This window comes from Kitasatospora sp. NPDC001527 (genome assembly GCF_040298605.1).
GTDB lineage: Bacteria > Actinomycetota > Actinomycetes > Streptomycetales > Streptomycetaceae > Kitasatospora.
On record NZ_JBEPAM010000020.1, the window covers coordinates 55,817 to 112,164 of the forward strand.

The 56,348-nt window shown below is 73.7% G+C and carries 53 protein-coding genes and 3 riboswitches (2 of these 56 running past the window's edge); of the genes, 31 read left to right on the forward strand and 22 right to left on the reverse strand.

What is annotated here, in order from left to right:
• Both ABT238_RS19910 and ABT238_RS19915 read right to left on the reverse strand, forming a co-directional pair.
• Positions 1-637: the 5' portion of a hypothetical protein gene (locus ABT238_RS19910; RefSeq protein ID WP_350770606.1), read on the reverse strand. 95 nt of this gene lie to the left of the window's left edge; only the first 637 of its 732 coding nucleotides appear in the window; the start codon lies at positions 635-637; its stop codon lies off the left edge, out of view.
• A gap of 115 nt (positions 638-752) precedes the next feature.
• Positions 753-971, reverse strand: a complete 219-nt coding sequence (locus ABT238_RS19915; RefSeq protein WP_350566781.1) for a hypothetical protein — start codon at positions 969-971, stop codon at positions 753-755.
• Positions 972-1,236: 265 nt separating this feature from the next.
• On the opposite strand from ABT238_RS19915, the gene ABT238_RS19920 reads away from it, so the two are divergent.
• On the forward strand, positions 1,237-2,214 hold the full coding sequence (locus tag ABT238_RS19920) for a carbohydrate kinase family protein (protein ID WP_350770625.1): 978 nt from the start codon (positions 1,237-1,239) through the stop codon (positions 2,212-2,214).
• Here ABT238_RS19920 and ABT238_RS19925 read toward each other — a convergent pair.
• On the reverse strand, positions 2,207-3,601 hold the full coding sequence (locus ABT238_RS19925) for a cysteine desulfurase/sulfurtransferase TusA family protein (protein ID WP_350566777.1): 1,395 nt from the start codon (positions 3,599-3,601) through the stop codon (positions 2,207-2,209). The genes ABT238_RS19920 and ABT238_RS19925 overlap by 8 nt on opposite strands.
• Positions 3,602-3,966: 365 nt before the next feature.
• Here ABT238_RS19925 and ctaC point away from each other — a divergent pair, with 365 nt between their 5' ends.
• From ctaC to ABT238_RS19945, 4 genes are all read left to right on the forward strand, one after another.
• The gene (ctaC, locus tag ABT238_RS19930) at positions 3,967-4,821 is read left to right on the forward strand and encodes an aa3-type cytochrome oxidase subunit II (protein WP_350566775.1); all 855 of its coding nucleotides are present in this window, start codon (positions 3,967-3,969) and stop codon (positions 4,819-4,821) included.
• On the forward strand, positions 4,818-6,593 hold the full coding sequence (gene ctaD, locus ABT238_RS19935) for an aa3-type cytochrome oxidase subunit I (RefSeq protein ID WP_502884284.1): 1,776 nt from the start codon (positions 4,818-4,820) through the stop codon (positions 6,591-6,593). The genes ctaC and ctaD overlap by 4 nt, the downstream gene beginning before the upstream one ends.
• Positions 6,593-7,009, forward strand: a complete 417-nt coding sequence (locus ABT238_RS19940) for a cytochrome c oxidase subunit 4 (RefSeq protein WP_350566773.1) — start codon at positions 6,593-6,595, stop codon at positions 7,007-7,009. The genes ctaD and ABT238_RS19940 overlap by 1 nt, the downstream gene beginning before the upstream one ends.
• A gap of 171 nt (positions 7,010-7,180) precedes the next feature.
• Positions 7,181-8,440 (forward strand): L,D-transpeptidase, encoded by a 1,260-nt coding sequence (locus ABT238_RS19945; RefSeq protein WP_350770677.1) that lies wholly within the window; start codon positions 7,181-7,183, stop codon positions 8,438-8,440.
• A gap of 46 nt (positions 8,441-8,486) precedes the next feature.
• Here ABT238_RS19945 and ABT238_RS19950 read toward each other — a convergent pair whose 3' ends face one another.
• The 5 genes from ABT238_RS19950 to ctaE all read right to left on the reverse strand — a co-directional run bounded on the left by ABT238_RS19950 (position 8,487) and on the right by ctaE (position 13,331).
• Positions 8,487-8,870, reverse strand: a complete 384-nt coding sequence (locus tag ABT238_RS19950; protein WP_350566769.1) for a GntR family transcriptional regulator — start codon at positions 8,868-8,870, stop codon at positions 8,487-8,489.
• Positions 8,871-8,988: 118 nt separating this feature from the next.
• The gene (gene qcrB / locus ABT238_RS19955; RefSeq protein WP_350566767.1) at positions 8,989-10,650 is read right to left on the reverse strand and encodes a cytochrome bc1 complex cytochrome b subunit; all 1,662 of its coding nucleotides are present in this window, start codon (positions 10,648-10,650) and stop codon (positions 8,989-8,991) included.
• Positions 10,647-11,717 (reverse strand): cytochrome bc1 complex Rieske iron-sulfur subunit, encoded by a 1,071-nt coding sequence (gene qcrA, locus ABT238_RS19960; RefSeq protein WP_502884283.1) that lies wholly within the window; start codon positions 11,715-11,717, stop codon positions 10,647-10,649. The genes qcrB and qcrA overlap by 4 nt, the downstream gene beginning before the upstream one ends.
• Positions 11,714-12,523: a cytochrome bc1 complex diheme cytochrome c subunit gene (gene qcrC, locus ABT238_RS19965; protein WP_350566763.1), complete on the reverse strand. Its 810-nt coding sequence runs from the start codon at positions 12,521-12,523 to the stop codon at positions 11,714-11,716. The genes qcrA and qcrC overlap by 4 nt, the downstream gene beginning before the upstream one ends.
• A 187-nt stretch (positions 12,524-12,710) precedes the next feature.
• Positions 12,711-13,331: an aa3-type cytochrome oxidase subunit III gene (gene ctaE / locus ABT238_RS19970; RefSeq protein WP_350566761.1), complete on the reverse strand. Its 621-nt coding sequence runs from the start codon at positions 13,329-13,331 to the stop codon at positions 12,711-12,713.
• Positions 13,332-13,723: 392 nt separating this feature from the next.
• On the opposite strand from ctaE, the gene ABT238_RS19975 reads away from it, so the two are divergent.
• The 3 genes from ABT238_RS19975 (at position 13,724) to ABT238_RS19985 (ending at position 17,063) form a co-directional block, all read left to right on the forward strand.
• Positions 13,724-14,149 (forward strand): DNA-binding transcriptional response regulator, encoded by a 426-nt coding sequence (locus ABT238_RS19975; protein WP_350566760.1) that lies wholly within the window; start codon positions 13,724-13,726, stop codon positions 14,147-14,149.
• Between the two features lie 148 nt (positions 14,150-14,297).
• Entirely contained in the window at positions 14,298-15,374 is a 1,077-nt protein-coding gene (trpD, locus tag ABT238_RS19980; RefSeq protein ID WP_350566759.1) for an anthranilate phosphoribosyltransferase, read from the forward strand.
• A 107-nt stretch (positions 15,375-15,481) separates the two neighbouring features.
• Positions 15,482-15,599, forward strand: a riboswitch (SAM riboswitch).
• A gap of 51 nt (positions 15,600-15,650) precedes the next feature.
• A complete protein-coding gene (locus ABT238_RS19985; RefSeq protein WP_350566757.1) occupies positions 15,651-17,063 on the forward strand; it encodes an aminotransferase class V-fold PLP-dependent enzyme in 1,413 nt (470 codons plus the stop codon).
• Between the two features lie 29 nt (positions 17,064-17,092).
• Here the strand turns inward: ABT238_RS19985 and ABT238_RS19990 are convergent, their stop codons facing one another.
• Together ABT238_RS19990 and ABT238_RS19995 are read right to left on the reverse strand one after the other, a co-directional pair.
• Complete coding sequence (locus ABT238_RS19990) at positions 17,093-17,374, reverse strand: Lrp/AsnC ligand binding domain-containing protein (RefSeq protein ID WP_350566755.1); 282 nt, start codon at positions 17,372-17,374, stop codon at positions 17,093-17,095.
• Positions 17,371-18,219: a rhomboid family intramembrane serine protease gene (locus ABT238_RS19995; protein ID WP_350770790.1), complete on the reverse strand. Its 849-nt coding sequence runs from the start codon at positions 18,217-18,219 to the stop codon at positions 17,371-17,373. The genes ABT238_RS19990 and ABT238_RS19995 overlap by 4 nt, the downstream gene beginning before the upstream one ends.
• A gap of 202 nt (positions 18,220-18,421) precedes the next feature.
• Between ABT238_RS19995 and ABT238_RS20000 the strand changes: the two genes are divergently transcribed.
• The 6 genes from ABT238_RS20000 to ABT238_RS20025 all read left to right on the forward strand — a co-directional run bounded on the left by ABT238_RS20000 (position 18,422) and on the right by ABT238_RS20025 (position 25,802).
• Positions 18,422-18,685 (forward strand): hypothetical protein, encoded by a 264-nt coding sequence (locus ABT238_RS20000; RefSeq protein ID WP_350566752.1) that lies wholly within the window; start codon positions 18,422-18,424, stop codon positions 18,683-18,685.
• Between the two features lie 137 nt (positions 18,686-18,822).
• Complete coding sequence (locus tag ABT238_RS20005; protein WP_502884286.1) at positions 18,823-20,355, forward strand: NYN domain-containing protein; 1,533 nt, start codon at positions 18,823-18,825, stop codon at positions 20,353-20,355.
• Between the two features lie 210 nt (positions 20,356-20,565).
• Complete coding sequence (locus ABT238_RS20010; protein ID WP_350770813.1) at positions 20,566-21,609, forward strand: C40 family peptidase; 1,044 nt, start codon at positions 20,566-20,568, stop codon at positions 21,607-21,609.
• Between the two features lie 346 nt (positions 21,610-21,955).
• Positions 21,956-22,108: riboswitch (cyclic di-AMP (ydaO/yuaA leader) on the forward strand.
• Positions 22,109-22,118: 10 nt separating this feature from the next.
• On the forward strand, positions 22,119-23,306 hold the full coding sequence (locus ABT238_RS20015) for a C40 family peptidase (RefSeq protein ID WP_350566748.1): 1,188 nt from the start codon (positions 22,119-22,121) through the stop codon (positions 23,304-23,306).
• A gap of 250 nt (positions 23,307-23,556) precedes the next feature.
• Complete coding sequence (locus ABT238_RS20020) at positions 23,557-24,621, forward strand: C40 family peptidase (protein ID WP_350566746.1); 1,065 nt, start codon at positions 23,557-23,559, stop codon at positions 24,619-24,621.
• A gap of 236 nt (positions 24,622-24,857) precedes the next feature.
• Positions 24,858-25,802, forward strand: coding sequence for a hypothetical protein (locus tag ABT238_RS20025; protein ID WP_350770847.1), 945 nt, complete (start codon positions 24,858-24,860; stop codon positions 25,800-25,802).
• A gap of 28 nt (positions 25,803-25,830) precedes the next feature.
• Here ABT238_RS20025 and ABT238_RS20030 read toward each other — a convergent pair whose 3' ends face one another.
• Positions 25,831-27,270 carry a glycosyltransferase 87 family protein gene (locus tag ABT238_RS20030; protein WP_350566742.1) on the reverse strand — a complete coding sequence of 480 codons (1,440 nt, stop codon included), beginning with the start codon at positions 27,268-27,270 and terminating at the stop codon, positions 25,831-25,833.
• Between the two features lie 254 nt (positions 27,271-27,524).
• Between ABT238_RS20030 and ABT238_RS20035 the strand changes: the two genes are divergently transcribed.
• Positions 27,525-28,661, forward strand: coding sequence for a glycosyltransferase family 4 protein (locus tag ABT238_RS20035; RefSeq protein WP_350566741.1), 1,137 nt, complete (start codon positions 27,525-27,527; stop codon positions 28,659-28,661).
• A gap of 115 nt (positions 28,662-28,776) precedes the next feature.
• Here ABT238_RS20035 and ABT238_RS20040 read toward each other — a convergent pair whose 3' ends face one another.
• Positions 28,777-30,570 (reverse strand): AMP-dependent synthetase/ligase, encoded by a 1,794-nt coding sequence (locus ABT238_RS20040; RefSeq protein WP_350566739.1) that lies wholly within the window; start codon positions 30,568-30,570, stop codon positions 28,777-28,779.
• A 340-nt stretch (positions 30,571-30,910) separates the two neighbouring features.
• On the opposite strand from ABT238_RS20040, the gene ABT238_RS20045 reads away from it, so the two are divergent.
• From ABT238_RS20045 to ABT238_RS20065, 5 genes are all read left to right on the forward strand, one after another.
• Positions 30,911-31,366: an SRPBCC family protein gene (locus ABT238_RS20045; RefSeq protein WP_350770887.1), complete on the forward strand. Its 456-nt coding sequence runs from the start codon at positions 30,911-30,913 to the stop codon at positions 31,364-31,366.
• A 35-nt stretch (positions 31,367-31,401) separates the two neighbouring features.
• Positions 31,402-32,577, forward strand: a complete 1,176-nt coding sequence (locus tag ABT238_RS20050; RefSeq protein WP_350770904.1) for an ArsA family ATPase — start codon at positions 31,402-31,404, stop codon at positions 32,575-32,577.
• Between the two features lie 165 nt (positions 32,578-32,742).
• Positions 32,743-33,117, forward strand: a complete 375-nt coding sequence (locus tag ABT238_RS20055) for a DUF5304 family protein (protein WP_350566733.1) — start codon at positions 32,743-32,745, stop codon at positions 33,115-33,117.
• A 192-nt stretch (positions 33,118-33,309) separates the two neighbouring features.
• Positions 33,310-34,254, forward strand: a complete 945-nt coding sequence (locus tag ABT238_RS20060; protein WP_350566731.1) for an ROK family glucokinase — start codon at positions 33,310-33,312, stop codon at positions 34,252-34,254.
• A 140-nt stretch (positions 34,255-34,394) separates the two neighbouring features.
• Complete coding sequence (locus tag ABT238_RS20065; protein WP_350770961.1) at positions 34,395-35,156, forward strand: endonuclease/exonuclease/phosphatase family protein; 762 nt, start codon at positions 34,395-34,397, stop codon at positions 35,154-35,156.
• A 232-nt stretch (positions 35,157-35,388) separates the two neighbouring features.
• Here ABT238_RS20065 and ABT238_RS20070 read toward each other — a convergent pair whose 3' ends face one another.
• Both ABT238_RS20070 and ABT238_RS20075 read right to left on the reverse strand, forming a co-directional pair.
• A complete protein-coding gene (locus tag ABT238_RS20070; RefSeq protein WP_350770978.1) occupies positions 35,389-36,150 on the reverse strand; it encodes a hypothetical protein in 762 nt (253 codons plus the stop codon).
• A 10-nt stretch (positions 36,151-36,160) separates the two neighbouring features.
• Positions 36,161-36,955, reverse strand: a complete 795-nt coding sequence (locus ABT238_RS20075; RefSeq protein ID WP_350566726.1) for an alpha/beta hydrolase — start codon at positions 36,953-36,955, stop codon at positions 36,161-36,163.
• A gap of 267 nt (positions 36,956-37,222) precedes the next feature.
• On the opposite strand from ABT238_RS20075, the gene ABT238_RS20080 reads away from it, so the two are divergent.
• The 3 genes from ABT238_RS20080 to ABT238_RS20090 are packed head-to-tail and all read left to right on the forward strand — an operon-like array spanning position 37,223 to position 40,113.
• On the forward strand, positions 37,223-38,050 hold the full coding sequence (locus tag ABT238_RS20080) for a lysophospholipid acyltransferase family protein (RefSeq protein WP_350566912.1): 828 nt from the start codon (positions 37,223-37,225) through the stop codon (positions 38,048-38,050).
• A gap of 37 nt (positions 38,051-38,087) precedes the next feature.
• Positions 38,088-39,359, forward strand: a complete 1,272-nt coding sequence (gene macS, locus ABT238_RS20085; protein WP_502891451.1) for a MacS family sensor histidine kinase — start codon at positions 38,088-38,090, stop codon at positions 39,357-39,359.
• A gap of 55 nt (positions 39,360-39,414) precedes the next feature.
• Entirely contained in the window at positions 39,415-40,113 is a 699-nt protein-coding gene (locus ABT238_RS20090) for a response regulator (RefSeq protein WP_350771000.1), read from the forward strand.
• 42 nt (positions 40,114-40,155) lie between these two features.
• Here ABT238_RS20090 and ABT238_RS20095 read toward each other — a convergent pair whose 3' ends face one another.
• On the reverse strand, positions 40,156-42,099 hold the full coding sequence (locus ABT238_RS20095) for an anthranilate synthase family protein (protein WP_350566722.1): 1,944 nt from the start codon (positions 42,097-42,099) through the stop codon (positions 40,156-40,158).
• 301 nt (positions 42,100-42,400) lie between these two features.
• Between ABT238_RS20095 and ABT238_RS20100 the strand changes: the two genes are divergently transcribed.
• Both ABT238_RS20100 and ABT238_RS20105 read left to right on the forward strand, forming a co-directional pair.
• On the forward strand, positions 42,401-43,738 hold the full coding sequence (locus ABT238_RS20100) for a class II 3-deoxy-7-phosphoheptulonate synthase (protein ID WP_350566720.1): 1,338 nt from the start codon (positions 42,401-42,403) through the stop codon (positions 43,736-43,738).
• Between the two features lie 185 nt (positions 43,739-43,923).
• Positions 43,924-44,193: a (2Fe-2S)-binding protein gene (locus tag ABT238_RS20105; RefSeq protein ID WP_502884280.1), complete on the forward strand. Its 270-nt coding sequence runs from the start codon at positions 43,924-43,926 to the stop codon at positions 44,191-44,193.
• A 32-nt stretch (positions 44,194-44,225) separates the two neighbouring features.
• Here ABT238_RS20105 and bfr read toward each other — a convergent pair whose 3' ends face one another.
• Positions 44,226-44,705 (reverse strand): bacterioferritin, encoded by a 480-nt coding sequence (bfr, locus tag ABT238_RS20110; protein ID WP_350566717.1) that lies wholly within the window; start codon positions 44,703-44,705, stop codon positions 44,226-44,228.
• Positions 44,706-44,952: 247 nt separating this feature from the next.
• Here bfr and ABT238_RS20115 point away from each other — a divergent pair, with 247 nt between their 5' ends.
• A complete protein-coding gene (locus ABT238_RS20115; protein WP_350771057.1) occupies positions 44,953-45,582 on the forward strand; it encodes a molybdopterin-dependent oxidoreductase in 630 nt (209 codons plus the stop codon).
• A 15-nt stretch (positions 45,583-45,597) separates the two neighbouring features.
• Here ABT238_RS20115 and pknB read toward each other — a convergent pair whose 3' ends face one another.
• The 4 genes from pknB to thiO form a co-directional block, all read right to left on the reverse strand.
• The gene (gene pknB, locus ABT238_RS20120) at positions 45,598-47,388 is read right to left on the reverse strand and encodes a Stk1 family PASTA domain-containing Ser/Thr kinase (RefSeq protein WP_350566907.1); all 1,791 of its coding nucleotides are present in this window, start codon (positions 47,386-47,388) and stop codon (positions 45,598-45,600) included.
• A gap of 139 nt (positions 47,389-47,527) precedes the next feature.
• Positions 47,528-48,325 (reverse strand): thiazole synthase, encoded by a 798-nt coding sequence (locus ABT238_RS20125; protein WP_350566713.1) that lies wholly within the window; start codon positions 48,323-48,325, stop codon positions 47,528-47,530.
• A gap of 3 nt (positions 48,326-48,328) precedes the next feature.
• Positions 48,329-48,547 carry a sulfur carrier protein ThiS gene (thiS, locus tag ABT238_RS20130; RefSeq protein ID WP_350566711.1) on the reverse strand — a complete coding sequence of 73 codons (219 nt, stop codon included), beginning with the start codon at positions 48,545-48,547 and terminating at the stop codon, positions 48,329-48,331.
• On the reverse strand, positions 48,544-49,707 hold the full coding sequence (thiO, locus tag ABT238_RS20135) for a glycine oxidase ThiO (RefSeq protein ID WP_350566709.1): 1,164 nt from the start codon (positions 49,705-49,707) through the stop codon (positions 48,544-48,546). The genes thiS and thiO overlap by 4 nt, the downstream gene beginning before the upstream one ends.
• A riboswitch (TPP riboswitch) is annotated at positions 49,698-49,811 on the reverse strand. (Overlaps the previous gene by 10 nt.)
• Before the next feature lie 113 nt (positions 49,812-49,924).
• Between thiO and ABT238_RS20140 the strand changes: the two genes are divergently transcribed.
• The 3 genes from ABT238_RS20140 to thiE are packed head-to-tail and all read left to right on the forward strand — an operon-like array spanning position 49,925 to position 52,239.
• Positions 49,925-51,154 carry an NAD(P)/FAD-dependent oxidoreductase gene (locus ABT238_RS20140; protein ID WP_502891452.1) on the forward strand — a complete coding sequence of 410 codons (1,230 nt, stop codon included), beginning with the start codon at positions 49,925-49,927 and terminating at the stop codon, positions 51,152-51,154.
• A 48-nt stretch (positions 51,155-51,202) separates the two neighbouring features.
• Complete coding sequence (locus ABT238_RS20145; RefSeq protein ID WP_350566705.1) at positions 51,203-51,568, forward strand: Rv2175c family DNA-binding protein; 366 nt, start codon at positions 51,203-51,205, stop codon at positions 51,566-51,568.
• On the forward strand, positions 51,565-52,239 hold the full coding sequence (gene thiE / locus ABT238_RS20150; protein WP_350566703.1) for a thiamine phosphate synthase: 675 nt from the start codon (positions 51,565-51,567) through the stop codon (positions 52,237-52,239). The genes ABT238_RS20145 and thiE overlap by 4 nt, the downstream gene beginning before the upstream one ends.
• 43 nt (positions 52,240-52,282) lie before the next feature.
• On the opposite strand, the gene ABT238_RS20155 is transcribed toward thiE, so the two are convergent.
• Entirely contained in the window at positions 52,283-53,389 is a 1,107-nt protein-coding gene (locus ABT238_RS20155) for a polyprenyl synthetase family protein (protein ID WP_350566701.1), read from the reverse strand.
• Between the two features lie 241 nt (positions 53,390-53,630).
• On the opposite strand from ABT238_RS20155, the gene metF reads away from it, so the two are divergent.
• Positions 53,631-54,545 carry a methylenetetrahydrofolate reductase [NAD(P)H] gene (metF, locus tag ABT238_RS20160; protein ID WP_350566699.1) on the forward strand — a complete coding sequence of 305 codons (915 nt, stop codon included), beginning with the start codon at positions 53,631-53,633 and terminating at the stop codon, positions 54,543-54,545.
• A 144-nt stretch (positions 54,546-54,689) separates the two neighbouring features.
• Entirely contained in the window at positions 54,690-55,535 is an 846-nt protein-coding gene (locus tag ABT238_RS20165; RefSeq protein ID WP_350771136.1) for a hypothetical protein, read from the forward strand.
• Between the two features lie 156 nt (positions 55,536-55,691).
• Here the strand turns inward: ABT238_RS20165 and ABT238_RS20170 are convergent, their stop codons facing one another.
• Positions 55,692-56,348: the 3' end of a phytoene desaturase family protein gene (locus tag ABT238_RS20170; protein WP_350566695.1), read on the reverse strand. The gene runs 849 nt beyond the window's last position; only the last 657 of its 1,506 coding nucleotides appear in the window; its start codon lies beyond the right edge, outside the window — the gene reads right to left on this strand; its stop codon occupies positions 55,692-55,694.

The window sequence follows — 56,348 nt, forward strand, 5'->3', positions numbered from 1 at the left end:
CCGCCCGGCCCCGCAGGGGCTGCTTCAGGTCGGCCGTCACCGTCTGCCGCTGGGCCACCGCGACGCAGTCCTGCCCGGCCGGGACGGGCGCGGCCGTGGTCACCCGGACGTCCACCCGGCCCGGCTTGGACTCGTCCGCCTTGAGCGCGTACCGCTGACAGACCCCGCCGTAGAACCAGACGGTCAACCGGTTGCCGTCCACCCGGTAGGTGATCGCCGGATGCACCTGCGAGCCCTTCCCGGACCCGTTCGGCGCCGGCTCGCCGACCGCGATGCCGTTGCCGCCCGCGCCCGGGGGAGTGGGTGCCGGGGTGGGCGTCAGCGCCGGGGCGGTGGGGGCCGACGAGGGATCGGCCGGGCGAGGCTCCGGGGCGGTGGCCGACGGGTCGGCCGGCGGCGTGGCCACCGGAGCGGGGGCGGACGGGTCGGGCGTGGTGACCGGGGCCGAAGGGGCGGCCGCGCCGGGGGAGGCGGCGGCGCTCGCCGGCGTCCGCTCCGGGCCCGGGGTCGCCGCGTCCGAACCCGCGCCGCTCCCGCTCCCGCACCCGGCGAGGACGGCCGCCGCCGCCAGCGCCAGGCCCGCCAGTGCCGTGGCCCGCGCCCGGCCGGAACGCCGGGGCATCGTCTCCAGATCCATCTGCACATCCTCCCGAGGGCTCAGCGGCGCACCGTGCCGGCCGCACCGCGCGGATGTGACGTGCCCCGGACGATCCCGGTTCCCGTCGGCCCCCTCCGGTCCCTCGCGCCCCGCCTCAGGGGCCGTACTCGGGCATCGACGCGACCAGTCGCTGCGCCCCGGAGGAGACGCGGAAGCCGGACCGGGCCGGCACGCTGTCCTGCGGGCCGGTCGCCAGCAGCGGCCAGAACCGCCGCAGCCGGCGCGAGGAGTCCACCAGCGCGTCCAGCGACTCGCCGTCCGCCTCACCGCGCAGGGCGGGCGGAACCCGCAGCGGGTGGTGACTGGGCATCATCGGCCATCACTCCGATCCACCGGTGCCGTGGCAGCGGCGCCACGGGCCTGGGACGGGGCCGGAAAGGCCCCTCTCTGCGACCCTAGGCCGGGCGGACCGGGGCCCACCAGAGCTACCCCGTGGTAGTACACGATCGGGGGCGACGGGTGCCGGCGGACGGCCACCGGCGCACGCGCAGTCTTGCTGGCGCCCCGTACCCGCCGGGTACCGTGGGTGGGTTCCACCCCGTTGTCCCATGGCCCCGCCGCCATCCTGAGGAGACCCCGTGCGTATCGCCGTCGCCGGCTCGATCGCGACCGACCACCTGATGACCTTCCCCGGCCGGTTCGCCGACCAGCTGGTCGCCGAGCAGCTGCACACCGTGTCGCTGTCCTTCCTGGTCGACACCCTCGACATCCGCCGCGGCGGCGTCGCGCCGAACATCGCCTTCGGCATGGGTGTCCTGGGCCTGAGCCCGATCCTGGTCGGCGCGGCAGGCGCGGACTTCGCCGAGTACCGCAGCTGGCTGGAGCGCAACAACGTGGACTGCCAGTCCGTCCACATCTCGGAGACGCGGCACACCGCGCGCTTCATGTGCACCACGGACGAGGACCACAACCAGATCGCCTCGTTCTACACCGGTGCCATGGCCGAGGCCCGCAACATCGAGCTGGAGCCGATCGCCGACCGCGTCGGCGGCCTCGACCTGGTGCTGATCGGCGCCGACGACCCGCAGGCGATGGTCCGCCACACCCAGGAGTGCCGCACCCGCGGCTACGCCTTCGCCGCCGACCCGTCCCAGCAGCTGGCCCGCCTCGACGGCCACGACATCCGCCAGATCGTCGACGGCGCCGCGTACCTCTTCACCAACGAGTACGAGGCCGCGCTGATCGAGTCCAAGACCGGCTGGGACTCCGAGGAGATCCTCACCCGGGTCGGCACCCGGATCACCACCCTGGGCAGCAAGGGCGTGCGGATCGACCGCAAGGGCGAGTCCCCGGTGCTGGTCGGCTGCGCCCCGGAGAACGCCAAGGTGGACCCGACCGGTGTCGGCGACGCCTTCCGCGCCGGCTTCCTGGCGGGCCTGTCCTGGGACCTGGAGCTGGAGCGCTCCGCCCAGCTCGGCTGCATGCTCGCCACCCTGGTGATCGAGACCGTCGGCACCCAGGAGTACGAGCTGCGCCCGCACGACTTCCTGCAGCGCTTCGTCGCCGCCTACGGCGAGGAGGCCGGCGGGGAGGTGCGCGCGCACCTGGTCAACTGACCCGCCGCACCAGGTAGGCCGAGCCCCGGTCGCCGCCGTACCCGGCGGCCGGGGCCTCGCCCAGGTACTCCTGCCCGCGCATCGCGCACCAGGCCGGGACGTCCAGCCGGGCCGCCTCGTCGTCGGCCAGCACCGCGACCGTCCCGCCCACCGGCACCTCGCCGATCCGCCTGGCCAGCTCGATCACCGGCAGCGGACACCGCTTGCCCAGCGCGTCGATGGTGAGCGTCCCGTCGGACGGCTCCCCGGCGGCGGCCGGCGGCGCCAGGTCCAGCCCCAGCGGGGCGCGGACGCCGGCCACCACCTCCGGCAGGACGGCCAGGAACCGCTCGACGTCCGCCTCCGCGGTGCCGAAGGGCAGCGAGACCCGCACGTTGCCCTCGGTGAGCACGCCCATCGCCGCCAGCACATGGCTCGGGGTCAGCGTGGAGGAGGTGCACGAGGAGCCGGAGGAGACGGCGAACCCGGCCCGGTCCAGCTCGCCCAGCAGCACCTCGCCGTCCACGTACAGGCAGGAGAAGGTGACGAGGTGCGGCAGCCGCCGCACCGGGTCGCCGACCACCTCGACCTCGGGCACCAGCCGCGGCACCCGGGCCCTGATCCGCTCGACCAGCTCGTGCAGCCGGGCGTTCTCCCGCTCGGCCTCGGCCCGCACCGCCCGCAGCGAGGCCGCCGCCGCGACGATCGCCGGGACGTTGACGAACCCCGGCACCCGGCCGCCCTCGCGCTCGTCGGCGGGCAGCGGGGAGGCGAACCGCACGCCCTTGCGCACCGCGAGCACCCCGACGCCGGCCGGTCCGCCCCATTTGTGCGCGCTGGCGGTCAGCAGCGACCAGCCGGCCGGCACGTCCGTCCGCCCCGCGCTCTGCGCGGCGTCCACCAGCAGCGGCACGTCCCCGCAGCGGGCGGCCGTCTCGGCGACCGGCTGCACCGTGCCCACCTCGTGGTTGGCGGACTGCAGGACCGCGAGCGCGGTGTCCGGCCGCAGGGCCGCCGCGAACACCACCGGGTCCACCCGGCCCTGCCGGTCCACCGGCACCTCGCCGACCTCGCCGCCGGCGGCCGCGTGCCGCTCCGCGGTGTGCAGCACGCTGGAGTGCTCGACGGCGGAGTGCACCAGGTGCCGGCCGCGCCGCCGGTTGCCCTGCAGCGCGCCGAGCACACCGAGCTGGACGGCCTGGGTGCCGCTGGCGGTGAAGGAGATCTCGTCGGCCCGGCAGCCGAGCACCTCGGCCACGGTCTCCCGGGCGGCGTCCAGCAGCATCCGGGCCTGCCGCCCGGAGCGGTAGAGCCGGGCCGGGTCGGCCCACCCCTCGTCGAGGGCGGCGGTCAGCGCCTGCCGGGCGACGGGGTGGAGCGGTGCGGTGGAGGCCACATCGAAGTACACGGTCACATTTAACGACACTCCCGGCCGCGTTCCGGGCTCCGGCGGCGGCTCACCGGTCGTCAGTCGATCACCCCGAATGTCCGTATCGTCCGCGTCCGACGGGGCGTCACACACGTTGTCCGAGGTCATCCCCCGATCGGGCGTACGGACCCCGAATGCCTAGGATGACCTGCGGCGCAGCCCTTGCCGGGCCTGATCGGGTGTCCGGGCGGCGCGTTACCGGGACCTGCCCGTCAGCAGCGCATAAGGCTGGAGTAGGGTTTGGCCCGCATAAGCATTCAAACCGTGCCCGTGGACGGGTCGCCGAGGAGGGGAAGCCTCCCCGGGGCGACGCGAAGGCGGGCGAGACTTCGGGAAGGCGCTACGTGAGTCCCAACGGCTCCGACCGCTCGCCGCGGCGCACGATGCGGCGGAAGCTGCCTCAGGCGCTGGCACTGGGCCTCGTCATCGCGACCGCCACCGGCTGCTCGGCCAACGACCTCCCCAGGCTTGGCCTCCCGAGCCCCGTCACCAAGGAAGGGCCGATGGTCCTCCACATGTGGCAGGGCTCCTGGATCGCGGCGCTGGTGGTCGGCGTACTGATGTGGGGTCTGATCATCTGGAGCGTGATCTTCCACCGGCGCAGCCGCACCGGTGTGCAGGTCCCCCCGCAGACCCGGTACAACGTGCCCATCGAGGCGCTCTACACCGCGGTCCCGATCATCATCGTGTCGGTCCTCTTCTACTTCGTCGCCCGCGACGAGTCGAAGCTGACCGCCGTCTCCGAGAAGCCGCAGCACATGGTCAACGTGGTGGGCTTCCAGTGGAGCTGGGCGTTCAACTACGAGAACACCGAGATCCCGGACCCGGCCAACCAGGAGGCCGCGTACGAGGTGGGTACCCCCGGCGAGCCGCCGACCCTGTACCTGCCGGTCAACGAGACGGTGCAGTTCCGCCTCACCTCTCGTGACGTGATCCACGACTTCTGGCCCATCAACTTCATGATGAAGATGGACGTCGTGCCGGGTGTGGTCAACAAGTTCGAGGTCACCCCGACCGTCAAGGGTGAATACATGGGCAAGTGCGCCGAGCTCTGCGGCGTCGACCACTCGCGCATGCTGTTCAACGTGAAGGTCGTCGACCGTGCCGAGTACGACGCGCACCTGAAGGACCTGCGGGCCAAGGGTCAGACCGGCGCGGTTCCCTCCGGCCTCACGACCATGGGAAGTGAAGAGAAGTGACCATCCTCAACGAGCCCGCCGCGGCCGGCGGGGGCGCCGGGGCCGTCACGGTCGGGGCGCAGCGGACCCGGAAGCCGGGTTCCACCATCATCAAGTGGCTCACCACCACTGACCACAAGACGATCGGCACGCTGTACCTGGCGACGTCGTTCGCGTTCTTCCTGATCGGCGGCGTCATGGCGCTGGTCATGCGTGCCGAGCTGGCTCGTCCCGGGACCCAGATCCTGTCGAACGAGCAGTTCAACCAGGCGTTCACGATGCACGGCACGATCATGCTGCTGATGTTCGCGACGCCGCTGTTCGCCGGTTTCGCGAACTGGATCATGCCGCTGCAGATCGGCGCGCCCGACGTCGCGTTCCCGCGTCTGAACATGTTCGCCTACTGGCTGTACCTGTTCGGCTCGCTGATCGCCGTCGCCGGCTTCCTCACCCCGCAGGGTGCCGCCGACTTCGGCTGGTTCGCCTACGCGCCGCTGTCGGACGCGGTCCGCTCGCCGGGCATCGGCGCCGACATGTGGATCATGGGCCTGGCCTTCTCCGGCTTCGGCACCATCCTGGGTGCGGTCAACTTCATCACCACGATCATCTGCATGCGGGCCCCCGGCCTGACGATGTTCCGGATGTCGATCTTCACCTGGAACGTCCTGCTGACCGCGGTGCTGATCCTGCTGGCCTTCCCGGTGCTGGCCGCCGCGCTGTTCGCCCTGGAGGCGGACCGCAAGTTCGGGGCACACGTCTTCGACCCGGCCAACGGCGGTGCGCTGCTCTGGCAGCACCTGTTCTGGTTCTTCGGTCACCCCGAGGTGTACATCATCGCGCTGCCGTTCTTCGGCATCGTGTCGGAGATCATCCCGGTCTTCAGCCGCAAGCCGATGTTCGGCTACTCCGGCCTGATCGCGGCCACCATCGCGATCGCCGGTCTGTCCGTGACGGTGTGGGCCCACCACATGTACGTCACCGGCCAGGTGCTGCTGCCGTTCTTCTCCTTCATGACCTTCCTCATCGCCGTCCCGACCGGTGTGAAGTTCTTCAACTGGGTCGGCACCATGTGGAAGGGCTCGCTGAGCTTCGAGACCCCGATGCTGTGGACGGTCGGCTTCCTGGTGACCTTCCTCTTCGGTGGTCTGACGGGTGTCCTGCTGGCCTCCCCGCCGATCGACTTCCACGTCTCGGACTCGTACTTCGTCGTCGCCCACTTCCACTACGTGGTCTTCGGCACCGTCGTCTTCGCGATGTTCGCCGGCTTCCACTTCTGGTGGCCGAAGATGACCGGCAAGATGCTGGACGAGCGCCTCGGCAAGATCACCTTCTGGACGCTGTTCTTCGGCTTCCACACCACCTTCCTGGTGCAGCACTGGCTCGGCGCGGAGGGCATGCCCCGCCGCTACGCGGACTACCTGGCCGCCGACGGGTTCACCACCCTGAACACCGTCTCGACCATCGGTTCGTTCCTGCTCGGTCTGTCGATCCTGCCGTTCCTCTACAACGTCTGGAAGACCGCCAAGTACGGCGAGAAGATCGAGGTCGACGACCCGTGGGGCTACGGCCGCTCGCTGGAGTGGGCGACCTCCTGCCCGCCGCCGCGGCACAACTTCCTCACGCTGCCCCGGATCCGCTCCGAATCCCCGGCCTTCGACCTCCACTACCCGGAGATCGCGGCGCTGGACTACCTGGAGAACCACGGCGAGCCGGCCAAGCACCTCGCCGGTGTGACCCCGGCGAAGTACGACGCGCCGCAGCTGGGCAAGGGCAAGAAGGAGGGTGACGTCTGATGAAGGAACAGGGCAAGATCTTCCTGGGCCTGTCGGTCTTCGTGCTGGCGATGGCGATCACCTACGGCCTGTGGACCAACAGCTCCGAGCACGGCATCGAGGCCGCCGGTACCACCGCGCTGTTCCTCGCCTTCGCTCTGTGCGCCTTCATCGGCTACTACCTCGCCTTCACCGCCCGCCGGGTGGACAGCGGCGCGGGTGACAACCCCGAGGCCGAGGTCGCGGACGACTCCGGCGAGCTGGGCTTCTTCGCCCCGCACAGCTGGCAGCCGCTCTCGCTCGCGGTCGGCGGCGCGCTCGCCTTCCTCGGTGTGATCTTCGGCTGGTGGCTGATGTTCTGGTCGCTGCCGATCATCCTGATCGGTCTGTTCGGTTGGGTCTTCGAGTTCTACCGGGGCGAGAACCAGAACCAGTAGGCACTGGCTCCCTCCCACAGGGCCGGGCATCCCGCACGGGGTGCCCGGCCCTGTTGCGTCCCCGGAGTGACGGCCTCACCCTGGCGGCCCAACGGCGCCCCGTTCGGTTGTCCCTCCGCCGGGCGCCGTTCCTACGATCTGACCAATCGTGCGAAACCCCGGGAGGCGGTCATGGCCGACAAGCGCGGAATCGCGGGCCTCGGCGGCATCACGCTGGCCCTCGTCGTACTGGTCCCGCTGGCCGGCTGCACCTCCGGCGGCAAGGGGGACGCCGAGGTGGTCCGCAAGGTCGACGCCGCCGAACTGGTGCACCTGTCCGCCAACGAGCGGGCGGACCCCTCCCAGCCGCTCACGGTGACCGCCGAGCCGGGCAGCCGGCTGACCGACGTCACCGTGGTCGGCCCGGACGGGCGGGTGGTCGCCGGGAGGCTCTCCGAGGACCAGCGCAGCTGGCAGACCACCGGACGGCTCAAGGCCGCCACCGCCTACACGGTGCGGATCGCCGCCGACGACGGCCGCGGCGGCCGCGGCGAGACCACCGCCGGCTTCTCCACCCTGGCCGCCCAGCACCTGCTGACCGCCAAGCTCGGCCCGGATTCCTCCGGCAGCGGCGTCTACGGCGTGGGCCAGCCGCTCACCGTCGAGCTCTCCGAGGCGGTCAAGGACCCGCAGGCCCGCCAGGAGGTCGAGCGCGCGCTCGCGGTGGTCTCGCAGCCCGCCGTCAGCGGCGGCTGGTACTGGGTGGACGACCGGAACCTGCACTTCCGCCCCGAGGAGTACTGGCCCACCGGCACCACCGTCAGCCTGGCCTTCGAGGCCACCGGCAGCCGGATCTCCGAGGGCCTGTACGGCGGCGACCGCGCCGCCCTGGCGCTGCGGATCGGCGAGCGCGTCGAGTCGGTGGTGGACGCGGCCGCGCACGAGCTGACCCTCAAGCGCTCCGGCCAGGCGGTCCGGACGATCCCGGTGACCACCGGCAAGCCCGGCTTCGACACCCGCAACGGCGTCAAGGTGGTGCTGGGCCAGGAACGCAAGGTCCGGATGAGCGGCGAGACGATCGGCATAGCGGCGGGCAGCCAGGAGGCCTACGACCTCGACGTCGAGTGGGCCACCAGGGTCACCTGGAGCGGCGAGTACCTGCACGCCGCGCCCTGGTCGGTGGGCTCCCAGGGCGTGGAGAACGTCAGCCACGGCTGCACCGGGATGAGCACCGAGAACGCCCGCTGGTTCTACCAGAACACCAGGGTGGGGGACCTGGTGACGGTGGTGAACAGCCGCGGCAAGTCCATGGAGCCGTTCGGCAACGGCTTCGGCGACTGGAACATCGCCTGGAGCGAGTGGATCAGGCACAGCGCGCTCGGGCAGCCGGTGAACACCACCGCCCCGGCCACCCGCGCGCCGGCCACCGGGATGATCGCCCCGCAGCTCTGACCGTCCCGGGCCGAGAGCGCCCCGGGACGGGGCCGCAGCGGCCCGCTCAGCCCGCCGCGGCCCCGTCCCGGTACGCCACCCGCAGCGCGCTGTCCACGGCCCCCAGGGCGTCCGCCAGGGGCACCCCGAGCCGCCGGGCGCGCTCGGCGTACTCGGCGGCTGCCGCCGCCGCCAGCCGGTGCGCGGAGTCCCCGGCCGCGGCGATCAGGGTGCCGCGCCGGCCGTGCGTCTCCACCACCCCGTCCGCCTCCAGCTCCCGGTAGGCACGGGCGACCGTCCCGGCGGCCAGCCCGAGCTGCTCGGCCAGCGCCCGGACGGTGGGCAGCCGCAGCCCGGTCGCCAGCTCCCCGGTGCGGGCCTGCTCGGCGATCTGGGCGCGGATCTGCTCGTACGGGGGAGTGGCCGAGGCCGGGTCGACGGACAGCTGCACGGTGGGCTCCTGACGTTCGCTGCGGGCGGGGGAGGCGGGTACGGCAAAGCCCGAGGGCCGCCGACCAGAAGAACTCTGGTCAGCGGCCCTCGGGTGCGACGCGGGGGTGCGTACGGGATCAGTGGTGGCCGTGGCCGCTGGTGATCTCGTGGTGCTCCTCGGAGGTCGGCTTGGGGATCTGGCTGCCCTCGCCGTAGAAGCCGCGGGAGAGCTTCGCCCGGGTGCGGGTGATGACGCCGGCCTTGCGGGCCACGCCGTTCTCGTCCGTCTCGGCCGGCAGCTCGAACGGCTGGACCTGCTCGTGAGCGGTGAGCTTGTGCAGGTCCTTCTGCGGGAGCTGGGCGTGCACCTCGATGAACTCGCCGTGCGGCAGGCGCTTGATGACGCCGGTCTCGCGGCCGTGCAGCACCTTCTCCTTGTCACGGCGCTGGAGGCCGAGGCACCAGCGCTTGGTGATGATGAAGGTGAGCACCGGCACCACGAACATGCCCACGCGGACGAAGTACGTCACGGAGTTGATCGACAGGTGCAGGTGGGTGGCGAACAGGTCGTTGCCACCGGCCGCCAGCAGGATCAGGTAGAGGCTGATCCAGGCGGCACCCAGCGCGGTGCGGACCGGGGCGTTGCGCGGACGGTCCAGGATGTGGTGCTCGCGCTTGTCGCCGGTGATCCAGCCCTCGATGAAGGGGTAGGCGGCGATCGAGACCAGCACCAGCGGGAAGACGACCATCAGCGGGATCATCACACCCAGGTTGAGGGTGTGGCCCCACATGCTGATCTCCCAGCCCGGCATGATGCGGATCAGGCCTTCGGAGAAGCCCATGTACCAGTCGGGCTGGGCGTCGGTGGACACCTGGTCCGGACGGTACGGGCCGTACGCCCAGATCGGGTTGATCGTGGCGATCGCCGAGACGACGGCGATGAGGCCGAACACCAGGAAGAAGAAGCCACCGGCCTTGGCCATGTAGACCGGCATCAGCGGCATGCCGACGACGTTCTTCTCGGTCTTGCCCGGGCCCGCCCACTGGGTGTGCTTGTGGTAGAAGACCAGGATCAGGTGCGCCACCAGCAGGCCGAGCATGATGCCCGGGATCAGCAGCACGTGGATGGTGAAGAACCGCGGCACGATCTCGTGTCCGGGGAACTCGCCGCCGAACAGGAACATCTGGATGTACGTGCCGATCAGCGGGGTCGCCAGGACGGCGCCCTCCATGAACCGGATACCGGTGCCGGAGAGCAGGTCGTCGGGCAGCGAGTAGCCGAAGAAGCCGTCGAACATGCCCAGGACCAGCAGCAGGAAGCCGAAGACCCAGTTGATCTCGCGCGGCTTGCGGAACGCGCCGGTGAAGAAGACGCGCAGCATGTGCACGAACATCGCCGCCACGAAGACCAGGGCGGCCCAGTGGTGGATCTGGCGGACCAGCAGGCCGCCGCGCACCTCGAAGCTGATGTCGACCGTCGACGCGTAGGCCTCGGACATCGGGATGCCCTTGAGCGGCACGTACGAGCCGTCGTAGATGACCTCGCCCATCGAGGGCTTGAAGAACAGCGTCAGGTAGACGCCGGTCAGGATGATGATGATGAAGGTGTAGAGGCAGATCTCGCCCAGCATGAAGGACCAGTGGTCCGGGAAGATCTTGCGCAGGTTGGCCTTGGCGAGGGAGTAGATCCCCAGCCGGCCGTCCGTCCAGTCCGCCGCCTGCTCCCACTTGTTCGCGGGCTTGGCGCGCGTGCTGGCCGGCTTGGCGGCGCCGGAGGTGGTGCTGCTCGCACTGCTCATCGAGCACGCTCCCAGAAGCTCGGGCCGACGGCTTCGTCGAAGTCGCCGTGGGCGACCAGGAAGCCCTTCTCGTCAGTGGTGATCTTCAGCTGCGGCAGCGGGTGGCCGGCCGGGCCGAAGATGACGCGCGCGCCGTCCGCCAGGTCGAAGGTCGACTGGTGGCAGGGGCAGAGCGCGTGGTGGGTCTGCTGCTCGTACAGGCTGATCGGGCAGCCGACGTGGGTGCAGATCTTGGAGTAGGCGAGGATGCCCTCGAAACCCTTCTCCTTGGACTTCTCGTCCTTGATGTCCTCCGGCGCGATGCGCACCAGCATGAGGGCGTCCTTCGCGATGCGAACCTGGAAGTCCTCGGAGTGCGTGGTCAGACCCTCGGGCATCGCGAACACCAGGGAGCCCTGGATGATGTCCTCGGCCTTCATCGGCAGGTTGGTGTTCATGTTGATCAGCTGCAGCGGCTTGGCCTCGGTGGCCTCGTCCCAGCCGGTGTGCTGCAGCTTGTCCTCGGGCAGCGGGCCCAGGTCGCGGAGCAGGACCACGCCGGAGAGCGGGACCAGCGCCATCGAACCGATGAGGGTGTTGCGGATCATCTTGCGGCGGCCGAAGCCGGACTCGGCGGCGCCGGTCCTGAACTGCTCGATGACGTCCGCGCGGACCTCGTCGTCGGCCTCGATCGGGTGACGCTCGGCCGGGATCTCGTGGTCCGACATCAGGGTGCGGGCCCAGTGGACCGCGCCCGCGCCGATGAGGAACAGCGCGACGCCGAGGGTCATGCCGAGCGCGAAGTTCAGCGCGCTGACGTTGCCCAGCGGCCAGATGTAGACGATCTTGTCCGGGTCGATGGCCACGTACGAGGCGATGAAGCCGATGGTGGCGATCATCGACACGACGAACATCAGCGACACCTGACGCTCGGCCCGCTTGGCGGCCCGCTCGTCGATGTCGGTGCGGCGCGGCTCGTGGGCCGGCAGGCCGGGGTCGGCGAACGGGTCGCCGTGGGCGGCCACCTCGTGGTGCCCGGCGGAGCCGTGGGACTCCGGGAGCTTCTCTTCTGACATGTCGTGGCTCATGACTTCTTGGCCTTGGTGGTGTGGGCGGCGACCCAGATCGCGACCGCGATGAGCGCGCCGAGACCGAAGATCCAGCCGAACAGGCCCTCGGTCACCGGACCGAGGCTGCCGAGCGTGAGACCGCCGGGGTTGGGCTCATCGTTGGTGGTGTGGCGGACGAAGGCCACGATCTGCTTCTTCTGCTCCTCGGGCATGATGCTGTCCGGGAACGACGGCATGTTCTGCGGGCCGGTCTGCATGGCCTCGTAGATGTGCTTGGCGTCCACGCCCTCCAGCGACGGGGCGTACTTGCCCTGGGTCAGGGCACCGCCCTGGCCGGCGAAGTTGTGGCACTGGGCGCAGTTGGTGCGGAACAGCTCGCCACCCTTGGCGAGGTCCTCGGGGTTGGTCGAGGTGACCTGCTCCTCGGTCGGCGTCACCGGGCCGGGGCCGAGCGAGGCGACGAAGGCGGCGAGCTGGTCGATCTCCGCCTGCGAGTAGATGTTCGGCTTGCGCGGCACCTGGGCGCCGGGCTGCTGGGCCGGCATGCGACCGGTGCCCACCTGGAAGTCGACCGCGGCGGAGCCGACGCCGACCAGGCTCGGGCCGTCGCTGCTGCCCTGGCCGTTCAGGCCGTGGCAGGAGGAGCAGCCCACGGCGAAGAGCTTCTTGCCCTCGTCGATCGCGAGCGACTGCGCGGCGACGTCGGCCTGCGCCTTGTCGGCGGGCGCGAACGCGGCGTACAGCCCCCCGGTTGCCGCCAGGGCGAGAAGTAGGACGACCAGCGCCGCCAGTGGGTGGCGCCGTCGTGCGGAGAGCTTTTTCACGGAATAACCCCGGTGTCAGGATCTGGTCGACTGGTGGGTGCACCCGGCGGCCGGTCTGGCCGGCACGAGGCTGCCTGTCTAGGGCTGCGCGCGCGGTCGGTCGGTGGGAGCGTCGGCACCGGCGAAATCGGGCCGTCGCCGGTGAGGGCGGGACCCGAGGCCGGTGGCCAGCGACCTGATCAGCTGGTTACTTGATCAGGTAGATGGTCGCGAACAGGCCGATCCACACGACGTCGACGAAGTGCCAGTAGTACGACACGACGATCGCGGCGGTGGCCTGCTCGTGCGTGAAGCGCTTGGCTGCGTACGTCCGTCCCAGGACCAGCAGGAAGGCGATCAGACCACCCGTCACGTGCAGACCGTGGAAGCCGGTGGTCAGGTAGAACACCGTGCCGTACGGGTCGGAGGACAGCGAGAGGCCGTCCTTCTTGACCAGCTCGGTGTACTCGAAGATCTGGCCGCCGATGAAGATCGCGCCCATCACGAAGGTGATGATGAACCACGAGCGGAGCTTCTTCACGTCCCCGCGCTCGGCGGCGAAGACGCCGAGCTGGCAGGTGAGCGAGGAGAGCACCAGGATCGTGGTGTTGACCGAGGAGAAGGGCACGTTGAGGGCGTGCGCCTTCTCGGTCCAGAACTCCGGCCCCTTGACGGAGCGGAGCGTGAAGTACATCGCGAAGAGGGCCGCGAAGAACATCAACTCGGAACTGAGCCAGACGATCGTTCCGACGCTGACCATGTTCGGCCGGTTGACCGATCCGTGCGCGTGCCCGGTTTCTACTGCTGTTGCTGTCGCCACGACGGACATTATGTCGGTCCCTTATTCCGTCTTCACGCCGGGGGGTCTCCCTCGGAGTGTCCGGTGCGTGCGGTATGCCCCCTTGGCGGCCGACGGGCCGTCCATACCCTTGCCGAGCAGCGGCGTGTCCCTTTTCTGACGGTTCCTGAAGGGCTTCTTCCGGGCCTGCGGCGGCGTGTCGCGGCGGGCCCGCGGGGCGCCGGGTAGTAAGGGGAGAGGCCACCCGTCCGCCGTACGGGTGGTCCGCGCGGGCGGGGGTGACGCGCCGTGCTCCGCCCGGACCAGTCGCCGGCCCGACGGCTCCGGACGGATCTCTCCGGAAGGGCTCGGCGGCGGGTGATCGGGAGTAGCATCCGGGGAGAGGCGAACGTGGTCCGGATCACACGTGAGGGAGCAGGCCCATGGCGTACACGACCGACGGGACGTTGACCGTCCTTGTCTACAGCCACGACCGCACCACCCGCGAGCAGGTGCTGACCGCTCTCGGCCGGCGGCCCGCGGAGGACCTGCCGGAGCTGGACTACCTGGAGTGCGCGACCACCCCCGCGGTGCTCAAGGCGCTGGAGAAGGGCGGCATCGACCTCTGCGTCCTGGACGGCGAGGCGGTTCCGGCCGGCGGGCTCGGGCTCGCCCGGCAGCTGAAGGACGAGATCTACGGCTGCCCGCCGCTGCTGGTGCTGATCGGCCGGCCGCAGGATTCCTGGCTGGCGGCCTGGAGCCGGGCCGACGCGGCGATCTCCCAGCCGGTGGACCCGGTGGCGCTGGCCGAGGCCGTCGCCACCCTGCTGCGGGCCCGGCAGGCGAAGCGGGCGCCGGCCACCCGCTGAGGGTCTTCCCGCCCCGCCGTCTCATCCCGCGTCTCAACAGCAGAGAAGAAGGGTGAACGGCACGGCCCCGGCACCCCACCGCTCGATAGGCTGACTTTCGTCCCTACGTCCTTCCCCGGTCCCCGGGGAGCGAGAGCTGGAGTCAGCCATGGTGAACGCGCACCCTGCGAACGGCGGTAGCGAGCCCGCGCAGGTGGTCCGCACCTGGCCGGACATCCTGTCGGCGCTGCTGAGGGGGGAGGACCTCGACCGCTCGGCCACCGCCTGGGCGATGGACCGGATCATGAGCGGGGAGGCCTCCCCGGTGCAGATCGCCGGCTTCATGGTGGCGCTGCGGGCCAAGGGCGAGACGGTCGACGAGATCTCCGGCCTGGTCGACTCCATGTACACCCATGCCGAGCCGCTGGACATCCCCGGCCCGGCGGTGGACATCGTCGGCACCGGCGGCGACCGGGCCAAGACCGTCAACATCTCCACCATGTCGGCGATCGTCGCCGCGGCGGCCGGCGCCAAGGTGGTCAAGCACGGCAACCGGGCGGCCTCCTCCTCCAGCGGTTCCTCGGACGTGCTGGAGAAGCTGGGCATCAACCTCCGCCTGCGGCCGAGCCGGGTCGCCGAGGTCGCCGAGGAGGTCGGGCTCACCTTCTGCTTCGCGGCCACCTTCCACCCGTCGATGCGGTACGCCGGTCCGGCCCGCAGCGAGCTCGGGGTGCCCACCGCCTTCAACATCCTCGGTCCGCTCACCAACCCGGCCCGGGTGACGGCGCACGCCATCGGCTGCTTCGACACCCGGCTCGCCGGGCTGATCGCCGGCGTGCTGGCGCGGCGCGGGGCGAGCGCGCTGGTCTTCCGGGGCGACGACGGGCTGGACGAGCTGACCATCACCACCACCTCGCGGGTCTGGGTGGTCCGGGGCGGCGCCGTCACCGAGACCTCCTTCGACCCGCGTGAGGTCGGCATCGAGCCGGTCGGCATCGAGGCGCTGCGCGGCGGGGACCCGGCGTACAACGCGGAGGTCGCGCGCCGGCTGCTGGCCGGCGAGCACGGGCCGGTGCGCGACGCGGTGCTGCTGAACTCGGCGGCCGCGCTGGTGGCGCTCGACCTGACCGACGCGCCGCTCGCCGAGCAGCTGGAGTCGGCCATGCGGCGCACCGCCGCGGCCATCGACTCGGGTGCCGCGGGCGATCTGCTGAAGCACTGGTCGGAGGCCACCGCCCGGTCCTGACGCGGCCGTTGGGGCCCACCGGGAGTCCTCCCGGTGGGCCCTCGCGCATGTCCGGGATACGGACGGCTGTTTGACCACGGGCCGGACGCGACCTAGAGTCTTCGCCAGGTCATGAGCGACAGCGTCAAGCCCCAGCTGGCTGTCCGGCAACCCTCCGTCCGTGGCGGGGTGCCCTGGGTGAGGACCGGGTCACGTGGCGAGCCGTCCGCGTGGCAAGCGCGGACGCCGGACTGATCGCACTCCCGGGGTCCCTGACCCGTACAGGAGTGCATCCCCATGTCTCTGGCCTCCCACCCGTCGCCCGCCGCCACCCTTGTTTCGGCGAGCTCCGCACAGCCCCTCCCGTGCGCCCCCCTCGCCGTGCTCGGCCACGACGTCCAGGTCCCGCTCGCCAACGGCGAGAAGGTCGGCTACGCGGCGCTCGACTACGCCGCCAGCTCCCCGGCGCTCCAGCGGGTCTGGGACGACGTCGCCGCCTACGCCCCCTACTACGGCAGCGTGCACCGCGGCGCCGGCTACCTCTCGCAGCTCTCCACCGACCTGTTCGAGCAGAGCCGCCGCACCATCGCCGAGTTCCTCGACCTGCGCGAGGGCGACCAGGTGGTCTTCACCCGCGCCACCACCGACTCGCTCAACCTGCTGGCCGGCGCCGTCCCGGCCGGGACCCAGGTGTTCGCCTTCGAGACCGAGCACCACGCCTCGCTGCTGCCCTGGGCGCACGCCGGCCTGCCCGTCACCTACCTGCGCGCGCCCCGCTCGCACGCCGAGGCCGTCGCCGCCTTCGACGCCGCGCTGACCGGGGCCCCCGAGGGCCCGAAGCTGCTCTGCGTCACCGGCGCCTCCAACGTCACCGGTGAGCTCTGGCCGGTCGCCGAGCTGACCCGCACCGCCCACCGCCACGGAGCCCGGGTGGTGCTCGACGCCGCGCAGCTGGCCCCGCACCACCGGGTCTCGGTGCGCGAGCTGGGCGTCGACTGGATCGCCTTCTCCGGCCACAAGCTGTACGCGCCGTTCGGCGCCGGGGTGCTGGCCGGCCGGGCGGACTGGCTGGACGCGGCCGACCCGTACCTGGCCGGCGGCGGCGCCACCCGCACGGTGGCCCGGGAGACCGACGGCTCGGTGGCCGTGCAGTGGCACACCGGCCCGGCCCGGCACGAGGCCGGCTCGCCCAACGTCATCGGCGCCTACGCGATCGCCTCGGCCTGCCGGGCGCTCACCGAGGCCGGGTTCGACGCGCTGGAGGCCCGCGAGCGGGCGCTGGTCGCGCGGCTGAAGGCCGGGCTGGCCGAGATCCCCGAGGTCCGGGTGCTGAACCTGTTCGGCGCCGACTCGGACCGGGTGGGCGTGCTCTCCTTCGTCGTCCGGGGCTGGAACAGCTCGCACTTCTCGGCCGCGCTGTCCGCCGAGTACGGCATCGGCGTCCGCGACGGTCTGTTCTGTGCCCACCCGCTGGTGCGCACCCTGCTCGGCGACGAGGAGGCCGCGCCCTCGGAGTGCGGCGCGCCGGAGCCGTCGCTGCCCGGCGAGCGCAGCCTGAACGCGATCCGGGTGAGCTTCGGCGCGGGCACCCCGGACGAGCACGTGGACCGGTTCCTGACCGCCGTCCGCGAGCTGGTCACGGACGGCGCCGCCTGGACCTACCGCAACGAGGGCGGCCGCTGCGTCGCGGACACCCGCCGCGAGGGCTGAGCGGGGCAGCGGCCGGGCGGGGGCGCGTCCTACTCGTCCAGGCCGATCGCGAAGGCGGCCTCCAGGTCGTGCTGGGAGTAGGTGCGGAAGGCGATCTGGGTCTCGGTGTGGGCCACGCCGGGGACCTTGTTCAGCCGGCCGGGGATCACCTCGGCGAGGTCGTCGTGCCGGCCCACCCGCACCATCGCGACCAGGTCGTAGCCGCCCGTCACCGAGTAGACCTCGCTGACGCCCTCGATGGCGGCGATCGCCTCGGCGATCTCCGGGATGCGGTCGACACTGGTCTTGATCAGGACGATGGCGGTGATCACGGTGGCGTACTCCTTTGTGAGGTGCCGCCAGGGTATCGGGAGCCGGCCGCACCGTCGCGGGGGCGGGTGGCCCGCGGACGGCGCTCGGCCAGGGTGCAGGCGTAGAGGAACCCGGCCGCGAAGCCGATCACGTGCACCAGGTACGCCACGCCGGGCCCGGCGGAGTGCACCGACCACCACTGGAGGACGAACCAGAGCCCCAGCACCAGCCAGGCCGGGAAGCGCAGCGGCAGGAAGAGCAGCAGCGGGACGAGCGTGGTGACCCGGGCCCGCGGGTGGAAGCGCAGATAGGCGCCGAGGACGGCCGAGATCGCCCCGGAGGCGCCGATCAGCACCCGGGTCGCGTCCGCCGAGTGCGCCTCGGCGAGCGCGAAGCCGTAGGTGGTCAGCACCCCGGACGCCAGATAGAAGAGGACGAACCGGGAGCGCCCCAGCCGCCGCTCCACGGTGGGCCCGAAGACGTGCAGGAAGAGCAGGTTGCCGAGCAGGTGCAGCCAGCCGCCGTGCAGGAAGAGCGCGCTGAGCACGGAGAGTGCCGGGTGCTTGCCCGGCGTGGGCGCGGCCGGGCAGCCGGGCACCGGCTCGGGGGCCTCGGCGAGCTGGCCGGTGGTCAGCGGGCGCCCGGTCAGCAGCTCGACGGGCACGGCCCCCCAGCGCTGCTCGTAGCGCTGCTCCGCGCAGACCCGGCTCTGGCCCCGGCCGTAGAGCGGGTTCAGCCCGGCGGCCGGACCGAGCAGGAAGACCGCGGTGTTGAGCGCGATCAGCGCGTAGCAGACGGCCGGGGCGGTGGCGGCCGGCCGGCCGCGGCGCGCCCCGGGGTGGACGGGGAGGACCGGGATCGCCATGGGCCCCAGCATCCCCCCGTCGCCGAGCGGGCACCGCGCGCGGTTACGGCAGGTGGGCTACCGCCGGGGCCGGTCGGCCGGTGACCGCGAAGGTTGCCCCAGGCAATAGGCTTGGGGCGGGCAATCCCGCCTCCCGCCGCCGACGCCGGGGCTCCGGGGGGAGCGCCTGAGCCCGTTCCGGGACCACCCGAGAGGACCCCCGATGACCGTCCCCGCCCTGACCGCCGAGACGCGCTGGCGCTGCACGCTCTGCGGCAATCTGACCCGCTTCGACGTGACCCGGACCGCCCGGGTCACCGAGTTCCTCCACTTCGACCTGGCCGGCGAGTCGAAGATCGAGGAGACCCAGGTGCTCAGCGAGACGGTCGAGTCCGTGCGCTGCCGCTGGTGCAACGCGGTCGACCAGGTCGAGCTGGTCGCCCGCCCGGGCGCGGCCGACGACGCCGGGGCCCCGGGGCAGGCCTGACCGCCTGAACCGTGCGGCGGGCGGTGCAGGGCGTGGCCGACCGCCGCACGGGACAATACAGAGAGAACGCACGGAGTGTGACGGGGGTGGCGGCCGGGGCCGTACCCCGCTGGACCAGGATCGGAGCCGAGGACGTGGTGGACGCAGCGAAGGAGCCCGCCGGGCCGCAGGGGCGGCAGCCCGCTGTGGACGCGCAGGCGCCGGACGCGGCAGGGGCCGCCCCCTCCGGCACCGGCGCCCCGGCCGAGGCGGCCGCGGGCGAGGAGTCCGGCGGCGGTGACGATCCGGCGGCAGCCGTCGACGGTTCGGTCCGGGACGCCGGGGGCACCAGGGACGCCGGGAACGGCGCGGCGGGCGGCGCCGAGACGCTGGACCGGCCGCTGCCCGAGGGCGTGCGCCGGCGCGTGGTGGGGCTCGCCTCCGACGCGCTCGGCGGGCTGCCGCTCGCGGAACTGCCCCAGTCGCTGCGCCAGTACGCCAAGTTCACCCCCGCCCGCCGGGCCAAGTACGCGGCGACCGCGCTGGCGGCCGCCCTGGAGGCGGAGCCGGCCTTCCGCTCGCGGATAGCGGAGCGGCTGCGGCTGGGCCAGCCGGACCTGGTCAGGGCGCTGGAGTCGGGCACCGTGCCGGGCGCCGCCGACCCGATGGACGTGGCGGCCGCCGCCTATCTGGTGCGCTCCGCCGGGTGGAGCCGGCTGGTGGCGGAGGCCGGCGAGGAGGCCGAGCGGGCGGGCGCCGAGGGCGCGGCGGCCGAGGCGGCCCGGCTGGTCGAGAAGCTGCAGGGCGAGCTGGCCGAGGTGCGCTCCGCGGCGCGGGCGGACCTGGAGCGCCAGCGGACCGAGTCGGAGGAGGTCCGCCGGGAGGCGGACTCGCTGCGCCGCAGACTGCGGTCGCTGGAGAGCGACACCCGCCGCGCGCAGGCGCAGGCCCGCAAGCTGGCCGCCGAACTGGAGGCGGCCCGGGCGCAGGCGGCGGCCGAGCGGAGCGCGGCGGAGAGCGAGGCGCGCCGGCTCCGGCACCGGGTCACGGAGCTGGAGAACGCCGCCGAGCAGGGCCGCCGCTCGGCCCGCGAGGGGCGCAGCGTCGAGGACATGCGGCTGCGGCTGCTGCTGGACACCGTGCTGCAGTCGGCGCAGGGGCTGCAGCGGGAGCTGGCGCTGCCGGTGTCCCAGATCCGCCCGGCGGACCTGGTGGAGGCCGTGGTGCCGGGCTCGGCCTCGCCGCACGACGTGGCGCGCCGGGGCCTGGCCGAGGACGATCCGGCGCTGCTGGACCAGCTGCTGGCGATCCCGCAGGTCCATCTGGTGGTGGACGGCTACAACGTGACCAAGACCGGCTATCCGACGCTGCCGCTGGAGCAGCAGCGGATCCGGCTGCTGGGCGGGCTGGCGATGCTGGCGCAGCGCACCCAGGCGGAAGTCACCTGTGTGTTCGACGGTCAGGACCTGGACGTACCGGTGATCATGGCGCCTCCGCGCGGCGTGCGGGTGCGGTTCAGCCGGACCGGGGAGACGGCGGACGAGCTGATCCGCCGGCTGGTCCGGGCCGAGCCGCAGGGGCGCCCGGTGGTGGTGGTCTCCACCGACCGGGAGGTCGCGGAGGGCGTGCGGAAGGCCGGCGCGCGCCCCGTCGCGTCGGTGCTGCTGCTCAACCGGCTGGCCCGCCCGTAACCCTTCCGGGGTGTGAGCCGGTCGGTATGACGGCTGGTCAGCGGCCCGATTGCGATGTTGTGCGAATTCGGTGAAGTCAGAGGGGCGGTTCGCGTTCACGCGAACGGGGGAGTGGCGCGAAACGTGGATCTTCACTAGGGTCTGGCGTCAAACCTATTTTCCGGATTCTCACCCGTTCGGGTGAGGCCATTGGAAGAAGGAGCCGGTCCCTTGGCCTCCCACCGCCGTCCCAAGCAGCCGAGCCGCGCGCGGGTCTCCGTGCTCACCGCTGCCGCTGCGACCGCGGTCGCTCTCTCCGCGCAGGTCGCCGCCCACGCCGCGCCCAGCCCGTCGCCGAAGAAGGACGACGTCAAGGCGCAGATCGACCAGTTGCAGGAGGAGGCCGAGCAGGCCACCGAGAAGTACAACGGCGCCAAGGAGCGGGCCGACCAGCTGCGCAAGCAGGCGGACCAGCTCCAGGACCAGGTGGCCCGCGGCCAGGACCAGATGACCCAGCTGCAGGCCGGTCTGGCCGAGGTGGCGGGCGAGCAGTACCGCACCGGCGGCATCGACCCGTCCGTCCAGCTGATGCTCACCTCCGACCCGTCCGGCTACCTGGACAAGGCCTCCAGCGTGCAGCAGGCCAGCTCCAGCCAGGCCGAGGCGCTCAAGGGCCTGCAGGAGCAGCAGCGCCGGCTCGACCAGCAGAAGGCCGAGGCGGCCGCCGTGCTGGCCTCGCTGGACAGCACCACCAGGGACCTCAACCAGACCAAGGCCGAGGTCAACAAGAAGCTCCGGGAGGCCCAGGAGCTGCTGAACTCGCTCAGCGCCGCGGACCGCGCGGCCCTGAAGGCGGCGCAGCAGCAGGCCGACCGCGCCTCCCGCGGTTCCGAGCGCACCGACCTGGGCAGCCTGCCGCAGGCGAGCGGCAAGGCGGGCTCCGCGGTCGCCCTCGCGATGAGCAAGCAGGGCTCGCCCTACGGCTGGGGCGACGTCGGCCCGAGCACCTTCGACTGCTCCGGTCTGATGGTCTGGGCGTACGGCAAGGCCGGCGTCTCGCTGCCGCGCACCTCGCAGGCGCAGGGCAACTACGGCACCCGGGTGCCGTCCCTGTCCGAGGCCCAGCCGGGCGACCTGGTCATCTACCGGGACGACCGCAGCCACGTCGGCATGTACATCGGCAACGGCATGGTGGTCCACGCGCCGCGCACCGGTGACGTGGTGAAGGTGATGAAGGCCGACGCCATGAAGATCAACACGATCCGCCGGGTCTGACGGGTCGCCACGACACGCCCGAGGGGCCCGCTGGGGCCCCTGTGATCAGCGCCACCTCCGGTCGGAGGTGGCGTCGGCGTTTCGAGCGCGCTTTCGACCATCTGACGGACAATGATCAGCCCGCCGTGGGGGTGTGATCACATTCGGTCATATTCACAAGGGAACTTGGGCATTCTTCCGGCTTTTTTCTGACAAGGATTTGAACGGATCACGGATCTGTTACTAGGGTCGTGCCTCGAACCACGCACAGTCGATCACCCAGCCTGGGTGGCGGCGGGGTTCGCCGCCGAGTTCGCGAAGCAGCGGGACGGGGCTTCGGGTAGCCCGTCCGAACGAGGGCCCCGCAGTCCGGGGTCCGCTGTGGAACGGAGCCGGGGAACCACGTTCCTCCGGGGTGAATCGGCGCCAGGCCGGCCGCGCGAGCGGCGGGTGAGGCGTCGTAGGGCACGCTTCCGCCCGAACCCGTCAGCTCACCCGGTAGGCGGATGAGGAAGAAGGAGTCCGCCTTCGTGGCGTCCCATCGTCGTCCCAAGCCCGCCGGCCGCGCCCGTGTCTCGATCCTGACCGGTGTCGCCGCCGCTGCCGTTGCCCTGTCCGCGCAGTCCGGCGCCCACGCCGACCCTGCGCCGACCAAGGACCAGGTCAAGGAGCAGGTCGACCAGCTCAACGAGCAGGCCGAGGTCGCCACCGAGAAGTACAACGGGGCCCAGGCCAAGCAGCAGGAGCTGCAGAAGCAGGTCGCCGAGCTGCAGGACAAGGTGGCCCGTCAGCAGGCCGTGGTGATCGAGGCGCAGGGCGGCCTCGCCGAGATCGCCGGTGAGCAGTACCGCACCGGCGGCATATCGCAGACCGTCCAGCTGATGCTCTCCGCCAGCCCGGACAACTTCCTCAACCAGGCCGACGCCCTGAACCAGGCCGGTTCGACCCAGTCCGGCGCGCTGAAGGAGCTCCAGGAGCAGCAGCGCAGGCTCGACCAGGACCGCACCGAGACCCAGACCAAGCTCGCCGAGCTGGAGTCCACCACCCAGCAGCTGAAGACCTCCAAGGAGGAGGTCCAGGGCAAGCTGCAGAAGGCCCAGGACCTGCTCAACACGCTCACCGAGCAGGAGCGCCAGGCCATCCGCGCCGCCGAGGAGAAGGCCGCCGCCGAGGCCAAGGCGAAGGCGGACGCCGCCAAGGCCGAGGCCGCCAAGGCCGCCAAGGAGAAGGCCGACGCCGAGCGCGCCTCCCGCGACACCAACCGCAGCAACCTGAGCGCGCAGTCCGCGCCCTCCTCGGCCCCGGCCTCGGCCCCGGCCGCCGCGGCGTCCAAGCCGGCCGCGCCGGCCGCGCCGGCCGCCAACAGCTCGCGCGGTGCCGCCGCGATCGCGGCCGCCGAGAGCAAGCTCGGCGCCCCGTACGTCTACGGCGCCACCGGCCCCAACTCCTTCGACTGCTCGGGCCTCACCGGCTGGGCGTACGCCCAGGCGGGTGTGTCGCTGCCGCGCACCTCGCAGGCGCAGGCCACCGCCGGCACCCAGATCGGTTCGGACATCTCCAAGGCCCAGCCCGGCGACCTGGTGATCTTCTACGGCGACCGCCACCACGTGGGCATCTACGTGGGCGGTGGCCAGGTCATCCACGCCCCGAAGCCGGGCGCGTCGGTCCGCTACGAGTCGGCGTCCAACATGCCGGTCAACACCATCGTGCGCCTCTGACCGACGGTCGGAACGCCCCGTCAGGCCCGGTCTCCCCCGAGGGAGGCCGGGCCTGCGGCTTTTCCCGGCCCCGCCGGGACGCTCGGTCCGCGAACCGATCTGATGTCCGATCAGTGTCCGAATATTCGGGTTCGGAGGGGTTTGGAATCGGTTGCCCTGACTCGCTAACGTCTGCCACCGGACGCCCGCTTCGACAGCCGCCCGCTCCGGTGCGGCGGCGGGCCGGGCCCAGGATCGGAGCCGACGTCGCATGGCCGTGCACCGCCGTTCCCCGCTGTCAGGTGCGCACGCGTTCGCCCGGGCGCTGGTGCTCACCGCGGCGGCGACCACCGCGCTGGGTGTGGCGGCCGCAGGCAGCGCCCGGGCCGCGCCCGGCTCGCCGGACGCCCCGGCCGACCGCAAGGACGTCAAGGCGCAGGTGGAGCAGCTCTACGACGAGGCCGAGCAGGCCTCCGAGCGGTTCAACGCCGCCCAGGAGGCCCAGCAGAGGCTCCAGCGCGAGACCGGCACGCTGCAGCAGCAGGTCGCCCTCGCCCAGGACGAGCTGAACCGGCTGCGCGGCGACCTCGCCACCGTGGCCGGCGCCGAGTACCGCGGCGGCGGGATGGCGCAGACCGTCCAGCTGATGCTCTCCACCGACCCCGAGGGCTACCTCACCCGGGCCCGCACCCTGGACCAGGCCGCCGTGCGGCAGAACGAGACCCTGCACGAGCTGCTGGGCCGTCAGCGGGTGCTCGACCAGCGCCGGGCCGAGACCACCGCCAAGCTCGCCGAGCTGGAGGAGATCCGCAGGGCGCTGGCCGAGAGCAAGCAGGAGGTCCAGCAGCGGCTCGCCAAGGCGCAGCGGCTGCTCAACAGCCTCGGCGCCGCCGAGCGCGCCCGGCTCGCCGCCCAGGACGCCCGGGAGGCGGAGCAGCGCGCCACCCGCGGCACCGACCGGCTGGACCTCGGCAGCACCCCGCCGGCCTCCGAACGCGGCGCCGCCGCGCTGGCCGCCGCGGTGCGGATGATCGGCTCGCCCTACGTGTACGGATCCACCGGGCCCAAGGCGTTCGACTGCTCCGGTCTGATGTACTGGAGCTGGCGGCAGGCGGGAGTGACCCTGCCGCGCACCTCGCAGGCCCAGGCGCGCGCCGGGCAGCGGGTCGGCCTCTCCGAAGCGCGGCCGGGGGACCTGGTGATCTTCTACCGGGACATGCACCACGTCGGGATGTACGCCGGCGGCGGGGTGATCGTGCACGCCCCCTACCCGGGTGCCAAGGTCCGCTACGAGAGCGTCACCGCGATGCCGGTCTCGGGGGTGATCCGGCTCTGAGCCGCCCGGACACCGCCGCCGGCCGCGGGCCGTCCCGGCGCACCGCCCTGCTGCTCGCGGCCGGCGGACTGGCCCAGCTGTCGCTGCCCGGGGCCGCCCCGGCGCGGCCCGCCGCCGCGGCCTCGGACGAGCACGCCGGCGTCCTGGCGCTGCTCGACGAGCGGGCCCGGGCGCTGACCGCCGGGCCGCCCGCGCTGCCGCTGCGGGCCGGCTACCGGAACCTGCTGCTCGGCCCGGTGGACGCGGCCGGGCGGTGCGCCGCCACCGCCGAGCTGACCGTCGTGGTGAGCGGGTACGACCGGCAGCCGGTCGTCCACCCGCGCCGGCTGGCGCTGGCCCGCTCCGCCGCCGGCTGGCGGGTCGAACGCGAGGAGGGCGCGGGCGGACCGCCGCCGCTGTGGGACCTCGGCACCGTCCGGGCCGGCGCCGGAGCGCGCTGCCTGGTGCTCGGGGTGGACGCCGGGGCCGGCGGGGGCGCCCCCGCCGGACTCGCCGCCGTCGGCGACCGGGCGGTGTCCGCCGTCGAGGCCCTCTGGGGCACCGCCTGGGCCGGCCGGCTGCTGCTGGAACTGCCCGCCACCGGGGAACAGTTCACCCGGCTGCTGGCGGACGAGCGGCCCGGCTGGTCCGGGATGGCCGCTGTCACCGTGGCGGCGCCCGGCGCGCCGCTGAACGCCCCGGCCGACCGGATTCTGGTCAACCCGGAGACCTACGCGGGCCTGAGCGACTTCGGCCGGCAGGTGGTGGTCACCCACGAGGCGGTGCACGTGGCGACCCGGGCGGACACCCGCGCCTGGACGCCGCTCTGGCTCTCCGAGGGCGCCGCCGACTGGACCGGCTACCGCGACTCGGGCCGCGCCGCCCACCGGATCGCCCCGGAGCTGGCCCGGGACGTCGCCGACGGGCGGCTGCCCACGGCACTGCCCGAGGACGCCGCCTTCACCGCCGCCGGGGAGGGGCTCGCCCAGGTCTACGAGCAGGCCTGGCTGGCCTGCGACCTGATCGCCCGCCGGTACGGGCCGCAGCGGCTGGTGGACCTCTACCGGGCGGTCGGCGCGGCGGCCCCGGGCGCGGACCGCCAGGCCTGGCTGGACGGACTGCTGCGGGAGCGGCTCGGCCTCGGCCTGGCCGAGTTCACCCGCCTCTGGCTGGCCGAGGTCCGGGCGCTGGCCGCCCGCTAGGAGGGGCTGCGCGCCTCCCGGCGCGGGGTCAGGGCCGGGCGCCCTGGCGCCGGTCGCCGGGTGCGCCGCGCGGCCGGTCGATGCCGTCCAGCAGGTCCTGCTCGTACGCGATGCCCGGGCGCACCGAGAACGCGGCCGCCGGCACCGGCTCCGGGCGGGGCAGCACCACGGTCTCCGCGAGCCGCTCGGTGCGCCGGGTGGAGCGCCAGAGCCGGACGCAGGACAGCCCGGTCGCGGTCAGCAGCAGCAGGTTGCGCAGGGTCAGCACGGCGATCGCGCCCGGCTTGCTGGCGACCACGTCGCCGAAGACCAGCGGGAACTCCACCAGGGTCAGCGGGGTCGCGGCCAGGATCAGCAGCGCCACCGGCCGCTGGCTGCTGCCGCGCACCGTCAGGCAGACCGCCGAGACGCCGACCAGCCAGACCAGGTACTGCGGGCTGATCACCCGGCTGGTCACGGTGAAGATCAGCAGCGCGGCGAGCGCCGCGTCGTACATGGTGGCGGCGTTGCGGCGCCGGGCGGTGAACCGCCACAGCAGCAGCCAGCCGAAGCCGAGCACGGTGCCGGCCAGCATCACCTTGCTGACCAGCTCGACCCACGGCCCGAGCATCTCCACCGAGCCGTAGTTCATCATCACCTTGCCGTCCCAGGCCCCGGCGATCCGGGCGAAGTGGATCGGCAGCGCGCCGACCGACTCCACCTCGATGCCGCGGTCCTTCTGGAACGTCAGGAACTCGAACGCGCCGTTCATCCCGGCCGCCAGCAGGAAGGCGATCGCCGCGGTCGCGGCCGCCGCGGCGGTCCACGAACGGCGGGTGCGCCGACCGGACGGGGTGCCGATCAGGCCGAGCAGCGGCCAGATCTTGACGATGCCGCCGAGGCCCAGCAGCAGGCCGCCGATCGCCGGGCGGCGGATCAGCGCCAGCAGGCCGGCCACCGCGATCGCGGTGACGATCACGTCGTAGCGGTTGTAGATCATCGGACCGAGCAGCGGGACGCCGGCCACCCAGACCCAGGCACCGGTCAGCGCCCGGCCCCTGCGCAGCCCGGTGCGGACCAGCAGGGCCATCGCGACCGCGTCGGCGATCCCGCAGATCACCCAGAACGACACCAGGTACGACCAGGGCAGCAGGCCCGGGAGCATGATCACCAGGGCGGCGCCGGGCGGGTACTGCCAGGTGACGTCGTCCAGCGGGAAGGTGCCGGTCTGCAGCACGCCGTACCAGCCGTGGTAGATCAGCCAGACGTCGGCGGTGATGTCCCCGCCGGGCATCCGCAGCACGCCGGTCACCAGCAGCAGCAGGAGCGTCCGGGTGGCCACCCAGGTCCCGCCCAGCGCCAGGAGGGCGCCCGAGCGGCCGGAGGGGCGCGTGGTGCTCGGCGCCGGCTCGCGGCGGACGGCGAGCGCCGTGCCGGAGCCCTCGGCGCCGCTGGATGTACCGGACTCGGTGGCCGGGGCCAACTCCACTGCGCTCCCTCGTTCGTCTCGGACGTCCCGCCGGCGGCGCCGCGCGACGGGCGCCCGGGCGGTCCGGGCGGGTCCTGGCCGGGCTGCCGCCACGGGGCCGGACCGGCCGTGCCGACCACCCGGTACTAGGACAGACCCGGGGGTGGAACGGTTGCCGTACGCGGATCCGTTCCCGGCGGGTCGTGGTGTTGACCTATCGTACGGATCACCCAGCGGTACACCGAGCACCCCCCGACCGAGCGAGCCGTGGCCTGATGCACAAGACCTTGATCGTGACCAACGACTTCCCCCCGAGGCCCGGGGGCATCCAGGCCTTCGTCCACAACATGGCCGTCCGTCAGCCCGCAGGGAGCGTCGTGGTGTACGCCTCCACCTGGCGCGACGGCACCGAGGTGGCGCGCTTCGACGCGGAACAGCCGTTCCCGGTGATCCGCGACCGGACGAAGGTGATGGTTCCCACACCGCGGGTCACCCGGCGGGCCGCCGAGATCCTGCGCGCCGAGGGCTGCGACTCGGTCTGGTTCGGCGCCGCCGCGCCGCTTGGGCTGATGGCCCCCACGCTGCGCCGGGCCGGCGCCGGGCGGCTGCTCGGCATGACCCACGGCCACGAGGCCGCCTGGGCCCAGCTTCCGGCGGCCCGGCAGCTGCTGCGCCGGATCGGCGCGGGCACCGACGTGCTCACCTACCTCGGCGAGTACACCCGCTCCCGGATCGCCGCCGCCGTCGGCCCGCAGGCGGCCGCGCGGATGGTCCAGCTGCCGCCCGGCGTGGACGAGCGGAGCTTCCACCCGGACTCCGGCGGCGCCGCGGTGCGCGAGCGGCTCGGGCTGGCCGACCGGCCGGTGGTGGTCTGCGTCTCCCGGCTGGTGCCGCGCAAGGGCCAGGACACCCTCATCGAGGCGATGCCGCAGATCCTCGCCGACGTGCCGGACGCCGTGCTGCTGATCGTCGGCGGCGGCCCCTACCGGGCGGACCTGGAGAAGCTGGTGGACGCCCGCGGCGTGCGCTCGTCCGTCCGGTTCACCGGCGCGGTGCCGTGGGAGGAGCTGCCCGCCCACTACGGCGCCGGGGACGTCTTCGCCATGCCCTGCCGCACCCGGCGCGGCGGACTGGACGTCGAGGGGCTCGGCATCGTCTACCTGGAGGCCTCGGCGACCGGCCTGCCGGTGGTGGCGGGGGACTCCGGCGGAGCGCCGGACGCGGTGCTGGAGGGCGAGACCGGCTACGTGGTGCCGGGCGGCACGCCCGCCGCGGCGGCCGAGCGGATCGTGCGGCTGCTGAAGGACGAGGAGTTGCGCCGGCGGATGGGCGAGGCCGGGCGCCGCTGGGTGGACCGCTCCTGGCGCTGGGACCTGCTGGCCGGGCGGCTGACCTCGCTGCTGGCCGGCTAGGCCTCCTCCGGGAGAAGGCCCAGGTCCGCTCCGACCCGTACCGGAGGGTCTGTGCCGGTGCGGCCCGCCCCACCGTTCCGAGGGGTGGGCCGCACCGGCGGTCCGGGGGGAGGGGCTACTTGCGGTAGATCCCCTCGATGTCGGCCGCGTAGTCCTTCAGCACGACGTTGCGCTTGAGCTTGAGCGAGGGCGTCAGATGACCGCTCTCCTCGGAGAAGACGGTGTCGAGCAGGCGGAACTTCTTGACCGCCTCGGCGTGCGAGACGGCCGCGTTGCCGTCGTCCACCGCCGACTGGAGGGCGGCCAGCAGGTCCTGGTCCTCGCGCAGGTCGGCCACCGTGGCACCGGCGGGCTTGCCGTTCAGCTCCTTCCACTTGGGGAAGAAGTCCTCGTCGACGGTGATCAGACAGGCGACGAAGGGCTTGCGGTCGCCGACCACCATGACCTCGCCGACCAGGGCGTGCGCCCGGATCCGGTCCTCGATCACGGCCGGGGCGACGTTCTTGCCGCCCGCGGTGACGATGATCTCCTTCTTGCGGCCGGTGATGGTCAGGTAGCCCTCGTCGTCCAGCGAGCCGAGGTCGCCGGTGGCGATCCAGCCGTCCTTGAGGGTGTCGGCGGTGGCCTGCGGGTTGTTCCAGTAGCCGGTGAAGACGTGCGGGCCCTTGAAGAAGACCTCGCCGTCCTCGGCGATCCGCACGGAGGCGCCGGGGACCGGCTGGCCGACCGAGCCGATCTTCGGCTTGTCCCACGGGTTGAAGGCGGTGGCCGCGCAGGTCTCGGTGAGGCCGTAGCCCTCCAGCACGGTGAAGCCGATGCCCCGGTAGAAGTGGCCGAGCCGCTCGCCGAGCGGGGCGCCGCCGGAGATCGCGTGGGTGGCCCGGCCGCCGAGCGCGGCCCGCAGCTTGCTGTAGACCAGCTTGTCGAAGACGGCGTGCTTGAGCTTGAGCAGCAGCCCGGGGCCGCCCGCGTCCAGCGCCCGGCTGTAGGCGATCGCGGTGTCGGAGGCCTTGTCGAAGATCTTGCCCTTGCCGTCGGCCTGCGCCTTGGCCCGCGCCGTGTTGTACACCTTCTCGAACACCCGGGGCACGCCCAGGATCAGGGTGGGCTTGAACGCGGCCAGCTCGGTGGTGACGTCCCGGACGTCGGAGACGTGGCCGAGCTTGATCGGGGCCATCGCCGGGGCGATCTCGACGATCCGGGCGAACACGTGGGCCAGTGGCAGGAAGAGCAGGACGGAGCTCTCGCCGGTGCGGAACAGCGGGGCCAGGCGCTCCACCACGTTGCCGCACTCGGCCAGGAAGTTGCCGTGCGTCAGCTGACAGCCCTTCGGGCGGCCGGTGGTGCCCGAGGTGTAGACGATGGTGGCGATCGAGTCGGGGCCCGCCACCGAGCGGCGCTCGGCGACCGTGCCGTCGGTGACCTCACGGCCCGACTCGGTCAGTGCGGCGAGCGCGGTGCCCTCGATCTGCCAGGTGTGCTTCAGCTCCGGCAGGCGCTCCCCGACCTCGGCGACCACGGCGGTGTGGGTCGAGGTCTCGGTGAACACGGCGACCACTCCCGAGTCGCCGAGGATCCACTCGACCTGCTCGGCGGAGGAGGTCTCGTACACCGGCACGGTGATCGCGCCGGCCGTCCAGATCGCGAAGTCCAGCAGCGTCCACTCGTAGCGGGTCCGGGACATGATGCCCACCCGGTCGCCCGGCTCGATGCCCGCGGCGATCAGGCCCTTCGCGGCGGCGTGCACCTCGACCAGGAACTGCGCGGCGGTCAACTCCTGCCACTGGCCGTCCACCTTGCGGCTGAGCACCGCGACGTCGGGGTGCCGCTCGGCGTTCTGGACCACGAGGTCGGAGAGGTTACCGCCGCTCGGTACCTGGTAGAGGGCCGGAAGGCTGAAGTCGAGCAAGACTGCTCCTCGTTCGCGACGCTGCGGGACGGCAGGACGTTACTGCCCGGTAGGCAGCTTCGACCAGGGGGGTCGGCCCGGGTGTTCGAAGTGTCACACCTTGACCCGTCCGACCAGGTCGGGACCGGGTCGTTCGAATGGCACCCTACGGCAGCGGTCGGGTACCGGCTGGTAGCCCGCGGCGCCCGCCGCCGCGGGCCGCGCGCGGCGGCCCCCGGGCCCGCTCCGGGGCGCACCGAGGGACCGGCCGGATCGCGGGGCGCGATAGCCTGCTCCGGGCGCACCCGGCCGAGCAGGCTCGGCCGGACCAGCAGCACGGGACGACGCGGAGGGCCATTCCATGGCGGAGCACACCAGGTCGAGCATCACCATCGACGCGACCCCGGCGACGGTCATGGCCGTGATCGCCGACTTCGCCGCCTACCCGGCCTGGACCGGCGAGGTCAAGGAGGTCGAGGTCCTGGAGGCCGGGGAGAACGGCCGCGCCGCCCAGGTGCGCCTGGTGCTCGACGCCGGCGCCATCCGCGACGAGCACGTGCTCGCCTACACCTGGGACGGCGACCGCGAGTGCGCCTGGACCCTGGTGCGCAGCCAGATGCTCCGCTCGCTCGACGGCTCCTACACCCTGGCCCCGCTCGGCGCCGGCCGCACCGAGGCCACCTACCAGCTCGCCGTCGACGTCAAGATCCCGATGCTCGGCATGATCAAGCGCAAGGCCGAGAAGGTCATCATCGACCGGGCCCTGGCCGGCCTGAAGAAGCGCGTCGAGGACACCACCGCGGGCAAGGCACTCTGAATCACGGCGGCACGGAGGAACGGGGGCGGCACGGCATGACGGCGACACGCACCATCCTGGTCAGCGGCGACCACGCGGCGCCCGCGGTGGCCGCCGCCACCGCGCTGCACGCCGCCGGGCGGGGTGCGCGCACCCTGCTGCTGGCGGCCGACGACCCGCACCGCACCCTGGACGCCGCCCTCGGCGTCCGGCTGGAGGCCGGGCCGACCGCGTACGCGCCCGGTCTGAGCGTCGCCCGGACCGACGAGCAGGCCGCCTTCCGGCACGCCCTCGGCGAGATCGGCGGCCGGCTGAAGCCCGCCCTCGACCTGCTCGGCGCCGATCCGCTCGACCCCGAGGAGCTCACCGCCCTCCCCGGCACCGCCCGGCTCGCCCTGCTGCGCGCGCTGCCCGCGGCCGACGCGGACGTCCTGGTGGTGCTCGCCCCGCCGCCCGCCGACCTCATCGCCACCCTCGCCCTGCCCGAACAGCTGGAGCGCTACCTGGCCCGCCTCGTCCCCGAGCAGCGCCAGGCCGCCCGGGCGCTGCGCCCGCTGCTGGCCGGCCTCGCCGGGGTGCCGATGCCCGCCGACTGGCTGTACGAGGCGCGCGCCAAGGCGACCGGCGCGCTCGCCGCCGCGCGCGCCGCCATCACCGCGCCCGGCACCAGCGTCCGCCTGGTCACCGCGGCCGACGCCCACCCCTTCGACGAGCTGCGCCGGATCCGCACCGGACTGGCCCTGCACGGCCACCGCCCGGACGCCGTGGTGGTGCACGGCGTGCTGCCGGACGCCGCCGCCGACTCGCCCGACCCGTGGCTGGCCGCGCTGGCCCGCCGCCGCCGGGACGAACTGGACGCGCTGGCCGCCGGCTGCGCGGACGTCCCGGTGCTCACCACCGGGCCCGCCGAGGCCACCCTGGAGGCCGTCGCCGACCGCCTCTACGGCGCCGGCCCCGGCCCCGAGCCGCGCCCGGCCGGACCGTGGACCGTCGAGGACCGGCTGGCCGCGGACGGCCTGCTGGTCTGGCGCCTCGCCCTGCCCGGCGCCGAGCGCGCCGACCTCGACCTCGTGCGGCGCGGCGACGAACTGGTGATCGGCCTCGGCGCCCACCGGCGGGTGCTCGCGCTGCCCTCGGCGCTGCGCCGCTGCACCGTCGCCGGCGCCGGCCTGCACGACGGCGTCCTCGCCGTCCGCTTCGCGCCGGACCCGGCCCTGTGGCCCCGGGCCTGAGCCGGATCCTCCCGCCGGGACGCCCCGGCCGCGCGCCCCTCCGGCTCGCCCGCGAGGGCGGGGTCGGTCCGGCCCGCTCGCCGTCCGGAGGGTGACGGCCGGTCCGGTAGCGTCGGGGCGGGCGGCCGTGGGTGCGGCCGCCGTTGCTGAGGAGGCCTGCGCGAGATGACCACCACGGACCGGACCGAGCCCACCGCCGAGCAGGACGGGAGCGGGCACCCGTTCGGCCCGGAGCTGGGCCCGCTGGTGGACGAAGTGCGCCGGTTCGCCGCCGTCGTCGGCGAGAAGGCCCAGGAGGCGAGCGCCGAGACGCTGCTCTCGCTGGCCGGCCTGGCCGACCGCCTGCGCGACAAGCAGCCCGAGGTCTACGGCCACCTCACCGCCGCCGGTACCGGCCTGGCCGCGGCCGGCGCCGAACTGCTGGCCGCCTACCGGGCCGCGGTCAGCGGCCACGAGCACCGCTGGACCGCCGGCGCCCCGGCCCGCACCGAACGGGTGGACCTGGACGACACGCCTGAAGGGCCGTCCGACAAGCAGTGAACCCCTGATGCCCTTGCGGTCACGCTCCGGCTTCACCCTGTGATGCGACCGGTGAAAAGGTACGACTTTTGAACAGTCTCGGCCGGGTTGGCGGCGGATTGTCTTCGGTTAATGTAGGCGGCGGTGTGTACGGGGGCATGGTTGGGCGGTAGCGTTCCGTCCAGCGGGAACGAGTGAATAGCTGAGGGACACATGGCTCTGACCATCGGCGTCGACGTCGGCGGGACCAAGATCGCGGCAGGTGTGGTCGACGAGGGCGGCGAGATCCTCGCCCGGACCAGGGTGCCCACCCCGGCCGACCCGCAGTGGGCGGTCGACGCGATCGCGCAGGCCGTGCGCGAGCTCAAGGAGCAGTACCCCGACGTGACCGCGGCCGGCATCGGCGCCCCCGGCTTCGTCGACCGCGACCGTTCGACGGTGATCTTCGCCCCCAACATCGACTGGGAGGACGAGCCCCTGCGCGGCCGCGTCGAGGAGCTCACCGGCCTGCCCGCGGTCATCGAGAACGACGCCAACTGCGCCGCCTGGGCCGAGTACCGGTTCGGCGCGGGCGCCGGCCACGCCGACATGGTGCTGATCACCGTCGGCACCGGCATCGGCGGCGGCCTCGTCCTGGACGGCCGGCTGCACCGCGGCCGGTTCGGCGTGGCCGGCGAGATCGGCCACCTCAACATGGTTCCGGACGGCCTGCCCTGCGGCTGCGGCGGCAAGGGCTGCTGGGAGCAGTACGGCTCCGGCCGGGCGCTGCGCCGCTACGGCCGCGAGCGGTCCGCCGCCGACCCGCTGCGCGGCAAGCGGATGCTGGAGCTCAACGACGGCGTCGCCGAGACGATCCGCGGCATCCACATCACCCAGGCCGCGGAAGAGGGCGACCCGCTCGCCCTGGAGTGCTACGCGGAGCTGGCCGACTGGCTGGGCCGCGGGATGGCCGACCTCGCGGCGCTCTTCGACCCCGGCGTCTTCGTGCTCGGCGGCGGGGTCTCCGACTCCGGCCGGCTGCTGCTCGACCCGGTCGCCAAGGCGTTCGAGCACTACCTGACCGGCGGGGTGCACCGCCCGCGCGCCGAGGTGGTGCTCGCCTCGACCGGCTCGGCCGCCGGCATCGCCGGTGCGGCCGACCTGGCCCGCACGGTCTGACCGCCACGGTCTGACCGCCACCGCCTGACCGGCGCGGCCCGTTCCTCCACCCCGGAGGGGCGGGCCGCGCCGCGTTCCCCCCACCCCGGCCCCGTCCTGCCGTACGGTCGTCACCGAGGACGTCCAGGGGAGGAACCGCGATGACCACCGCACCGGCCGAACTGCCGCCGCCCGCGCCCGGTCGGCTGCGGCTGCTCAGCTACAACATCCGCTCGCTGCGCGACGACCGGCGGGCGCTGGTCCGGGTGATCCGGGCCTGCGCGCCCGACATCGTCTGCGTCCAGGAGGCGCCGCGCTACTGGCGCCCCGAGGGGCAGGCGGCCTGGCTCGCCCGGCGGACCGGTACCGCGGTCCTCGCCGGCGGCGGCCGGGCCGCCGCCGGACCGCTGCTGCTGGGCCGCCCCGGCGTCCGGGTGCGGGCCGTCCACGACCGGCTGCTGCCGAAGACCCGCGGCCTGCACGCGCGCGGCTTCGCCACCGCGCTGCTCGAACTGCCCGGCGCGGCGCCGTTCACCGTCACCAGTTGTCACCTCAGCCTGGACGCCGCCGAGCGCCGACGGCAGTTCGACCTGCTCGCCGGTCAGCTGCGGTACGCCGAACTCGGCGTGATCGCGGGCGACTTCAACGAGCACCCGGACGGGCCGGGCTGGCAGGCGCTGGCCGGGCGGCTCCAGGACGGCCACGGGGTGGCGCCCTGGGGCGGCGAGATGACGTCCGTCCCGGAGAACCCCTACCAGCGGCTGGACGCCGTGTTCGTCACGCCGGGCATCGAGGTGCTCGCCTGCGGCGTCCCGCACGGGCTGCCCGGCGTCACCGGGGCGGACCTGCGGGCCGCCACCGACCACCTCCCGGTGCTCGCCGTCCTGCAGCTGCCCGCGCGTCAGGAGCCCGCCGGGCGCTGACACGCCTCGCGGCGCGACACCCGGGAGGTGCCGCGCCGCGAAGGAGCCGTCCCACGGGCAGCCGGTCGTTCCCGGGGCCGCCGAAGCCGGTGGTCGCCCTCCCGCCCGCGCCGAAGGCCGGATCCAGGTCGCCGGGCGCGGCGAGCGCCGCCGCACCCGCAGGCCGCCGAACTCCACCCCGGGGAGTGACCCCGCCCGGGGGAAACCCGCACCGCCCCGGTGCGTGAGGGGGTCAGACGACGGCGCCGCCGTGCGGGTCCTCGGGCTCGTCCTCGTCGCGGTCCTTCATCCGGACCACCAGCGTGGCGAAGCCGCCGAGGAAGGCGGCCACCCCGACCCAGGCGGGCCAGCCGGACACCTCGCGCCAGACGACCGCGTCGAACAGCAGCAGCGCGGGGCCGCCGAGCACCGCCAGCCAGGCGAACTTGGCGGTGGTGTCGGCCTCCGGCAGCGGCGGCGGCTCCGGCGGCTCGAAGTGGCCCTCGTCGGTCTCCTCGGCCAGCTCGAAGTCGCGCGGGCCGGAGCCGGCGGCCGGCATCACCGGGCGGCCGGAGCGGGGGCGCGGCTGGGGCGCGAGGCCGGAGAGGTCGTCGGCGTCGCCGGGGAGGCCGTCGCCGCGGTCCTTGTAGCCCTTGAGCTCGCCGCGCGCCCGCAGGTTCTCGATCTCCGGCCAGTTCGGGTTGTTGAGGTCGACCGGGTCGTCGAACTGGGCGACCAGCGCGGCGAAGATCTCGTCCTGCTCGGCCTGGCTGCGCTCGGGCGCGCGCCGGGCCCGGGACTGGCCGGCCGTGCCCGCGCCGCCCTCGCCCGCCGCCGCCTCGCCGGCCGCCGGGGCGTCGCCGGAGCCGGGAACGTCGGCGGCCTTCTCGCCGGACGGCCCGCGGCCCGTCTGCTCGCCGTCCGCCCGCCCGGCGCCCGGCCGTGCGCCGCCGGTGGTGGCACCCTCCTCGCGGGGCGTCTCGTCCTCGCCGCCCGCCGTGCTGCTCTCGTGCACTTCCGGCCCTTCAGCCTTGGTGGTGGTCGGGTTTCACCGGGGTGACACCCGCCGCGTGCGCGGGAGCCAGCCGTCGGATGAAGTCCTGGGCGGTCGCGAATATTTCCGCCGCGTCGTGGTCCAGCGTCGCGACGTGGTAGCTGCGCTGGCACAGCCGCTCCGTCACATCGGTCGAGGATATCCGGGCCAGCACCAGCTCGGAGTTGGCCGCGGAGACCACGTGGTCCTGCGGGCTGTGGAAGAGCAGCACCGGCTGGGTCACCTCCGGCAGCCGCGCCTGGACGTCCTTCCACAGCCGGGCCAGCGACCAGGCGGCGTGCAGCGGCGTCCGGTCGTAGGCCAGCTCGACCGCACCGGGCCGGGCGATGTCGTTGGCGACCCCGGGCAGGCTCGGCAGGAGGTGGCGCAGCACCGGCAGCAGGACGCTCGCGGGGTTGTCCGAGCGCACCGACGGGTTGACCAGCACCAGCCCGGCGACCGCGGGCCCGTGCACCGCGGCCAGCCGCAGCGCCAGTCCGCCGCCCATCGACAGCCCGACGACGAACACCCGCTCGCACCGCGCGGACAGGTCCAGCAGCTCCCGCTCGACCTCGGCGTACCAGTCCTCCCAGCGGGTCGGCTGCATGTCCTGCCAGCGGGTGCCGTGGCCCGGCAGCAGCGGCAGCGCGACGGTGTACCCGGCGGCGGCGAGGTCCTCCGCCCACGGCCGCAGCGACTGCGGCGAGCCGGTGAACCCGTGGCAGAGCAGGACGCCCACCGGCCCGCCCCGGTGGCGGTACGGTTCGGCGCCGGGCAGCAGCGGCATGGCGGACTCCTTCGCGGGCGACGACGTTGGAGGGTGACGCTGGTACGGACGGGGGCGTGCGGGGCGGACCGGTAGGGGAGGCTGCGGAATTCGCATCGTCCCACGTGCCCGCCCGCTGCGTACACCCCCGCCGGGAACGCGGCCCGACGGCCCGTCACCGCGGGGGCGGGACACCCCGGCGGGGCGGGGCGGGGCACGGGCGGACGCCGAAGGGCATTAGGATCGACCGGTCCGCAATACAGGAGGCCCGGGTTGTTCTACCGACTGATGAAGATGATCGTCGCGCCGCTGCTGCGGATCTTCTTCCGGCCGTGGATCGAGGGTGAGGAGAACATCCCCACCGAGGGTGCCGCGATCATCGCGAGCAACCACCTGTCCTTCTCGGACTCCTTCTTCTTCCCCGCGCTGATCAAGCGCCGGGTGACCTTCATCGCCAAGGCCGAGTACTTCACCACGCCGGGCATCAAGGGCCGGCTGACCGCCGCCTTCTTCAAGGGCGTCGGCCAGCTCCCGGTGGACCGCTCGGGCGTGCGCGGCGCCGGCGAGGCGGCGATCCGCTCGGCGATCGCCGTGCTGGACCGCGGTGAGCTGTTCGGCGTCTACCCGGAGGGCACCCGGTCGCCCGACGGCAAGCTCTACCGGGGCAAGGTCGGCGGCCTGGCCCGCGTCGCGCTGGCGACCGGCGCGCCGGTCATCCCGGTCGCGATGATCGACACGGAGAAGGTCCAGCCGCCCGGCCAGGTGATCCCGAACTTCGGCATCCGCCCGGGCATCCGGATCGGCCGCCCGCTGGACTTCTCCCGCTACCAGGGCATGGAGAACGACCGTTTCATCCTGCGTTCGGTGACGGACGAGGTGATGTACGAGATCATGCGGCTCTCCGGCCAGGAGTACGTGGACGTCTACGCGACCGCCGCCAAGCGGCAGATCGCCGAGGACAAGAAGAAGGCCGACGCCGAGCGCAAGGCCGTCCAGAAGGCCGAGCAGGCCGCCGCCAAGGCCGAGAAGGCCGAGGAGAAGGCGGAGGCCGAGAAGGCGGCGAAGGCCGAGGCGGAGAAGGCCGCGCAGGACCAGAAGGAGACCGGGCAGGCCTGAGCGGGGCCGGCCGGGCATCCGGGGGAGGACGGCAGGGATGACGGACGGCGGCAGAACCGGGCCCGGCCCGGGGGCGGTCGGCGCGGCGGTGGCGGCGGGCGGCATGTCCGTCGAACTGCCGCTCTGGCGGGCCATCTCGCTCTTCCGGGTGCTGGCGCTCTGCTACGCGGTGCTCCGGTACTTCGACTCCTACCTGCAGTTCGTCCACCCGGTCGCCGGCTGGATCTACCTCGGCGCGCTGACCCTCTGGACGCTCGCCTCGACCCGGGCCTTCTCCGGCCCGCAGCGCTGCACCTGGTACGTGCTGGTCACCGACCTCGTCCTCGTCGTCACCGGCATCGTGATGAGCGGCATGATCGACGCGCCGTCCCGGGTCGGCCACGGCGCGCCGACCCTGCCCACCATCTGGGCGGCCGGCACCGTGCTCGGCTTCGCCGGGCGCGGTGGCTGGCGCTGGGCGGCGGCGGCCGGTTCGGTGATCGGGGTGGCCAACATCCTCGGCCACGGCGGCCCGAGCGGCGACAACATCCACAACATCGTGCTGCTGATGGTGGCCGGCTGTGCGATCGGCTACGTCATGGAGATCGCCCGCGCCAGCGAGGCGACGCTCACCCGGGCGCTGCAGGTCGAGGCGGCCACCCGGGAGCGCGAGCGGCTCTCCCGGGACATCCACGACGGGGTGCTGCAGGTGCTCGCGCTGGTCCAGCGCCGGGGCGGCGAGGCCGCGTCCGCCGGGTCCGCCGCGCCGTCCGCCGGGTCCGCCGGCTCGTCCGACGCGGCGGACCTCGCCGAGCTGGGCCGCCTGGCCGGCGAGCAGGAACGCGCCCTGCGCGCGCTGATGAGCGGCGGCCCGCTGCCCGCCCCGCGCGGCACGGAGCCGGACCGGCCGGAGCAGCCGCAGGACCTGCGCACCCTGCTCGCCCCGTACGCGGACGAGCGGGTCACCCTGTCCGCCCCCGGCACCCCGGTGCTGCTGCCGGCCCCCGCCGCCGGCGAGCTGGCGGCGGCCGTCGGCGCCGCGGTGGACAACGTCCGCCGGCACGCCGGGCCCGCGGCGCGCGCCTGGATCCTGGTGGAGGACGAGCCGCAGGCCGTCACCGTCTCGATCCGTGACGACGGTCCCGGCTTCGCGCCCGGGCGGCTCGGCGAGGCGGAGCGGGCCGGGCGGCTCGGCGTCTCCCAGTCGATCCGCGGCCGGCTGCGGGACCTCGGCGGCACCGCCGAGCTGTACTCGGCGCCCGGTGAGGGCGTCGAGGTGGAGCTGCGGGTCCCGCGCGCCGGCTCGGACGCCCCGGCCGGGCGCCGGTGACGCCGTCCGCGCCGAAGCCCGTTGCCCCCGAAACCCCTCGCGAAAGGGCCCGAGCATGACCACCCAGCAGCCGATCGACCATCAGGCGCCCGCCGAGCGGCCGGTGCGGGTCATGGTGGTGGACGACCACCCGATGTGGCGCGACGCCGTCTCCCGCGACCTCGCCGAGGCCGGGCTGGACGTGGTGGCCACCGCCGGCGACGGCGAGGAGGCCGTCCGCCGGGCCCGCGCCTGCACCCCGCAGGTCGTGGTGCTCGACCTCAACCTGCCCGGCCTCTCCGGCGCCGAGGTCTGCCGCCAGGTGGTCGCGCAGGACCCGACGGTGCGGGTCCTGGTGCTCTCGGCGAGCGGCGAGCACGCGGACGTGCTGGAGGCGGTGAAGTCCGGCGCGACCGGCTACCTGGTCAAGTCGGCCGGGCGGGAGGAGTTGCTGGACGCGGTGCGCCGCACGGCCGTCGGTGACGCGGTGTTCACCCCGGGCCTGGCCGGCCTGGTGCTCGGCGAGTTCCGCCGGCTGGCCGCCGAGCCGCCCGCCCCGGCCGCGCCGGTCGTCCCGCAGCTGACCGCCCGGGAGACCGAGGTGCTGCGGATGGTCGCCAAGGGCCTGTCGTACAAGCAGATCGCCGATCGGCTGGTGCTCTCGCACCGCACGGTGCAGAACCACGTCCAGAACACCCTGGGCAAGCTCCAGCTGCACAACCGGGTCGAGCTGGTCCGCTACGCGATCGAGCAGGGCCTGGACGACGAGATCTGACGGCCGGGCGGGGCGCCGACCGCGCCCCGCCCGGCCGGGCCCCTAGCGGGCGGCGGTGGCCACCGCGCCGCGCAGCAGCCCGGCGACGATCTCCACGCCCTCCCGGGTGAGCACCGACTCCGGGTGGAACTGCAGCCCGGCGAAGCCCGGACCGCGCAGCGCGTGCACGTCCCCGGTCAGGGGGTCGCGGGCCACCTCGACGCCCTGGCCGGCCAGCCGGGCGGCGTCGGCGTCGGAGCAGCGGGCGGTGAAGGCGTTGTAGAAGCCGACCGTGCGCTGCGTCCCGAACAGGTCGACGCTCTCCTGCGCGCCCTGGTACGGCACCGCCTTGCGGGCCAGCGGCAGGCCGAGCGCGGCGGACAGCAACTGGTGGCTGAGGCAGACGGCGAGCAGCGGGGCGGTGCGCCGGCCGTCCCGGGCGGCGGCCAGCGCGTCCTCGACGATCGGGCGCAGCACGGCCATCTTGGGGTCGTCCCCGGCGGCCGGGTCGCCCGGGCCGGGGCCGAGCACCAGCGGGCCGGGGTGGGCGGCGACCCGCTCGCGCAGGCCCGGCTCGTCGTAGCGGACCACGGTGACCCGGTGGCCGAGCGAGGTCAGCAGGTGGGCGAGCATCGCGGTGAAGGTGTCCTCGCCGTCGACGACCAGGGTCTCCAGCGCCTCGGTGGCCCGGGCCGGCTGCTGCATCCGCAGCCAGAACGGGGCGAGGCCGGCCCGCCGGGCGTCCAGCGCGGCCTGGACGCGGTGGTCGTCGGCCAGCCGCGGGCCGCTCGGGCCGCCCGCGCGGGCGGGGGCCGGGCGGGCGCCGATGGCGGTGAGCACCCCGGCGGCCTTGGCGTGCGTCTCGGCGACCTCGGAGAGCGGGTCGGAGTGCCGCACCAGGGTGGCGCCGACCCGTACGGCGAGCCGGCCGGTGGCCGGGTCGATGTCGGCGGTGCGGATGCAGATCGGCGAGTCGAGCAGCTGGCCGCCGCTGGCCGAGCGGCCGATCAGGGCGAGCGCGCCGGAGTAGTAGCCCCGGCCGCCGCGCTCGTAGCGCTTGATCACCCGGGTGGCGTTCTGCACCGGGCTGCCGGTGACGGTGGCGGCGAACATCGTTTCCCTGAGCACCTCGCGGACGTCCAGCGAGGTGCGGCCGCGCAGTTCGTACTCGGTGTGGGCGAGGTGGGACATCTCCTTGAGCCGGGGACCGAGCACCTGGCCGCCGAGGTCGCCGACGGTGCACATCATCTTGAGCTCCTCGTCGACCACCATGGTGAGCTCCTCGAGCTCCTTGGGGTCGTGGAGGAAGTCGAGCAGCGAGTCGAGGCCGGCGCCGGCGGCCGGATAGCGGTAGGTGCCGGAGATCGGGTTCATCACGACCGTCCCGCCGCTCTGCCGGACGTGCACCTCGGGGGAGGCGCCGACCAGGACGCGCTCCCCGGTGTGCACCAGGAAGGTCCAGTAGGCGCCGCGCTCCTGCTCCAGCAGCCGGCGGAACAGGGTGAGCGCGAGCGCGGGGGAGAAGTCTTCGAGCGTCGCGGTGAAGTCGCGGCGGATGACGAAGTTGGCGCCCTCGCCGCGCCCGATCTCCTCCGCGATCACCCGGCGGACGATCGCGGCGTACTCGGCGTCGTCGATGTCGAACGCGCCGCCGGTCAGGCCGACGGGCAGGTGCGGCAGCGCCTCGGTGACCTCGGCGAGCGGCAGGGCGTACTGCTCGGTGACGGCGAGGGCCTGGAGCGGGGTGGCGTCGTCGTGCGCCTCGAAGCCGCGTTCGCGGATCTGCCGGTAGGGGACGAGCGCGAGCAGGTCGTGCACGGGGCCGTCGGCGGGCACGCCGTGGCGGACCGGCAGGTCGGCCAGCCGGTCGTGGCTGGTGACGGTGCCGATCAGGACCTCGACGGTGTCCGGGGCGGTGCGCGGGGTGCGGCGGTGGAGCAGGGCGAAGGCCGGTGCGTCGGCGGCGGTGAGGCGGGCGAGCAGGTCGGCGGCGCTGGTCACGGTCACGGAGTTCCTTCCGGGGGGCTTCTGCGGCGGTGGGGTTCCGCTCCCGGGAGGGCTGTCGGCCGGCTGGAAACGCCGACGGCCGCCCCGAGGGGCGGCCGGTCGTCTGCGTCTAGGAACGCGCGGGCTGTGGGCCACCCAGGGGGTCGGCCCACCACCAGGAGCAGGTGTGCGGCGTGTTCACGGAGCCGAGCCTAGCGGATCCCCGGCCGGAAGTGAGGCCCGTCACCCGATTGTCCGCGGGGTGTCTCACCCCTCGGGCGGTGGTCACAAATCGGTTGCCGCACCCCGTAGCCTTGAGCGCGTGACCGTGACGAATCTCCACACCTGGCAGTCCCTGCCCGCGGCGCAGCAGCCTGAATGGCCGGACCAAGAGGCTCTGCGCAAGACCCTTGCCGAGCTCGCCTCGTATCCGCCGCTCGTCTTCGCCGGCGAGTGTGACCAGCTGCGCGCCCGGCTCGGTGCCGTGGCCCGTGGTGAGGCGTTCCTGCTGCAGGGCGGCGACTGCGCCGAGGCCTTCGACGGCGTCTCGGCGGAGCACATCCGCAACAAGCTGAAGACCCTGCTGCAGATGGCGGCGGTGCTGACCTACGCGGCCTCGGTGCCGGTCGTCAAGGTCGGCCGCATCGCCGGCCAGTACTCCAAGCCGCGCTCCAAGTCGACCGAGACCCGCGACGGCGTGACCCTGCCGGTCTACCGGGGCGACTCGGTGAACGGCTTCGAGTTCACCCCCGAGTCCCGCATCCCGGACCCGGAGCGGCTGAAGCGGATGTACAACGCGTCCGCCGCGACGCTCAACCTGGTCCGCGCCTTCACCACCGGTGGTTACGCCGACCTGCGCCAGGTGCACGCCTGGAACCAGGACTTCGTGCGCAACTCGCCGGCCGGCCAGCGCTACGAGCAGCTCGCCCGCGAGATCGACAACGCGCTGGCGTTCATGAACGCCTGCGGCGTGGCGCCGGAGGAGTTCAAGACGGTCGAGTTCTTCTCGTCCCACGAGGCGCTGGTCCTGGACTACGAGACCGCGCTGACCCGCGTGGACTCGCGCACCGGCGAGCTGTACGACGTCTCCGGCCACATGGTGTGGATCGGTGAGCGCACCCGCCAGCTGGACCACGCGCACATCGAGTTCGCCTCGAAGATCCGCAACCCGATCGGCGTGAAGCTCGGCCCGACCACCTCGGTCGACGACGCGCTGACCCTGATCGAGAAGCTGGACCCGGAGCGCGAGCCCGGCCGGCTCACCTTCATCACCCGGATGGGCGCGGGCAAGATCCGCGACCACCTGCCCACCCTGGTCGAGAAGGTCACCGCCTCCGGCGCGCAGCCGGTCTGGATCTGCGACCCGATGCACGGCAACACCTTCGAGGCCTCCAGTGGCCACAAGACCCGCCGCTTCGACGACGTGCTCGACGAGGTCAAGGGCTTCTTCGAGGTGCACCGCGCGCTCGGCACCCACCCGGGCGGCATCCACGTGGAGCTGACCGGCGACGACGTCACCGAGTGCGTCGGCGGCGGCGACGAGGTGCTGGTCGACGACCTGCACCAGCGCTACGAGACGGCCTGCGACCCGCGGCTCAACCGCAGCCAGTCGCTGGACCTCGCGTTCCTGGTCGCCGAGATGTACCGCGGCGGCAACTGAACGGTGCCGCCGGCGCGGCGGATGTGACAAAAGCCTCTCCGGCCCGGGGTTTCCCCGGGCCGGAGAGGCTTTTGCGTACCCGTCCGGGCAGGTAAGGTGAGGCTTAGTGAACTAAGGCTTGCCTTAGTCAAGATCCACTCCGCTTCACCGCTTCACCCCCGGGAGAGACCGCGATGTACGTGTGCATGTGTCATGCGGTCACCGAGGACCAGGTGAAGCGGGCGATCGACGACGGTGCCAGCACCCCGCGCCAGATCGCCAAGGGCTGCAAGGCCGGGACCGACTGCGGCTCCTGCGTGCGGCGGATCCAGGCCCTGCTCGGCGAGCACGGTGCCCGGCCCTGCCCGACCGCCCGGCTCGCCGCCAGGCTGGGCCTGGCCGACCCGGCGGCGGCCGAGGTCGCTCCCGCTCCCGCCGCCCCGGTGCGGGCGCCGGCGCGGCTGCGCGTCGCCTGACCGGCCTCCCGCTTCCGGGCCCCGCGGCCGCCTCAGGACTCCGGCTGCTCGATGAGCTGGGCGATGTAGAGCGCCTCCCCGAGCTTCTCCAGCAGTTCGAGCTGGGTGTCGAGGTAGTCGATGTGCTTCTCCTCGTCCTCCAGGATCGCCTCGAAGATGTTGGCCGAGGTGACGTCGTTCTTGGCCCGCATCACCACGATGCCGCGCTTGAGCCGGTCGATCGCCTCCACCTCGACCTGCCGGTCGGCCTCGAACATCTCCTTGACCGTCTGGCCGATCCGGACGTGGAAGAGCCGCTGGTAGTTGGGCAGTCCGTCGAGGAAGAGGATCCGGTCGGTGAGCACCTCGGCGTGCTTCATCTCGTCGAACGACTCGTGCCGGGTGTACTTCGCGAGCTTCGTCCAGCCGAAGTTCTCCTGCATCTTGGCGTGCAGGAAGTACTGGTTGATTGCGGTCAGCTCGGCGGTGAGCTGTTCGTTGAGGAACTCGATGACCTCTGCGTCGCCCTTCATGGCGCTGCCTTCCTGCTCTGCGTGCGGGATCAGGGCCGTTCACCCTCCGGCTCCGGTTGCAGCATCCTGGCACCGCTGTGGGAAGAAATTCCAGTAAGTTCACACTCACTAGGACATGTGTCGGAATATCCGATTTGCCCCGCGCACGGGGAAGCCCACGCCCCGCCGTTGGCCCGTACGAGCGGGGCGCGCGGGCCTGGGAAGGGGCGCGCGGTGGCCGTCGTCCGCCGTCTGTCACCATGGATCCATGGGTCAGTCCGAACAAGAACCGTCGTCGCCGTCTGACCCCCGGCTCCCGCCCGGCCAGCGCGTGCAGCGCGGCTGGCCCGCCCTGCACTACGGCCCGGTGCCCCGCTTCAAGCCGCTGACCTGGGAACTCCAGGTGTTCGGCGCGACCGCCTCGGCGGAGAAGCGCAGCTGGGACTTCGAGGGCTTCAGCGCCCTGCCCCGCACCACCGTGTGGGCGGACCTGCACTGCGTCACCCGCTTCTCGGTGCTCGACGGCGAGTGGACCGGCGTGTCCGCCGCCCTCCTGCTCGACCTGGAGCCGCCGGACACCGGCGTCACCCACGTCATGGTCTGGGCCGAGTACGGCTACAGCGCCAACCTGCGGCTGGAGGACTTCGCCGCCCCCGACACCCTGCTCGCCACCCACCGCGACGGCGAGGCGCTCACCGCCGAGCACGGCTTCCCGGTCCGGCTGGTCGTCCCGCGGCTCTACGCCTGGAAGGGCCCCAAGTGGGTCCGGGCGGTCGAGTACATGCGGGCCGACCGGCGCGGCTTCTGGGAGGAGCGCGGCTACCACAACCGGGCCGACCCCTGGCGGGAGCAGCGCTACTCCTACCAGGAGGAGCCGGGCGACGGCCCGCTGCGCTGACCGGGCCGGGCGCGCCTAGAGGAACGGCAGGGTGACCGTGACCACGGAGCGCTGCGGACGGCGCTCGCCGGCCGCCGGGGACTGGCCGGTCACCTTGCCGGTGCCGAACAGGTTGACCCCGCTGCTCTGCATGGTGAAACCGGCCGCCTGGAGCGCCTTCTCCGCGGCCTCCTTGGACATCCCGGTGACGTCCGGGACCGGCACCATGCCCTTGCTGACCACCAGCGCGACCGGTGTGTTCTCCGCGACCTGCTGCCCGGCCGCCGGTGAGCTGCTGATCACCGAGCCCTCGGGGACGGAGTCGTTGTAGGTCTCGGTCACCGTGCCGGCCGCCAGCTGCGCCCCGGTCAGTGCCGAGGCGGCCTGGGCGGACGGGCGGCCGACCACGTCGGGGACGGCGATCCGCTTGGGCCCGCGCGAGACGGTGAGGGTGACGGCGTCGCTCTTCCTGGTCCGGGTGCCCACGCCGGGGTCGGCCGCCATCACCTGGCCGGCCGGGACGGACTCGCTGTACGCCTCGGAGACCCGCCCGTGCATGCCGGCGGCGTCCAGGATCCGCTCCGCCTCGCGGCGGTCCTTGCCGAGCACGCCCGGCACCGTGCCGTACACCGCGCCGGAGATCGCGAACGTCGCCCCGCCGACCAGCAGCACCAGGGCGGTGACCACGGCCGCCCAGATCAGCGGCCCGCGCGGCAGCCGGCGGGCGGCGGAGCGGGCGCGCGGGGCCCGCCGGGCGCGGGGCGCGCGCTCCGGCGGCGGCTCGTCGTACGGGCGCGGCTCGGTGAGCAGCTGGTCCATGACGTCCGGCGGCACGTCCAGCACGCTGGTGCGCTCGACCGGGGGCGCGGGCATCAGCACCGGGGTGAGCACCGAGGTCGCCTCGCCGGTGGGGTACTGCGGGCTGGGGCGGGTGGAGGCGGGCGGTTCGGCGTCCAGCTGGGCCGGGGTGAGCCGGGGGCGGACCCGCTGCAGGGCGGCGAGCAGCTCCACCGCGTCGAACGGACGGTCCGCGCGCTCCCGGGCGCAGGCGCCCGCCACTATGGCGTCCAGCTCGGGCACCACGCCGGGGACGGTCGCGGACGGCGCCGGGACGTCCTCGTGCAGGTGGCGGTACATCACCTGGACGGGGTTCTCGCCGGTGTGCGGGCGCGAGCCGGTGAGCATCTCGTACAGCAGGATGCCGGCCGCGTAGACGTCCACCCGCTGGTCGGTCTCGGCGCCCGGGCGGATCTGCTCGGGCGCGAGGTAGGAGACGGTGCCGAGCACGGTGCCGGCCGTCGCGGTGGTGGAGGTGGTGGCGCCGTCGGCGGCGTTCAGCACCCGGACCAGACCGAAGTCGGCGACCTTGACCAGGCCGTCGTCGGTGATCAGGACGTTCTCCGGCTTGACGTCGCGGTGCACCAGGCCGGCCCGGTGGGCGGCGCCGAGCGCGGCGAGTACCGGTTCCAGGATGTCCAGGGCGGCCCGGATGGACAGCGCGCCGCGGTCGCGCAGCAGGTCGCGCAGGGTGCCGCCGGGCACGTACTCCATGGCGAGGAAGACGGTCCCGCCGTCGGCGCCCTGGTCGAAGACGTTGACGACGTTGGGGTGGGCGAGCCGGGCGACGGCCTTGGCCTCGCGGATGAAGCGGGTGGTGAACGCGGTGTCCCCGGCCAGCGAGGGGTGCATCACCTTGAGCGCCACGACCCGGTCGAGCCGGGTGTCGGTGCCCCGGTAGACGGTGGACATCCCGCCCGCGGCGATCCGCCGCTCGACCCGGTACCGGCCGTCGAGCAGGGTACCGATCAGGGGGTCGCGCAGTGCCATGTCCACCCGGCGAGTCTAGGGCGTGGCCGTGCGCGGGCCCCGGGGGACACCGCCCCCGGGGCCGCTCTGTGCCCGGTTTGTGACACCGGGCCGATGATCGCAGGAACGATCCGGAATGCGGCCCGCCCACGGGGCCCGCTCAGAAGGCGGGGTGCTCGCGGGTGTCCAGGTCGGCGCGGCCGGCCATCGCGGAGGAGGCCTCGGCGTGGAACCGGCGCGGGATCCGGCCCGCCCGGTGGGCGAGGCGGCCGGCCTCGGCGGCGTGCCGCATCGCGTCGGCCATCAGCACCGGGTCCTGGGCGCGGGTGACGGCCGAGGCCAGCATCACCGCGGCGCAGCCCAGCTCCATCGCCAGCGCGACGTCCGAGGCGGTGCCGGCGCCGGCGTCCAGGATCACCGGGACGCCCGCGCTCTCCACGATCAGCTGGAAGTTGTGCGGGTTGCGGATGCCGAGACCGGAGCCGATCGGCGAGCCCAGCGGCATGATCGCCGCGCAGCCGACGTCCTCCAGCTTGCGGGCGAGCACCGGGTCGTCGTTGGTGTACGGCAGCACCGTGAAACCGTCGTCGACCAGGGTCTCGGCGGCGTCCAGCAGCTCGATCGGGTCCGGCAGGAGGGTCCGCTCGTCGGCGATCACCTCCAGCTTGACCCAGTCCGTGCCGAGCGCCTCGCGGGCCAGCCGGGCGGTCAGCACGGCCTCGCCGGCGGTGAAGCAGCCGGCCGTGTTGGGCAGCACGCGGATGCTGTTGCGGCTCAGCACGTCGAGCACCGAGCCCTGGGTGGTGGCGTTCACCCGGCGCATCGCCACGGTGGTCAGCTCGGTGCCGGACACCTGGAGCGCCTGCTCCAGGACCTCCAGGCTCGGGGCGCCGCCGGTGCCCATGATCAGCCGGGAGGAGAAGGACGTCCCGGCGATGGTGAGAAGGTCGTCGGCCATCGGTCAGCCCCCCTGCACGGCGGTGAGGATCTCGATCCGGTCGCCCGCCGACAGCGGGGTGCGCGACCACTCGGTGCGCGGCACCACGGCCTCGTTGAGGGCGGCGGCGACGCCGGAGTGCGCCTGGCTGAGGGTGGCGACCACCTCGGCGAGGGTGGTCGAGGCGGGCACCTCGCGGGGCTCGCCGTTGACGCTCAGGGGGATGTCGGTGCGGGGGCTCATGCCGGGACCTTCGTGAATCGGGTGGGGGCGAACGGGCGGGCGAGCTCCGGCAGGGTGCCGGTGGCCAGGTACTCGGCCACCAGGTCGCCGGTGACGGGCGTCAGCAGGACGCCGTTGCGGTAGTGGCCGGTCGCGGCGACCAGGCCGGGCAGCGCGGTCGGGCCGAGCAGCGGCGCGTTGTCCGGCGAGCCGGGGCGCAGCCCGGCGCCGGTCTCCACCAGCGGCAGCTCGGTGATGCCGGGGACCAGCTCGTGCGCGTCGCGCAGCAGCTCGTACACCCCGCCGGCGGTGACCGTGGTGTCGTGGCCCTGCTCCTCGGTCGTCGCGCCGACCACCAGCTCGCCGTTCTCGCGCGGCACCAGGTAGAGGTGGCCGCCGCGCACGACGGCGCGCACGTTGCGGGACAGGAACGGCCGGTAGGCCCCGGGCACCCGCAGCCGCAGGACCTGGCCCTTGACCGGGCGGATCGCCGGCAGCACGCCCGGGGGCAGGCCGGGCAGCAGGTGGCTGCGCGAGCCGGCCGCGAGCACCACCCGCTCGGCGGTGACGCTCCCGCCGGTGGCCAGCCGGGCGCCGGTCGCGCGGTCGTTCCCGACCAGCAGCTCGGTGACCTCGGAGCGGTGCAGCACCGCGCCCGCCCGCTCGCAGGCCTCCACCAGAGCCGCGGCCAGCCGGCGGCCATCCACCTGGTGGTCGTCGGTGACGTGCAGGCCGCCGCGCACGCCCGGGGCGAGCATCGGCTCCAGCCGGCGGGCCTCGCGGCCGGTGAGCCACTGCGAGTCCAGCCCGAGCCGCCGGTGGAAGGCGTGCAGCTCGCGCAGTTCCTCGCGGTCGTCGGAGTCGAGGGCGACGGCGATCGTGCCGCACTGCCGGTAGCCGGTGTCCAGGCCGCCGCTCGCTTCGGTGAGCTCGGCGGCGAAGGCCGCGTACCGCTCGTTGGAGGCCATGCCGAGGCGCAGCAGCGGCTCCTCGCCGTACTGCAGTTCGGTGACCGGGGCGAGCATGCCCGCCGCCACCTGGGCGGCGCCGCCGCCGGGCCTGGGGTCGGCCACGGCCACGCGCAGTCCGCGCTGGGCCGCCCGCCAGGCGACCACGAGTCCGATGATCCCACCGCCGATGACCAGCACATCGGCGTGGGCGCCCGGTGCCGAGCGTGTCAAAGCTGCTCTCCCTTCGCCGGTATGACCCGGATCAGGTTCGGACGGTCGCAGGCCGTGCCAGCCCGCCTCTCAGCCCGGTCCGCCGGGCTCCCGTGATGGTGCCCCCACCTTAACTCCGGGCGCCGCGCCCCCTGAAGGTGCCCGGACGGGGGCGGCCCGGGGCCCGGGGGCGGCCTAGGTCCAGGGGCCCGGGACCGGGCTCAGTACAGTGACGGGCGTGGCTGAACTGAGCGGAACGGGACGGACGGACCGGGTGGTCGTGGTCGGCGCCGGGCTGGCCGGGGCGCAGTGCGCCGCGGTGCTGCGGCGCGACGGCTGGCAGGGGCGGATCACACTGGTCGGCGAGGAACCGCACGCGCCGTACGACCGGCCGCCGCTCTCCAAGGACGTCCTGCTCGGCAAGACCGACAGCACCGCCCTCGACCTCGACTTCGCGCAGCTCGGCGTCGAGCTGCTCACCGGCCGCCGCGCCACCGGCCTCACCCCCGGCGGCCCCGGCGGCGCGGGCGTGCTGCACACCGACGCCGGGGACGAGCCGTACGGCACGCTGGTGATCGCCACCGGCGCCGAGCCCCGCGCGCTGCCCGGCGCCGAGCGCGCCCACCTGCTGCACACCCTGGACGACGCGCTCGCGCTGCGCGCCCTGCTCCGCCCGGGCCTGCGCCTGGTGCTGGTGGGCGCGGGCTGGATCGGCGCCGAGGTGGCCACCGCCGCCCGGGCGGCCGGCTGCGAGGTGACCGTGGTCGAGGCCGGCCCGGCGCCCGTCCCCGGCGCGCTGCCCACCGCGATCGGCCGGGCGATGGCCGCCTGGTACGCCGAGGCCGGGGTGGAGCTGCGCTGCGGCACCGGCGTCGCCGCCGTCGAGCCGGGCGCGGTGCTGCTCGCCGACGGCTCGCACCTGCCCGCGGACGAGGTGGTGGTCGGCATCGGCGCCCGCCCTGCCACCGGCTGGCTGGCCGGCACCGGGGTCGCCCTGGACGCGGCCGGCGCCGTCCTGGTCGACGAGCGGCTGCGCACCACCGTGCCGGGCGTGCTCGCGGCCGGCGACTGCGTCGGCTACCCCTCGGCCCGCTCCGGCAGCCGGCTGACCGTCCAGCACTGGGACCACGCGCTGCAGTCCGGCGAGGCGGTCGCCGCCACCGTGCTGGGGACGGACACGCCGCCGTACGACCCGGTGCAGTACTTCTGGTCCGAGCAGTTCGGGCGGATGGTGCAGTACGCCGGCCGGCACGGCGAGGGCGACGAGCTGCTGTGGCGCGGCGCGCCGGGCGACGCCGACTGGTCGGTGCTCTGGCTGCGCGACGGCGCCCTGCGCGCGCTGCTCGCGGTCGACCGGCCGCGCGACCTCACCCAGGGCCGGCGGCTGATCGAGCGCGGCGCGGTGCTCGACGCGGCCCGCGCCGCCGACCCCGCCGTCCCGCTGAAGGCGGCCGTCGCCGCCGGGTAGCGGACCCGATTGGTGCGCGGCGGGCCGCCGAGGTGGCAGTCTGGTGGCGTGAGTGAGATCGAAGCCAAGATTGAAGACCTGGTCCCCGCGTGGCTGTACCTCCCCGACATCTCCGAGAAGTGGGGCCTGGTGGTCACCGAGGTCCGCAACATGGTCAAGAAGGGTGACCTGATCGCCGTCCGCCGCGGCCCCAACAAGTCGCTGCAGGTCCCGGCGGCGTTCATCGACGAGACCGGCCCGGTGAAGCACCTGGTCGGCACGCTGACGGTGCTGCGCGACAGCGGGTTCAGCGACGAGGAGATCCTCGAGTGGATGTTCACCGAGGACCCGTCGCTGCCCGGCACCCCCATCCAGGCGCTGCAGGAGAACCGGGCCACCGAGGTCAAGCGCCGCGCCCAGGCGATGGCGCTGTGACCGACCCGGCCACGACCGCGCCGGCCGTGACCGACCGGCGGGCCCGGCTCGCCGACGCCCGGCTCTACCTGTGCACCGACGCCCGGCGCGAGCGCGGCGACCTCGCCGCGTTCCTGGACGCCGCGCTGGCCGGCGGCGTGGACATCGTCCAGCTCCGGGACAAGGGCCTGGAGGCCAGGCAGGAGCTGGCGGCGCTGGAGGTCTTCGCCGACGCCTGCCGCCGGCACGGCAAGCTGCTCGCCGTCAACGACCGCGCGGACGTCGCCCACGCGGCCGGCCCGGACGTGCTGCACCTGGGCCAGGACGACCTTCCGGTGCCCGCCGCCCGGGCGATCATCGGCGAGGACGTGCTGATCGGGCGCTCCTGCCACGCCGAGTCGGAGGTGGACGCGGCCGCCGCCGAGCCCGGCGTCGACTACTTCTGCACCGGCCCGGTCTGGCCGACCCCGACCAAGCCGGGCCGGCCCGCGCCGGGCCTGGGCCTGGTCGAGTACGCGGCGAAGCTGGGGACCGGGCGGCCGTGGTTCGCCATCGGCGGCATCGACCTCGGCAACCTGGACGAGGTGCTGGCCGCCGGCGCCCGCCGGGTCGTGGTGGTCCGGGCCATCACCGCCGCGGACGACCCGGGGGCCGCGGCCGCCGAGTTCGCCCGCCGGCTGCGCGCGCTCTGAGCGAACGGGGCCGCCGCCGTCCGTCCTGGCCCGTGCGAACGGGTCAGTACTTGCGGACGGTGGCGGCCTCGGCCAGTGCCAGCAGCGTCCCGCGGGCCCGGGCGTCCGCCAGCGGGGCGGCCTCCAGCGCGGCCAGCGCCTGGCGCAGCAGCACCTCGATCCGCTGTTCCACCCGCTCCGGCGCGCCGCTGCGGGCCACCAGGTCACGCAGCCCGGCGACCTCGCCGGGGGTGAGGTCCGGCGCGCCCAGCCGCTCGTCCAGGTGCCGCGCCTCGGCGGCCGGCAGACCCCGCATGGCGTGCGCGACCAGCAGCGTCCGCTTGCCCTCGCGCAGGTCGTCGCCGGCCGGCTTGCCGGTGACCGCCGGGTCGCCGAACACGCCGAGCAGGTCGTCCCGCAGCTGGAACGCCTCGCCCAGCGGCAGGCCGAACGCCCCGTACGCCTCCACCAGCCGGGGCGGGGCGCCCGCCAGCAGCGCGCCCACCTGGAGCGGCCGCTCGATGGTGTACTTGGCCGACTTGTAGTGCAGGACGGTCTGCGCCCGCTCCAGCGCGCCGTGGTCGGTGGAGTCCCCGGCCACCGGCTCCAGGACGTCCAGGTACTGGCCGACCATGACCTCGGTGCGCATCAGGTCGAACATCGGCTTGGCGGCCAGCACCGCCGCCGGGTCCAGGCCGGAGTTCAGGAACAGCTCGTCGCACCAGATCAGCAGCAGGTCGCCGAGCAGCACCGCCGCCGAGGCGCCGTACTGCTCGCGGTCGCCGCGCCAGCCGCGCTCGCGGTGCATCGCCTCGAAGCGGCGGTGCACCGAGGGCAGGCCGCGGCGGGTGTCGCTGCGGTCCATGAGGTCGTCGTGGACGAGCGCGCTGGCCTGCAGCAGCTCCAGGGCCGCCGCCGCCCGGGCGATCCCCTCGCCGGCCGCCGGGCCGCCGGCCCCCCGCCAGCCCCAGTAGCAGAACGCCGGGCGCAGCCGCTTGCCGCCGTCCAGCAGGAAGTCGCGCAGCGCCTCGGTGACCGGCTCCAACTGGGGCGAGACCTTGCTGAGCAGGGCCGACTGGCCGTCCATGAAGCCGACGAGGGCGGCGTTGACGCGCTCGCGCACGTCCTCCACGTCAATCGGGTTGGCCGGCCGGTGGCTGGACGAGGTCACGATGGGGCTCCGGAGGTAGCTGGGGTGCAGCAAGCGTATCCGGGGCGGCGGGGAACAGCCGTACGGACGAGCTCCGGGTGGGCCCTCGGACTCCTGTTCGCCCGTTCGCCCCGCCCGGAGCGGGCGCCGTCCACCCGGAGTCCCGCCACGGTCCATCCGGAGTCCACCGGGCATCCATCCGGCGTCTCACGGACTGGGACCGAGTTGTTCGCGCCCTTGCGCCGACGGCTAACCTGCCATCATGGCACTCGGTATCGCTTCGACCAGACCGGACCGCGCGCAGACGGTCCGCGACCTCCTGGCGGCCGGAAAGCGGTCCTTCTCCTTCGAGTTCATGCCGCCGCGCAGCGAGGCCGGGGAGCAGAAGCTCTGGGACGCCATCCGGCGGCTCGAACCGCTCGACCCCAACTTCGTCTGCATGACGTACGGCGCCGGCGGCACCTCGCGCGAGCGCACCGTGAACATGGTCGGGCGGATCGCCACCGAGACCACGCTCACCCCGGTGGCCCACCTGACCGCCGTCGACCACTCGGTCGCCGAGCTGCGCAACATCATCGGCCAGTACGCCGACCAGGGCGTGCGCAACGTCCTCGCGGTGCGGGGCGACCCGCCCGGCGACCCGATGGGCGAGTGGGTCAGCCACCCGCAGGGCGTCACCTACGCGTACGAGCTGGTCGAGCTGATCAAGGGCATCGGCGACTTCTGCGTCGGCGTGGCGGCCTCGCCCAACATGCACCCGCGCTCGACCGACTGGGACGACGACATCCGCCACTTCGTGGCGAAGGTCCGCTCCGGCGCCGACTACGCGATCACCCAGATGTTCTTCGAGGTCGACGACTACCTGCGGCTGCGCGACCGGGTGGTGGCCGCCGGCTGCGAGACGCCGATCATCCCGGAGATCATGCCGGTCACCAACGCCAAGCAGCTGGAGCGCTTCCCGCAGCTGAGCGGCTCGGCCTTCCCGCCGGACCTGGAGGCCAGGCTGCGGGCGGTGGTCGACGACCCGGCGGCGCTGCGCGCGGTCGGCATGGAGCACGCCACCGCGATGTCCGAGCGGCTGCTGGCGGAGGGCGTCCCCGGGCTGCACTTCATCACGCTGAACCACTCGACGGCGACCCTGGAGATCTACCAGAACCTCGGCCTGCACCAGCGTTGAGCTGCGGCGCGTCCCGTCCGCCGGGGCCGCCGCGGCGGTTGGTCCGGCGGACGGGAACGCGATGCGGTACCCGGGCCGTTGAACCGGTACAGTCGCCGCACACGCGCGGCGGGCGCGGGCACGCGACTGGAGGTAGCGGGCGGGATGGGCATCGGATACCTGCTGCTGTACGCCGCGTTGGCGGTGGTGGCGCTTTGGCTGGTCGCCGAGCTGCTGTTCCAGAACCGGGCTCCGCTGCACTGGCGCGGACTCGCCCTGGCCGGCTTCCTCGCGGTGGCCGGCGGGATGGTGGTCGGCTCCGTGCCGGTGATCGGCGGGGGCGCGGCGATGTTCGCGCTCGGGCAGACCTTCGTGACGCTGTCGGTGAAGCGCGGGTACGCGGCCGGGTGGTCGCTGCGGGCGGCGGACGGGAGCCTGCCCGGGCCGCTCGCCAAGGTGCCGCTGCTGGGCGCGCTCACCGGTGGGGGAGCGGTGGCCGCGGCGGTGGTCGCGGTGAAGCAGGTCGGCGAGGTCGGCGCCGTGGAGGAGGCTCCGGCCGCCGGGGTGCCGGACGAGGAGACGGCCGTCGAGCAGACCGCCGCGTTCGAGATGCAGGAGCTGGCCGCCGACGGCGTGTACGCGCCGGCGTACTACGAGCAGCAGCAGACCGAGGTGCTCCAGGCCGTCCCGCAGCAGGACGCCTACTACGACCCGGCGCAGCAGCAGTACAGCTACGACCAGCAGCAGCAGTGGCAGCAGCAGCAGTACGGCTACGACCAGGGCTACGGCGGCTACCCGCAGCAGGAGCAGTACGGCACCTACCAGCAGCAGCCCGACCCCTACGGCGGCTACCAGCAGCAGCCCACGCCCCAGTACGGCTACGACCAGCAGCAGCAGTGGCAGCAGCAGCCCGAGCAGCCCGACCAGCCCGTCAACGGCATCCCCCAGCAGCCCCAGTACGACCAGTACGGCTACCAGCAGCAGCACCCCACCTGGCAGCAACAGCCCTGACCCCGAGCCGTCCCGCCCCGGACGCCGCGCCCTGAGAGCAGGAAGCCGGCCGGTCCGACTTCCTGCTCCGCGTGTGGGGGTGGTGCGTGGCGGCGCGGTCAGCTGTGTGCGATGACGCTCCGTGTCGCGGGCCGACTTTCCGGTCCGGGCCGGGGGTCAGGCGGGGCCGATGAGGTTGGCGACGATGCAGGCGGACATGCCGACGCGGGCGAGGCCGCCGCCGGGGTGGGCGGCGCCGCCGGTGAGGTAGAGGCCGGGGTGGTCCGCGTTGGGGGCCTGGAGGAGGGCGCCGTCGAGGCCGGCCAGGGCCGGGGGCGGGACGGAGCCGAAGAAGGAGCCGGTCTCGCGCTCGGTGTGCTCGGGGGTGCGGACCACGCGCCAGAGCAGCCGCTCGCGCAGGTTCAGGCCGGCCGCGTCGACGTGGTCGAGCATCCGGTCGGCGAAGGCGTCCGCGACGCCGGGGGCGCCCCAGTCCAGGTCCAGGGACGGCGTGGTCGCGGTCAGCACCACGGCCTCGTGCCCCTCCGGGTGCAGCGACGGGTCGTCCGGCCGCAGCACCTGTACGGTCGGCCGGTCGGTCAGGGGGGCGCCCGGGTCGAAGACGCCCGCCAGCTCGGCGGCCGGGTCGCCGGCGTGCACCACCGTGCGGTGCGCCGTGTCCTGCGGACGTGCGCCACGCAGTGCGAGCAGCACGCTGACCCGCCCCGGCACGCCGTGCAGCCGCTCGGCGGCGGCGGGCCACTCGTCCGAGCTCTCGGCCGCGCTCATCCACTGGGTGTGCAGCACCCGGGCGTCGATCGAGGAGACCACCGC

Coding starts and splice junctions, on each gene's coding strand:
- ABT238_RS19975 (WP_350566760.1), top strand. CDS start 13,724: ATGGCGTACACGACCGACGGGACGTTGACCGTCCTTGTCTACAGCCAC.
- bfr (WP_350566717.1), bottom strand. CDS start 44,705: ATGAAGGGCGACGCAGAGGTCATCGAGTTCCTCAACGAACAGCTCACC.
- ABT238_RS20125 (WP_350566713.1), bottom strand. CDS start 48,325: ATGGCCGACGACCTTCTCACCATCGCCGGGACGTCCTTCTCCTCCCGG.
- trpD (WP_350566759.1), top strand. CDS start 14,298: ATGGTGAACGCGCACCCTGCGAACGGCGGTAGCGAGCCCGCGCAGGTG.
- ABT238_RS20045 (WP_350770887.1), top strand. CDS start 30,911: ATGGCGGAGCACACCAGGTCGAGCATCACCATCGACGCGACCCCGGCG.
- ABT238_RS19940 (WP_350566773.1), top strand. CDS start 6,593: ATGAAGGAACAGGGCAAGATCTTCCTGGGCCTGTCGGTCTTCGTGCTG.
- ABT238_RS20065 (WP_350770961.1), top strand. CDS start 34,395: ATGACCACCGCACCGGCCGAACTGCCGCCGCCCGCGCCCGGTCGGCTG.
- ABT238_RS20080 (WP_350566912.1), top strand. CDS start 37,223: ATGAAGATGATCGTCGCGCCGCTGCTGCGGATCTTCTTCCGGCCGTGG.
- macS (WP_502891451.1), top strand. CDS start 38,088: ATGACGGACGGCGGCAGAACCGGGCCCGGCCCGGGGGCGGTCGGCGCG.
- qcrB (WP_350566767.1), bottom strand. CDS start 10,650: ATGAGCAGTGCGAGCAGCACCACCTCCGGCGCCGCCAAGCCGGCCAGC.
- metF (WP_350566699.1), top strand. CDS start 53,631: ATGGCACTCGGTATCGCTTCGACCAGACCGGACCGCGCGCAGACGGTC.
- thiS (WP_350566711.1), bottom strand. CDS start 48,547: ATGAGCCCCCGCACCGACATCCCCCTGAGCGTCAACGGCGAGCCCCGC.
- ABT238_RS20075 (WP_350566726.1), bottom strand. CDS start 36,955: ATGCCGCTGCTGCCCGGCGCCGAACCGTACCGCCACCGGGGCGGGCCG.
- pknB (WP_350566907.1), bottom strand. CDS start 47,388: ATGGCACTGCGCGACCCCCTGATCGGTACCCTGCTCGACGGCCGGTAC.
- ABT238_RS19985 (WP_350566757.1), top strand. CDS start 15,651: ATGTCTCTGGCCTCCCACCCGTCGCCCGCCGCCACCCTTGTTTCGGCG.
- ABT238_RS19945 (WP_350770677.1), top strand. CDS start 7,181: ATGGCCGACAAGCGCGGAATCGCGGGCCTCGGCGGCATCACGCTGGCC.
- qcrA (WP_502884283.1), bottom strand. CDS start 11,717: ATGAGCCACGACATGTCAGAAGAGAAGCTCCCGGAGTCCCACGGCTCC.
- ABT238_RS20105 (WP_502884280.1), top strand. CDS start 43,924: ATGTGTCATGCGGTCACCGAGGACCAGGTGAAGCGGGCGATCGACGAC.
- ABT238_RS19915 (WP_350566781.1), bottom strand. CDS start 971: ATGATGCCCAGTCACCACCCGCTGCGGGTTCCGCCCGCCCTGCGCGGT.
- ABT238_RS20050 (WP_350770904.1), top strand. CDS start 31,402: ATGACGGCGACACGCACCATCCTGGTCAGCGGCGACCACGCGGCGCCC.
- ctaE (WP_350566761.1), bottom strand. CDS start 13,331: ATGTCCGTCGTGGCGACAGCAACAGCAGTAGAAACCGGGCACGCGCAC.
- ABT238_RS20090 (WP_350771000.1), top strand. CDS start 39,415: ATGACCACCCAGCAGCCGATCGACCATCAGGCGCCCGCCGAGCGGCCG.
- ABT238_RS20035 (WP_350566741.1), top strand. CDS start 27,525: ATGCACAAGACCTTGATCGTGACCAACGACTTCCCCCCGAGGCCCGGG.
- ABT238_RS20000 (WP_350566752.1), top strand. CDS start 18,422: ATGACCGTCCCCGCCCTGACCGCCGAGACGCGCTGGCGCTGCACGCTC.
- ABT238_RS20060 (WP_350566731.1), top strand. CDS start 33,310: ATGGCTCTGACCATCGGCGTCGACGTCGGCGGGACCAAGATCGCGGCA.
- ABT238_RS19995 (WP_350770790.1), bottom strand. CDS start 18,219: ATGGCGATCCCGGTCCTCCCCGTCCACCCCGGGGCGCGCCGCGGCCGG.
- ABT238_RS20115 (WP_350771057.1), top strand. CDS start 44,953: ATGGGTCAGTCCGAACAAGAACCGTCGTCGCCGTCTGACCCCCGGCTC.
- ABT238_RS20055 (WP_350566733.1), top strand. CDS start 32,743: ATGACCACCACGGACCGGACCGAGCCCACCGCCGAGCAGGACGGGAGC.
- ABT238_RS20165 (WP_350771136.1), top strand. CDS start 54,690: ATGGGCATCGGATACCTGCTGCTGTACGCCGCGTTGGCGGTGGTGGCG.
- ABT238_RS20020 (WP_350566746.1), top strand. CDS start 23,557: ATGGCCGTGCACCGCCGTTCCCCGCTGTCAGGTGCGCACGCGTTCGCC.